The organism is Sulfobacillus harzensis, assembly GCF_012933365.1.
GTDB classification, from domain to species: domain Bacteria; phylum Bacillota; class Sulfobacillia; order Sulfobacillales; family Sulfobacillaceae; genus Sulfobacillus_B; species Sulfobacillus_B harzensis.
In genome coordinates this window covers 1-54959 of sequence record NZ_JABBVZ010000012.1, presented here as the reverse complement: position 1 = coordinate 54959, position 54959 = coordinate 1, and the positions used below count along the sequence as shown (strand labels likewise).

The window sequence follows — 54959 nt, the reverse complement described above, 5'->3', positions numbered from 1 at the left end:
CCACCAAAAAGGTGTCATGCCCCCAGGGACCGGAAAGCCAGGACAGTCGCACCGCCACCCCTCCGTCCTCCAGACGGCGGGCATGACGAGCGATTTCCTCCGGCAGATACAAGAGATCCGATTCCAACCCCACCATCCAAACTGGAATGGTCCGGATCGCCTGAATATGCGCTTCGGACAATTCAAACCGATCCATGGCGCGCGTCAACACCAGATAGGTATTGGCATCAAAGCGGCCCACCAATTTCTCCCCTTGATAGGAGAGATATGAGGCAATCTGAAATTGGTCGCCCTTCCCCGGCTGCAATCCCCGCCCAAACTTGCGATTCATCGACTCTGGATGCTGATAGGAAATCATGTCGGCCATGCGAGCCAATGCCAGGCCCTGTTCGGGGGCGGGGCCGTCGTAATAGTCGCCCCCACGGAAATGAACATCGGCCATGATGGCTGTTCGTCCCACGGTGTGATAGGCAATCGCCCAGGGATCATGTTGAATCGGTGCCCCGATGGCCATCACCGCCGAAACCTCGGCGGGATAGAGCGCAGCGTACGCCAAGGCCAACATGCCGCCCATGGATCCACCAATGAGCCGCACCGGACCCCGGCGCCAGGCGTGAATCAGGAGATGGGCCGCCCGCGCCATGTCAAAAAGCGTGATGTCAGGAAATCGGCTGCCCCAGGGTTTGCCCGACTCATCACACGATGCGGGTCCCGACGATCCCATCGCGCCGCCGAGCACGTTGAAGCATAAAACATGAAATTTTTCGCTGTCCAACCCTTTCCCGGGTCCCAAGACCCTCTCCCACCAGCCGGGCGGTCCCCCTTCGGGGTGGCTCGCCACGTGGCTGTCGCCGGTGAGGGCATGAAACACCACCACCGGCTGTCCGGATGCCGGCCCCCACTCCTCATAAGCCAGCTGCCAGGGGAACAATTGCCCCCCATTATCCAAGGCCAGCGGGGACGTCGCCTCAAAAAACTGAAGGCCCGGCCAGGGGAACCCCTGGCGAACCTGCCAGGGACGGACCGGCTCGGTTGACTTCGCTTCCAGACCGCCACCTCCTCATGTCCGCTATTATACCAAGCTCTAGTCGACGTCTTGGGCCAGGCTTAACACCTTAACTGCGGCACGCCGGACCCGCGCCTCGTCATCGTTGGCCAAGGAGGCGATCCAGGGACGCGCTCGGTGCAAATAAGGGCGGCTTCGGCGAGCGGACAGGGCCATGGCGGCATTCCAACGGGCTGCCCAATGGGGCCGTTGGCTCCATTGCTCCAGATAGTCCAGCGTTGGGGCCGGATACATCGGCAAGAGCCCATCGCCAATGGCATAGGGCCCCAAATTTTTCCGCACGTAAGCATCCTCTTCGTCGGCTAAGCGATCGGCCCAACTCAGGAGATGCTGGAGGGAGGCCGCCCGGTCCAGGGCCAAGCCTCGCACGGCTACGGCAATGGCCCGTTTGACGCTCACGCTTCCGCCTTCTGCCCAGCTTGCGAAACGGGCGTTAGCGACCGTGGGCCGGGCCCGATAGAACCTGATGAACGCCTCCACAGCCCATTCGCGCACCTCCCAATCGGGATCCTCGGCCAATTCCAGAACACTCGCCTCGACGGCGTCGCTATTTTCCCAGAGCGAACCGAAAAGGAGCGAGGCCACCTGCCGCGCCCCCGGTTCTGCGGAATTCTTCAACTGCGGCGCCCAATAGGCGGCATCCGCCAACAATTCCAGGGCCAGCTGGCTCTTTTTGGCGGCCTTGAGCCCTGGCCGACCGTGGTGCATTTCAGACCGAAGGTATTGCTCGAGCGTTTCCATCGTCCATTGAGACACACCCATCGTCCTTTCACGTCGAAAAAACTCTATCCCCGCCGCCACGCCTACAGTATTATGGAAGCAATTTACCAGAGGAGAGAATCTGTGGAAAGTTTTTGGCAACGCGAAGTTCCGGGGCAATTCCCGCCTGCATCGGGGACCAAGCACGTGGACATCGCCATCGTCGGCGCCGGATACACTGGAAGTTGGCTGGCCTATTGGCTGAGGGATTACGGGAGCTCGGTGACCGTGTTGGAAGCCGAGACCCCAGGTTTTGGAGCTAGCGGTCGCAACGGCGGCCTCATGCTTCAGGGGCCCGCCCAGTTGTTAGCGGACGCGGCCGATTCGCTGGGTGAGGAGAACGCACGGGTCATCGCCCAAATGACACGGGAGAGCTTCTCATGGGTTCGTGAAATAGAAACCCGCCATGCCATCGACTTTCACGCCACGGGAAGTCTGTATCTCGCAGGCGGCGTTGATGAGCGTCCTGCGGTCGAAAAAACGGCCGCCCTCTATCAGAAGATGGGCGTCCCCGCCCGTTTGATTGATCGGTCCGAACTCCCCCGTTCCCTCGGCACCCTGAATGGTGATGCAGCCCTCTGGATCCCGGACGATGGCATGATTCATCCCCTCAAACTAATCCGGGCACTGTTGGCAGAGGCCACCGCCCGAGGCGTTGAAATATGCGCCCACTCGCCGGTCGCGGAGATCGAGGAAACGCCCAACGGGGTTCTTCTCCATGGGCCAAACTTTTCCGTGCAGGCCGAACGGGCCGTGATTGCCGCCAATGCGTACAGCGCTTCCTTGCTGCCCCACCATGCCCTCCCCATCCAACCGGTACGCGGCCAGGTTTTGGTCACCCAGCCTCTCCCACCACTGGACCACGCCTATCCCGTTTACGCTGACCATGGTTTCAATTACTGGCATCAACGGCCGGATGGTCGGTTGGTGATCGGCGGGTTCCGCCATTTAGCCATGGATGAGGAGCAAGGAACCGATCTTATTTTGCATCGGGCCATACAGGACAAGCTCACCCAATTGGCCAGACACCTCGCCGGTGCACCTATCACGATCGGGCAGCGTTGGGCCGGAATCATGGCCATGACCCCGGACCATCGCCCATATCTCGGGCCCCTCTCACCCAGCCTCTGGATTGCCGCTGGATTTAATGGCCATGGCAGCACCGTAACACCGGTGGCGGCCCGGATGCTTCGAGACGCCCTGGTGGAGGGAGCCCCCATTTTTGAACCCTATCAGGTCGAGAGGATTCGTTAATATGAAATGGTTCGCACGGGTCATTGCGGTCGTTGTGATTGTCGCCTTGGCCTTCTATGCCTTTTTATTCATTCGCCCTGGTCAAACCGTCCCCAAGGAGACAGCCCCCGTTCCCCACTTCTCCCACGTTTTTGTCATTATGATGGAAAACCATTCGCTGGATGCCATGTCGCCCAAAGAAGCCCCCTACATCCATCAGCTGGTGGCTCGCTACGGCTATGACAGCAACTATTACGGGGTCACGCATGTGAGCCTGCCAAATTATGTGGCCCTGTTGTCCGGCAGCACCCATCACACCCATAGCGACAACCCTGACCAGACCTTTTCCGGCCCCACATTGGTCTCCGAAATGGACCAACACCATATCAGCTGGCAGGCGGTCATGGAGAGCCTCCCCGCGGCCGGGTACACGGGAAACTGGTATCCCGAAGCCCCTGGCACAAATCCGGTGTTGATGCCGAAAAACGCGCTCTATGGCAAAAAGCACAACCCTTTTATGCTGTTTCCGTCATTGGCGGAGCCGGATAAAACCCAGGTGGTGCCGTTGAGAACGCTCAATCAGGAGCTCACCCGCGGTCAGGTTCCGGATTTTGTGTGGATTACCCCCAACCTTTGCAATGACATGCATGGACAACCGATCGGCTCAGCCGCCTGTCCGTCCAACCAGCCCCAAAAACTGGTGGCGATGGGTGACCAATTTCTATCCAAGATGGTTCCCGAAATCATGCACTCGCCCGCTTGGACCGGCCATTCCGTCATCTTTATCACCTGGGACGAAGCGCAAATGCCGACGAAAACCGTCAACTTGGCAACGTGGAAACGCTGGCTCAGCGCAGGTCCCGGAGCGCCGCGAATTCTGGGCATTCCCGTGGGCGGCGGTTCAGTCCCCCTTATCGTGATTGCCAATGGGGTTTCAAAGCCCCGACATCTCAACATTTGGGCCGATCACTACAATCTTCTCAAAACCATCGAATCCGGGTTTGGTCTACCCTATATCGGCCATGCGGCATCGGCCCAGGTGGCACCGTTGACGCCCTTTTTAATCCCGTCAAAGTGAGCGATAGAGCAAACGCCGCGATATCATAGAGTTGGGTGAGAGGAAATGTCATACCGTCCGTCCATCGATCGATTAACAGGACAAAGCGGCACGGTGATCGATACGGTGCCCGGAGAGCGTCGAGGCACGGGAGTGGTCCGCGTTTCAGGCGAACTCTGGACGGCGGAGACGGACTGGCCCGAGGCCCTCTTGCCCCAAACACCAGTCCTGGTCGTAGGCAGAAGCGGGCTTCGGCTCTCGGTGCTGCCGGAAAGAGGAGGGTCAAATGAAGCTAATTGAGGCTCTCGTTCTCCTTGTGGTTCTATTGGGGCTGGCCCGGGGGCTGTTTCGGGTAGGGCCCCAAGGGTCGTTGGGCCTGGTTCTCAGAATGGGACGGTTTCGCCGGGAGGCCCACCCCGGCTTGGTGGTCAAGGCCCCCCTGCTCGATTCCCTGCAGTTGGTGCACCAAGTCTGTCACGGTCAATTTGGCACCCGAACCCGTCATCACGGCCGACAACGTCTCCCCAGTCATTGACGCGTATTTCATCTACCAAGTGGTTGACGCCAAAGCCTTCGCCTTCGAAATACAAAACCCCGAAATGGCCATCAAAAATATTGTCTCATCCACGCTGCGATCCGAGGTTGGTCAGCGCAAGCTGGCCGATGTGATGACGCATCGTGAACAGATTAATGCCAAACTGCGACAGGAGTTGGACGAAGCGACCGGCAGTTGGGGCATTCGCATTGTTCAGGCCTCCATTCGGCAAGTGGATTTACCGAAGGAAATGCAACAAGCCATGGAGGCGCAAAAGAAGGCAGACGCCAACAAACTGGCGGCGATCGAACAGGCGCAAGGGGCGAAAGAGGCCGCCATTTTGGAAGCGGAAGGAGCCAAACAGGCCGCAATTGCCACCGCCGAAGGAGAAAAAGAGGCGATGTTGTTGCGCGCTGCAGCCACCCGCCAGACACGCGCCATGGAGGCCGAGGGTGAAGCGCAGGCCGTGGAGCGCCTGGCCGCAGCCCAAGCCCGCGCCGTGCAATTGGTGAATCAAGCGACGTTGGATTTGGCGCGGGATCACGAGGGACCCTGGAGCGAAGAGCGCATCCGTACCGTGTTGCAGTTGAAACAGCTTGAAACGCTGGCCGCCATCGGCCAATCGCCGGCTACCAAAATTCTGTTGCCCGCCGATTGGTCTAATCTCGCGGGATTGATTTCGAGTATTCAAGGATTGCGCGATTAAGGCAAAAAATGGGGCCGTCTCAAAAGGTATGTCGGCAGTGATGCCGTCCCTAAAATGTGCCTATTTTACCCCGCGTAGTGGAGGAAGTAGGTCACTTTCCTCCGCGTTTTTAGGGGTCAAGTGGGAGAAAATTTTAGGGCCAAAGCCTTTTGAGACAGCCCCAATATGTTGTCCAGTCTCTTAAATGTTGTACTTGGCCAACCGCTGGTTGACCTCTTCCCAATCCACGTTCTTCATGAACGCGTCGAGGTAGGGCGCCCGCTTGACACCGTAGTCAATGCCATAGGCGTGCTCGTAAACATCCAGAATCAACAGAGGATAGGCGCCCCAAGGCACACCCACGTTGTGCGCGTCCTGACCGTAGATGTGGAGCTTGCCGTCATCTAAGTCGTAGGCTAAAACAACCCAGCCGCGCACTGCCAACCCCGTGGCCTTAAACTCGGTCTCAAATTTCTCATAGGAGCCAAAGTCGCGGTCGATCAGCTCTTTGATGCGTCCGGTGGCTTGACCGCCCTTGCCTCCGAGGTTGTCGAAGTACCATTCGTGAAGCTTGGTTCCGTTGAGGCAAAAGACTTCCTCCGTCTTCAACCCGCGGAGTTCACTGTACGATTGGTTGGCGGCTGCATAATCAACCGTCTCCATCTTGCTGCGGATCTCGTTGAGCTTGTTAACGTAACCCTTATAGAGAATCCCATAATGCTGGTCGATTTCTTCCTTGCTGATGCCGTCCATAGTCAGGCAGGACTGCTTTAGGTCCTTGAAATCGCGCTTTTCCGCCATGTCGCAACCTCCCCCATAATTTGTGGGAATGTCCCACGCCCAGTATAGCGAACGCCGTGCAGGGAGAAAAGACATTTGCCAATTGGTGGATCGACCGTATACTAGACACCGGTTGAGCAACGGGGCAAAATAGAGTGAGACAGCAGGGGCCGTGCCAAACGCCCCGAAGGAGGAGACCCTATGCCGTTCTTGCGTTCTTGGGGTTATGCGCCGAACCGGCCCATTACCCCCAACCAGGAGCATCGGCTGAATGAGCTGGTCGATCAGTACCACGCGGTACAAACCGATAATTTTGTAGACGAGTTGGACATCACCGAGGCGGTGCTGGGCGAAAGCCGACCGTTCAGCGAACTCACGGTGGAGCAAGCCAACAAAGTGGCCGCCCATCTCAACGTACGGATTGCGCTGCACACCCATTTCAAAGACCACTTGCCCGACCCGGCGCCCGATTTTGCCCATGAGGTGGAGTGGCTCAATCAGGATCGGCGGCTCTTGGATCGCGTCATTGCCCGCGCCGGATGGGACACGGGGGAATACTTCCTCTCACCCCACCCGTTGGACAACCGTCGATAGGCGATGGATACGACACGCTTGCTAGTGGTGGATGATGAGGAGTCCATTCGCGATCTGCTAGCCATTGGCCTTGGCCATCGCGGGTTCGAGGTGAAAACGGCGGCTAATGCGGCGGAGGCGCTCGAGATTGTCTCCACGTTTGCTCCGCATGCCGCCATTGTAGATGTCATGATGCCGGGCGAGGACGGCTTTCAACTCACCCGGCGACTGCGTCAAGATCCCAATCTTTACATTGTCATGCTGACTGCCCGTGACGCCGTATCGGACCGTGTGCAGGGTCTCGACGACGGAGCTGATGACTACGTGGTCAAGCCCTTCGACTTTGACGAACTGGTGGCCCGGATCAACGCCGGCCTGCGACGCATTCAGAAGGATGCGCCACCACTTTGGACCTTTCAAGAAGTCACCATGGACGACGTCAGCCATCGGGTCACGGTCGCGGGTGAGGCTGTTCAGTTGACGGCCAAGGAGTACGAGTTGCTGCGCTATCTCCTGCTGAACCCGGGACGCGTGCTGTCCAAGACGCAAATTCTCCAGCATGTCTGGGGCTATGACTTTCCCGGCGACGACAATCTGGTGGAGGTGCACATCTCCTCACTCAGGGATAAAATCGGCGACCGGCAGAAAACGGTCATTCAAACGGTCCGCGGATTTGGTTACCGGCTAGGAGACTAAATGACGCCCCGCAACAAGCGCCGTACCCTGATCGACCAACTCATCGGCCGCCAAGTCGGACTGCTTGCCATCCTGCTTCTCGTGGTGGGGGTTAGTCAATATCTCATTTTGCGCAGCGTTCTCTATCATTCGACCGCCCGCACGCTGGACGGAGAAATCAGCGTTCTGAAACCGATTATCCACCACACGATGGCGTCCCGCGGAATTCCCGGGCTAAGCCACCTGGCCCAGATACTGGTCTCGCGCCTGCGGGCCCCAGGTGTCGAGGTTTTCATCACCAACGCGGCACGCCAAAAGCTCGCCTCCTCCTCCACCCTTAAAGCGGCCGTGCCCCATTTTTCCACGGCGCCCTACTTTATCTGGAACCACCGAATCGTGGTGGATGCCGTGATTGGGAACCCCTATTACCCCAGCGGCTACATCTGGCTCTTGTCTTCCTTGAGCCCGCTGCACGCCATTTTGCGCCGCGATGCCGAACTCTACGTGTTTCTGGCGTCCCTCTCACTGATTCTCGCCGGGTGGCTGGGCGCCCTGTCCGTACGGCAAACACTGCGTCCGCTTGAAACCATCCGCGAAAGCACCCAGCGCATTGCGTCTGGAGAATTTGGACACCTGACCCACCTGGACAACGCGCCGCAAGAGATTGAGGATTTGGGCCGCTCAATTGACCGCATGTCCCAGTCCATCCAGGAACTCTTCCTGCAGGAAAAAACTCTGTCCGAACAAATGCGCCGGTTTGTAGCCGACGCCTCCCATGAGCTCAGAACCCCGTTAACCTCGATTACCGGCTTTCTCGATCTGATGGCACGCGGCGAGCTCACCCCGGAGGAACAGGCCCGTGGCCTTCGCGTCATCCGCTCCCAGGGAAAACGCATGGCACGGCTGGTGAATCAACTGCTCACCCTGTCGCGGATGGACAGCGCCGAGCCATCCCAATTGAACGTGACGGAGGTGGCGTTGAATCGCTGGTTGGACGATCTTCTGCCGGAAATCCAACGAATTATCGCACCGCGTCCTTTAACCACTCACATTGCGCCGGTGGTCGCGTTGGCTGAGCCCGACCATCTGGCCGATGCGCTCTATAGTTTGCTGGAAAACATCCAACGCTACACCCCCGAAGACACTCAGGTATTGATAACTCTTGCATCCCAAGGTGGGTATGCCGTTCTTTCGGTAGAAGACAGCGGTCCCGGAATATCCCCGGAGAACTTGCCTCACATTTTTGAACGCTTTTTCCGGGGCGACCGTTCCCGCTCGTCCACTTCCGGTGGAACAGGACTCGGCTTGGCCATTGTCAAAAGCGTCGTGGAGGCCATGTCGGGCCGTGTGAGCGCCAAAAACGTCGAACCTCACGGAATGTGCTTCCAAATCTCTCTTCCCCAGCCAAACCACTCCTAAGATCAACCAGCCTTCAGCATTTCTTCCAGCAACTGGGGCACACTAGCGCCGAGCATCAAAAAGGAGGTAGCGTATGACACGACGTATATCGCTGTGGGCCGTGGGGTTGTTCGCCGCCGCAAGCCTCATAGCGTCGGCACCAGTGGCCGCATATTCTGGTCCCCATCATCACTGGGCCAAGGAGACCGTCACGGCCGTCACCCCCACCACGCTCACCATCAAGGACGGTGATGCCACACACGAGGTGCCCATGGCATCGGCCCAGGTGCGGGCCGGCATGTATCCGGCCTCGCCGAGCATATTGCGGGCTGGGGAGACGGTTACGGTTGTTGGTGAGACTTCCGATACGCCGCTTGTGATTGTCCATCCAGCTGCGTATGGGACTTTGACAAAGCCCGGAGCATCCTGGCAAGTCATTTCCAAGCGTCATGGCACCTTCACGCTAAAGGGTTCCCCAATATTGCTGGGGATGCGTGATTTGAGCCCCGGCACCAAGGCCGCCGCCTTCGGACCGGCCACCGGCAAAGAGATTGACGTAACGGCGGTGGCGTCGCGTCCGGTCATGACCCAAGCCCGGGTCACGACCGCCACAAGTGGGGTACTGAAGGCCCAGTCAGACCAATACGGGATGTTAAGCTATCCGTTGAGCCAGTTGCCGACACGCTTTCAAGAGCGGCTTCGAGCGTTGAAGCCAGGCGACGCGGTGGTCGCCTGCCTGAATCCTCTGAACCGCCAGGTGCTGATGATGATGCCCGATCGGCTGGATCACTGGGTCAAGGCGCTGGAGCATGGCACCGCGGGCCAGGTGGTGGCCGTGTCCAACAAGGATCTCACGCTTACCAATCCCTTGGGCACCGTCACCGTTCCCATCACTCCAAAAACCACCGTGCGCTGGCCAGGCCATCCGCACACCACGGTCAAACAAATTAAACCGGGGACCAGGGTTCTGGCCATCCGGCATCCCGATGCCTCACTTAAAATCCGAATTCTGAGCAACAAATAGCGGAGCCTCCAGCGAGAGCTGGAGGTTCTTCTTTGCCGGGGCCGCCTGATATAATAGCAACATGAAACGCGCATTGGCGCTCGGCGCTTTGGCTGCCCTGTTCTTCGCCTCAACCTTTGTGATTAACCGCCTCATGATCAAAACGGGAGAAAGCGCCTTGTGGCTGGCCAGCTTGCGCTATCTTTTCACCCTCATTCCGCTGGCCGGATTGGTTTTTGTCCGCGGAGAGCTCACCCCGTTGCTCAAGGAACTCAAGCATCGCTTTACCCCCTGGCTTCTCTGGGGGACGGTGGGATTCGGTCTCTTCTATCTGCCGCTCACCATGGCCACGCGCTGGGCCCCAGCCTGGCTTACCGCCGGCAGCTGGCAGCTGACCATCGTCATGGGAAGTCTCTTGGTCCCTTTCATCCAGCCCCGCCAACCTATTCCAGTGAAGGAACTCTGGCCATCGCTCATTATCCTTTTCGGAGTAGCCATGAGCGAATGGGCTTCCCATAAGGCGCTCGGGCCAGCCGGGCTTTGGGCGCTTGTTCCCGTGGCCATCGCCGCGATCGCCTATCCCCTGGGCAACCGCCAAATGATGGCTTATGTGAATCGACTACCCCGCCCCTTTAGCGTCTATCAGCGCACCCTAGGCATGACCATCGGATCCTTGCCTTTTTGGATTGTTTCAATGGGGGTAGGCTACGCGCGAAGCGGCTGGCCGTCCGGCCAGCTGTTGTTAGGCGCCCTGGGTGTGGCACTCGCCTCGGGGGTGGTGGCCACCTTGCTATTCTTTCGGGCCACGGACCAAGCCCAGGGGAATATCAACTGGCTCGCCCGCATCGAGGCGACCCAGTCGCTGGAAATTGTCTTTACCGTGCTGATGGCCAGCCTAATCTTCAGTCAGGCCTGGCCGACCGGGCGGGAGGCGATCGGTCTCGCCATCATCATCGCGGGAATGGTCATTCACAGTCTTAGACGCTCCGAGGCCCAATCTCCCGCGGAACCTACTACATTGTCAGGATGATTTTCCCGAACACGCCGTGGTTTTCCATCTGTTCGTGCGCTTGGTCAGCCTGTTCCAACGGGTAGGTGCTGTCAATCACCGGCACTAGCACTCCGCGGGAAAAGAGCGGCAAGATGCGGGGCAAAATGGACCCGCTGCCCATAAACGCTCCTAAAAGTGTGATTCGGGAACGAAACAGCTGACCTAGCTCAAAGCTGACCTGACCCCCGGTGGTCGAACCCACCGTTACAATTACCCCGCCGCGGCGGACCGCATCCAGCGACTGGGGGAAGCTGGCTTGCCCCACCGAGTCCACCACAATATCCGCTCCTTGCCCGCCCGTCAGCGCGGAAACGGTCTCCACCACGGTCTTTTCACCGCCAATAACCGCTACCTCGTCCGCGCCGTATTGACGGAGCTTCTCCGATCGAGCGGCATTTCGGGTCACCGCAATGACACGCATGCCCCGAAGCTTTGCCAGTTGGAGTGTGGCAACACCGAGTCCTCCGGTTGCCCCCCACAATAACAGCGTTTGCCCAGGCAAAGCCCGGCTTCGCATCAAAAAGTCCTCGGCGGTGACGTAGGGCACCCCAATGCTGGCTGCTTCGGCAAAGGTGAGTCCTCCCGGCATGCTGACCACGTTCTCCTCGGGCACCACCGCGTACTCTGCATAGGTGCCGTTGTAAATGCTGAAGGATTGGCACGCCGGGTGGTCGCCGCTTAAACAGGCCGAGCATGTACCACAAGCCAGCCCCGGGTTAATCACGACCTTCTGCCCCACCGACCAGCGGCGAACCCCCGCGCCAATCGCGTCCACCTCGCCGGCTCCGTCACTCCCCGGAATCACGGGCTCGGCCATGGGACCAAAATTGCCCTGCCTCACCCAAATGTCACGGTGATTGACGCCCGCTGCCCTGAGGCGAACCCGCACTTCGCCCACACCGGGTTCCGGTATATCCACCTCCTCATAGCGGAGGACACGAATGTCCCCTGGCTCGTGAATGCGAATGGCTTTCATTCGCCTACGCCTCCTTGCCGTTGTTTCTTAGTTCATCACGAAATTGGGCCCGTTTCATGGTCCACCCGAGCCGCCGCGCATCCTGCCAGAGCCGCACCGGACGAAAAGGATCAGGAAATATTGGCCAGTCCCAATGAAGCCGTTTCTGGGGCTTAATATAATCCAAAAAACGCAGGCGGCCAACGGGCTTGCCAATCAGAGCCGAAACCCCCGCTTCCAGCGTTAATCCAGCCGTGGGTTCCGATGGCAAGCGACCTGTGGCGTCCACCGCCTTGACCACACCGAAGGCAAACGTCCGCGCCCGGTCTTGAGAGGTGGTCACGATCGGGCTGACAGCCTCCTGCCAGTGTTCAGGCGCGCCAATATACCCGACGTCCATCGCATCGCGGCCCGTCACCAGTCCCCGGGCTAGAGCGTAGAGAGCCTCGGCGGCCGACAGCGTCCCGGTCGTAAGCTCCATCGGACCCAGTCCCTGTTGACGCACGGCACGGGCAAGTTCAGCGATGTTTACCCGGATGGGCTCGCGCGGGGCGATCCGGCTGGCAAGCGTCTCAGCATCGCACCATTCAATCGCGAGTCGGCTCATGGCCTGGCAATAGTCGTCAAAGGCCTTCAAGGCTTGCTCTTGCTCGTCGCGCGTGCGAAGGGGCGCGGGCTTTAAGCGTTCAGGAACCCGGCCCCGGGAAAAATTAGCGGCATCCCAAAACTCGCGGCTCACCAATTCCGTCGGATGTAGCATCACCATAAAAGCGTCGCCCGTCCGTTCCTGCCATTCTTCCACCAATTTCACGGCCTTGTTCAAATTACCGGGAAGCCCAAGCCCAAAGGGACGGGGATTAACCACAGGAAATGACAGGTGGAGCACTTCTCCCAGCCAATAGGGAGCCGTGAGATCCTCGATGTAGCTGTTGAAGGAATCGGTAAAAAACACATTCATCCCTAGGGCAGGGAGTGCTTCGAGGGCCTCGGGCACCCAATTGCCGCCCGGTTGGGTGAAATATCGGGGCGGCTTGACAAGACGGGTTACCGCCTCAACGCCCGGACGTTCCCGGTCGATAAAGCGGCGGACACCGTCCTCGTAGGGAAGTTGGCACAATTCCTCGGCTAGCGTCGGGTGCTCGCTGTGACTCCACGAATGAAAGCCGATGGCCCTTTCGGATCGGAGCAGTTCCAGCGCATCGAGGCGTCCACGCTCTTTCAAAGCGAGAACTTTTTTTCCCACCAACCCATACGAACCCGGGAGGCCCGCACGATGCATAGAGGCTATCATTCGCACCAACGCCTCATCCGACTCCGGGGTCAGGAAGTCCTCCACGTCGAAGCGGATGAACCCTAAGGCGCTCAGCGGCAGCACCCCCTGACGCTAATCGCATCGAGATAGAGCCGCTCATACCGCTTGGCCTCGTATTGAATGGAGTGGCGGGCGACAATCTGCTGGCGGGCTGCTCGGCGAATCCGCTCACTTTCTTCGGTTTGGTGCAGGGCCCGATCCAGCTCAACCAGAAATTCCTCTTCATCCTTAAACAGCAGGCCGGTGCGTCCCGGCTGAATCAAGGCCCGGTTTCCTTGAATGTCAGTCGCCACAACCAAGGCGCCGCATCCCATGGCCTCCATGATCGCGTTGGAGACGCCTTCCACCTCAGAAGTATTCAAAAAAACGTCCGCCGCGCGATACCATTTAGGCATCTCTTCGGGCGGCAAATCGCCCGGCAATTGGACCCAATCCTTGCCCTCCGCCTTCTCTTGCACCCGTTGCCATTCCCCGGTTTCCCTGACAGGGCCGGCGATCGCCAGGTGAACGTCCGCCCCGGTTCGCTCGCGATATGCGGCGACCAAATCAATCGCCCACGCCGAACGCTTGACAGGTCGGACACCGCCCGCCACCAGTACAAAGGGATGCGGAACCTCAACCGCCGTATCCTCTGGGCAGAAATGATCAATATCCACCGATGGCGGAATGACCACCACTCGGTCCTCCCACTCAGGGGCATCTGCCAAAATACGCGCCCGGGCATCCTCGGTGAAGGTGACTTGATAGCGGATGCGTTCCAAACGCCGCTTTTCCTGGGCGGCATTTTGCACCCAATCCTTCCACAAATCGGTGCCCGTCCAGGTAGCCACAATCTGTTCCGGGTTAATCCCATCCTCAACCAACTGTCCGCCAACGCGCACCGCGTTCCAGGCGTGATACACGTCGTATTCGCCAATTCCGTCGTGATACCAAATCACGTCGGCTTCGTGCCCCGCGTCCTCCAACCCCTTTTTCATACGACGGGCCGAAATGCTGTTGCCTCCCGTGGGAGGCGTGTCATTCGGTATCACGAGTGCAACGCGCACGATCATCAATCCTTTCTAAACTTAGGCAATGGGGGTCCCGTTGGGCACCGGCATATCGGGACGCAGCAAAACCACATCCCCGCCCTCGTTGACCGCACCCAACACCAACACTTCGGACTTCACCGACGCGATGCGCCGGGGTGGAAAGTCCATAACCCCAATGACCTGACGGCCGACTAAATCCTCGGGCTGGTAATGATCGGTAATCTGCGCCGAGGACTCCTTAAGGCCGGCCGGTCCGAAGTCAATCACGAGGTGATATGCGGGTTTCCTCGCCCCCTCGTTTACAGCGGCGCGCACAACGGTGCCCACCAAAAGATGGTATTCAAAAAATCCTTCCACCGACCGATGCGGCACGTTCTCCTCCATCCGTTTCGCTAGCCCTCCACTATCTTTCCGAAGCGCTCGTCGGCCAATACTTCCGCCGGCACATAAAGCCTCCGCACCGGGCGGTGCTCTTCGGCAATGGCCTGAATGGGCAGAGACTGTCCCGACATTTCACTAAGCACCCCCGTCGCCTGATCGTAGAGCCAAATCGCGTTCTCCGGTCCGGGTTCACGTTGACTGCCTAGGTAGTAATCATAATAAACGGTTCCGGTCTCGTCGACTATACAATAGTAATTAGGGTCCAAAGCGTGAGCGGCGACCAATTGCCGGACATCGCCGAGCCGGCCGTCCAGGGCCGGAGTCCAGGGATACTCTTTGAAAAGCCGCCGATCAAGAAAGCGACGCGCCAAATCCGACAGCACCGGGTCCTCATCATCCTGCCACACGCTGAAGGCATTGAAGAGGCTCGCATCATCCAGCGAGAGGTATTGCTCCATATTAACCTTGCCGATCAAAAAAGGGAACAGTGCCGGATGGGTTTCAAAAGGCGCCCGCGCACGTCGAACCAGCTCGCGGGCTCGTTCCAGAACGGTTCGCAACAACACCTCTCCGGCGCGGCTGACCGGGTGAAAATACACCTGCCAGTACATGAAATAGCGGGCCAAAAGATAGGCTTCGACCGTATGGATTCCGCTACGGCGCACCACCAGGCGGTCCTCCAGTGGCCGCAAGACGCGAATGATGCGCGCAAGGTCAAAGGTGCCATAATCCACCCCAGTGGCGATGGAGTCACGCATGAGATAGTCCAGCCGATCAGCATCGAGCTGCCCGCTAATCATGGACACCACCAACCGATTCGGAAAGGTTTTTTGGATGACGTCCGCCACCTGGCCTGAAAGTCCCGGTTCGGCCGCTTCCAGAACTTGATGTACCTCACTCTCCGGATGACCGATGATGGTCACGCTCCAATTTTCATGGCGCGTCCCCATCACTTTCTCGAGAGCATGGGAGAACGGCGCGTGTCCCACGTCATGGAGCAAGGCGGAGATCATGGCCAACCGATCATACTGGTGGGGCCAATCATAATTGTTGCGATCAAAGGCTTGAATCATCTGGCGAATGACCTCGTAGACCCCCAGCGAGTGGGAAAACCGGCTATGGTCGCCTCCCGGATAGGCAAAATAGGTGGTGCCGAGTTGCCGGATGCGACGCAGGCGCTGCATTTCGCGCGTGTTAATCAAATCCCAAATCAGCGGATCATGAACATAAATGTAACCATGCACCGGATCCTTAAAGACCTTTTCGTCCTCCGTCATAGCCACCCGTTCCGCCCCCGTTTCTTCTAGCATAGTAGCATGGATTGGCGAGCCTCCTGTACAATACTCGTACGACATCACCCGAGGGGGGTTCTCATGTCCCAGTCCAGCATCCGCATTGATTCCACCTACTTTCTTACCATTTTCCGGCAGCTGGCAGCCATTGGGCAAGGCAGCAGCCAAACCGGATATATGCGCGTCGCGTGGAGCGAGGCCGAACGGGAGGCGCACCGCTGGTTTCGGCAAACGGCAGAAGCGCTTGGCCTAACCGTATTTCAGGACCAAGCGGGAAACAGCTTTGCAGACTTTGTGCCTCCGGGGGTTTCGGACACGCTGCCCCGACTGGCGCTTGGATCACACCTTGATTCCGTTCCTCATGGAGGAACCTTTGATGGCGGCTACGGTGTAGCCGCAGCCCTTGCCGCAGCCAAAGCACTCATCGTCGAATCCCGAGCGCTGCGCCGCCCTTTTCGCATTGCCGCCTTCACCGATGAAGAAGGGCCGCGTTTCGGAACCGGTCTCTTGGGCTCCAAGGCGGTGGCGGGGCTTCTCGACATGGACCACGTCCGGGTGGCTCAGGATCGGGATGGCGTGGCGCTTAGAGAGGCGATGGCACATTACGGATTCGACCTCGATGCCTTGCCTCAGGCTGAACGTCTGAAGGAGAGCTTCTTAGGCTATCTCGAACTACATATTGAACAAGGACCCCGACTGGAACGACAGGGTCTCGGCGTCGCAGCCGTGACCGATATCACCGGCATCCGGCAGGTGGCGGTGCGATTCACAGGAAAGACCAACCACGCCGGCACCACGCCCAAAGAGGAACGGCAAAATGCGCTGAGGGCGGCAGCCGAGACCATTATGCAATTTAGCGCTTATGTCGACGGCACCGACCAATTGACTGCCAATCCCGGCCGGATCGACGTCCATCCCAACGCCACCAACGTGGTCCCAGGATTTTGCCGGCTGGATTGGGACATTCGCTCGCCCGACGCCACACGCTTGGATGAGGCGGTGGAGGCGTTGTCTAACATGGCGGAGCGAGCCGGCGCTTCATTCGGCGTCGCGGTCAGTGTCGAGACGTTTCATGATGTCGTTCCCTGCCCCATGCATGAACCCTGGGTTGAATCCATCGAACGCGCGGCCTCCCGCCTTAATCTCGCTTCCACCCGCCTGGTGTCTTGGGCGGGCCACGATGCCGGTGTGCTGGGCCGGGTAATGCCCGCCGCCATGATATTCATCCCCAGCCAAAATGGGATTAGCCATGCGCCGGAAGAGTTCTCCTCCGATCAGGCCATGCTTGATGGGGTGCGGGTCTTAGCGGAGACCGCCTACGGCCTCTTGACGGAGGAGGCATAAAAATGTCGTTCCATATTTTTGCTCCCGATGCCGCCGTCATCGACGGCGCTATTCTCTCTCGCCCGGGAATATTGGTGGGGGACGACGGCATCATCCACCACGTCGACAGCGTCGAGGCACTGACGACGGAATTTCCTGATGCGCTTGTCGAGCGGTTGGACGGAGAACTGCTCGTGCCCGGCACCGCGAACGGCCATAACCACGCATTTCAAATACTTATGCGCGGCATGGGCGAGGACTCGGACTTTCTGACCTGGCGAAGCCAGGTTCTCTATCCGGTGTCGGAAAGGCTAACGCCTGAGGACATATACCGCTCGGCCAAACTCGCCTATTGGGACATGCTGCGTCATGGCATCACGGCCGTGGTCGATTTCTTCTATCTGAACGATCAAGGCAGCGACAATGCTCTGGCGATTGCCCGGGCGGCCCAAGAGGTGGGCATTCGGCTCATTTTAGCGCGCACCTTCTACGATTGGGACGGTGCACCGGCCCGTTATCGGGAGACGCCCCATGAGGCCCACGATCACACCTTGGATCTCGATCGCCGGCTCCGTCAGGAAGGACTGACCCCATGGGTCACTCTGCAGGTCGCGCCGCATTCACCCCACGGCGCATCGCCTGCCATGGTCGAGGCGGCGGTCGCCACAGCCAAGGAACTGAAGACCCGACTGCATATTCATGTCGCTGAGGGCCGCTACGAACTCGAAAAGATGAAGCACGAGACCGGCCTCACGCCGATCCAATGGTGTGCGCGCTACGGCGCGTTGTCGCCGCAATCCCTTGCCGTGCATGCGGTGTGGGTGGACGACGAAGATTTGGATGTGCTGGTCGAAACGGGCGCAACCGTTGTCCACAACCCTGCCAGCAACATGATTTTAGGCGACGGCATCGCCCCGCTAGTCGAGATGCTCAAGCGGAAAATTCCGGTCATCTTGGGAACAGACGGTGGGTGCACCAACGACCGCCACTCCATTTTTGACGATATGCGGATGGCGGCCCTGTTGCAAAAAGTCCATTGGACCGACTCCAGCGTCATCCGCGCGGAACAGGTTTTCGACCTTGGAACGCGGGCCGGCTATCAGAAGCTTGGCCTTCGGGGAGGCCGTCTTGTCTCCGGGGAACCCTTCGATGCCGTGAGCGTGCGAACAGACGACCCCTCTCTGTTGCCCGGACCGGCTACACTTGGCCATTTGGTTTACGCGATGGCGGACACCGCCATCAAGGATGTCTACGTCAATGGTGAGCGGGTCATTCAGAATGGTCTTCCCACCCGTTTCAATCCGACCCCATTAGTCTCATGGGCCCGTGGGTGGCAAGCAGCGCGGTGAGTCGGTTTAGGATCCACCGTCTTTCCGCGCCCGCCGCATGGCGAGCGCCATCACAACCAGACCGATGAGGAGAACCACTCCACCCACATCACTGACGACCACCGCTGCCTTTCCCCGAAGAAAATGAGCCAGCCCCATCACCAAAAGTCCGGCCGCGATCACGGTTGTGAGTCGGCTGCTCCGCCGACTCACGCCCAAGACCAATCCCAAGGCACCAAGCACCACCTCAGCAATGCCAAACCACAAGCTATGCACGCCATCCCTCCCTTTTCTTATCCCAGCAATCCACTCACCTGCCGCTCGGGCACAACATATCATGAGCGTGATTCGCTCGAAGATGCGACGCCTGACACAACTTAGCCAAAGAAGTGATTCTGTGCAAAATCTGAAGGCCACAGTTCAAAAATCGCGCCGTCGACAGGCCATATGGCTCTTAATTTTAGCCATCGGGCCGGGGGTGTTGGGATTAGCCGCCGACAATGATGCCGGCGGAATGTTGTCTTATGTGGTCACCGGCGCCTCCCATCATCTCACCTGGTTCATCGCCGCTCTGGTGCTGATGGCCCCGCTCACCTACGTGGTGCAGGAACTGGCGTTGCGGGTGGCCTTCGCCACCCAAAAACCCTACGGCCAGGTTATTCGCCACCGTTTGGGCCACCCGTGGTCGCGGGTGAACGGCTTGGTCCTCCACGCCCTCAACATGGTCATTCTGGTAACGGAATTTCTCGGCATGGCCATGGGCGAAAACATGATTGGCATTCCCTGGCCGGTCGCGGTGATATTAGCCTTCGCCATCGTGTTGGCGATTACCTCCTGGAGTCGCTATCAGTCGGTGGAACGTTTGCTTCTTTGGATCTCGCTTCTCAACCTCATTTTCATTCCCGCTGCGCTTTTGCTGCACCCGTCGCCTGGAGCCTGGCGGATGGCGTTCAGCGGGTCCTTTACCCCAACGATCGGCTTTTTAATGCTGTCATTGGCCGGCAACGCCATGGCCCCTTGGATGATTTACTGGCAGCAAAATGCGGTTTGGGCGGGGCAAGTACGCACGTTGAAAGCAGGTCGGCAAGACATCATGCTGGGCGTGGTCGCCCAAGTGGTGATGGCCACGGTGGTGCTTCTGATTGGCGGACTAACCCCCGGATCGGGAGCCGTGTTCGCCGACCCGCTCCGATGGCTGGTCGCCCAAGACGGCCGATTGGTCGGCGACATGTTTGCTCTCGGCATCTTTAATGCTGGATTTTTAGCCGCCTGCACCATCTCCCTATCGTCAGCCTGGATGGTACGGGAGTCATGGGCGCCCGGCGCTCATCCTCGCCAGGAGATGCCGACTCGCGGCGGGCTCTTCCTCCTCCATCTGGTGACGCTGGGGGTTGCGGCGGCCGCGGCCATCTTTCTCTGGATTCCCATTGGCACCTTAGCTCTTTGGGCCCAAGCGTTGGGCGCCCTATGGATGCCCATCAGCCTGGTGACCTTAGGCCTCATTGCCCGGGACCGGCGCACTATGGGACCAATGGCGATTCGCTGGCGCCGACAGCTGGGGCTGGCCGCTATCATTGCCTTGTTCATTGGCCTGGCGGTCTTGGGACTTACGACCGCGTAGTGGTTCGATCCCGAATCATCACCGTACAGCGTGAAATCGCCACCAGTTTATCCTCTTCGTCGGTAATGCGAATGTCCCAAACCATGGTGGTTCGGCCACGATGCACCGGGACGGCCCGAGCCGTGACCATGCCGTCCGCCTTGGCGCGAATGTGGTTGGCATTGATTTCGAGGCCCACCGCCATTTGCCGGCTTTGGTCAATCTGAATGGCGGTACCAATGGACGCTACCGTTTCCGCCAGCGCCACCGACGCCCCGCCGTGCAAAATGCCGAAGGGCTGGCGGGTTCGATGGTCAACTGGCATGGTGGCGACCACCAAATCGGGTTCAGCCGATTGAATCTCAATGCCTAAGCTGGTCAGCAGCGTGGATTGGCTATCGATGGACATGCTCATCCTCCTTGCCCTTCTATGGTACCAGACCCCGCGCGGGATTCCTCGAATTGACCGCTTTTCGGTATGATAGGGGGGAGAAGGAGGCTAGATCCATGCCGGACGGCGGATTGGACCAGGTATTGTCGTATTTGAAGACCCACCGTGATCAACATGTAAGCGAAGTGTCGGACTTTCTTCGCATTCCCAGTGTTTCTGCCCTTAGTTCCCACAAGGGCGATGTGGCGCGGGCGGCCGAATGGCTGAAAAACCGTCTTGTAGCAGCGGGCTTTCAGGATGCCCGTCTCGATTCCACCCCAGGGAACCCCGTGGTGGTCGCGTCGGGCCCTCAACGCCCCGACCGCCCGACCGTGCTGGTATACGGCCACTATGACGTGCAGCCGGTCGACCCGTTGTCATCGTGGCGCCACGATCCGTTTGATCCCACGGTCGAAGACAACATCCTTTATGCGCGCGGCGCGAGCGACGACAAGGGGCAGGTCTTTATGCAGCTCATCGCTGCTGAGGCTTGGCAGAAAGCGGGTTCCTTGCCGGTGAACGTCAAGTTTCTGTTTGAGGGTGAAGAGGAAATTGGCAGCGTCCACTTAAGCCAATATATTAGGGAGCACCAAACCGACCTCACGGCAGACTTGGCGGTCATCTCCGACACCCCCATGTATGCCGACGGCTACCCTTCCATAAGCTATGGGCTTAGGGGCTTGGTATCGCTAGAAATTACGGTGCATGGCCCATTTCAGGACCTGCATTCCGGAGTCTACGGGGGAGCCGTCATGAACCCAGCCCATGCGTTGGCCCGTCTCATCGCGTCGTTGCATGACGAGGACGGTCGTGTACGGGTGGCCCACTTCTATGATGATGTCGAGCCGCTCAGTGATGAGGAGCGTGCAGCGCTTGCCCGACTGCCTTTTGATCCCGCCGTCTATCGCGATGACGTCCAGGTGCCGGCGTTGTTTGGAGAAACGGGCTATTCCACCCTCGAGCGGATTTGGGCCCGCCCCACCCTGGAAGTGAACGGCATGTGGTCGGGATTTACCGGTGAGGGTCAGAAAACGATTATCCCGTCGACCGCCCATGCCAAGATTACTTGTCGGTTGGTCCCTCACCAGCGGCCGGAGCAGATTATCGAGGCGGTGTCCGAGCATTTAAGACAGCATCTTCCTCCGGGAGTACGGCTCACGATTTCTCCCGGCGAGGGGGCTCCGGGTTCCATTACCCCCTTGAACCATCCAGCTGTCAAGGCGGCGGAACGGGCCATCGAAGCCATCTATCACACCCCGGCGTCATACATCCGTATGGGCGGTTCCATTCCCGTGGTGGTGGACTTCCAGGAGACGCTCGGCATTCCCACATTGTTGCTGGGATTTGCCCTGCCGAACGAAAATTTCCATGCGCCCAACGAGCATTTCCACCTCGACAACTTCTACCGGGGGGCGGAAACCGTGGCGGCGTTATGGGCCTATCTGGGTGATCGCCATGAGTGACCTGCCGATGACATCCACGGAATTGACGCGGCTGGTCGAGACCCTTACGGAAGGGGAAGCGCTGTTTCATCAGTCGGAAAAGCTGGTGCGCCCCTTGACCCGGGAACCCATCCGCCGCTTCATGTACGAAATCCAGGGGATGCTGTTCCCCCATTGCGCCACCATGGCTCCGGATGCCAGCGACCAGCCAGGAGCGGAACGGGCCGGCGAACTGCTCTGGACCTTGACCGGGCTCATCCACCGGACGACAGTTCATGATTGTCAGGCTCCCTCCGCCTGTGCGGTGTTGGATCAGGCCGCGTTCCAAGCGCGGCAATTCATGTTGGCTCTCCCGGCTATTCAACGGCAAGCGCTGACCGATGCGGAAGCGGCTTACGAGGGCGATCCGGCAGCGCGTGGCTTGGTGGAAATCATCAGCACCTATCCCGGATTTTATGCCACCCTAGCCTACCGCATGGCCCACACTCTGGTCGGTCTGGACGTGCCGCTGCTGCCGCGCATGATGACGGAGATTGCCCACAGCGACACCGGGATCGACATCCATCCGGGGGCGACTATTGGGCTCTACTTCTTTATCGATCATGGCACCGGTGTGGTCATTGGCGAGACCACCGAAATAGGGGACCGGGTCACCCTCTATCAAGGGGTGACGCTGGGCGCGCTTAATTTTCCCCATGACCAAACGGGGCGCATCATTCGCGGGCACAAGCGCCATCCGACAATTGAGAACGACGTGGTGATTTATTCGGAAGCCACAATACTGGGTGGCGATACCGTAATTGGCCACCATTCGGTCATTGGGGGCAATGTGTGGCTCACGGAAAGCGTTCCCCCATTTTCGAAAGTCAGCACAAAGTCTACAATAGCCTTGAGATCGAGACAGGAACCGGAACGACATTCTGACAACCAAGGGTGAGGAAAGCGATGCAACATATTCATGACAACAAACCGCCACTGTCACACGGCACGGCAAGCCTATGGGTGGATCTGGTCTTTTGGCATCCGAAGCCAAAGGATGCCCGGCAGTTGACGGCATATCTTGAGGAGCATGGCCTCGGGGAGCGGTCCCAGACGGTGGAGTGGCTTGACAAATTCACGGTGCGTCTGGCGATGTGGCGGGGCCGCTACTGGTATTATGTCACCCCGGACGAGTGGCAAGAAGCGGGAAAAGACTTGATTGCGTTCATCAAGAAGACGGCTCTTCACTATCACTGCAAAAAAGTGGAATACGACACGCGGGCCTTTTCCGTGGGTATCACCAAGAATGTTCGCCGCACGCATCGGCCGGTTGAAGCACTCTTGGACGAGCAGCCCGCACATGACCATCCGGTGTGGTGGGTCTTTTCGCTGTGATGACCGCACCCACGCTAACGAGCATCCGTGAAGCCAAAGAGCGCTTGCACGGGGTTATTCATGCCACACCGCTGGCGCACAGCACCTCGCTGTCCGAGGAGGCCGGCATGGATTTGCGGTTTAAGCCGGAAAACCTGCAAATTACCGGATCCTTTAAGATTCGAGGCGCCTTCAATAAGATCAAAAGTCTAGTCGACGCCGGCGCCAAAGGTGTTGTCACCGCATCGTCCGGCAATCATGGTCAAGCGGTGGCCTGGGCCGCCCGCTATTTTGGCCTTCCTGCCCGCATCATCGTGCCCACGACCGCGCCAGCCATCAAAGTGGCATCGGCCCGGGCGTTTGGTGCGGAGGTGGAGTTCTTCGGCACCCGAAGCCGGGAGCGTTTAGAGCGTGCCGAACAGGTGGCCCAAGAACTGGGCTATGTATTTGTCCCGCCCTATGACGATGCTTGGGTGATGTCGGGACAAGGCACCCTGGGATTGGAGATTCTTCAGGAATGGCCCGACGTCGAGGCTGTCGTGGTCCCCATCGGTGGAGGCGGCCTCATCTCCGGCATCGCCACCGCCATTAAGGAGACCCGCCCCGACGTGCGCGTCATCGGAGTGGAGCCGGAAGGCGCAGCCAAGGCTTTTCAATCCCGCCAGCAAGGTCGGCGGGTCGAGCTTCCCGGCACGGAGAGTCTGGCCGACGGGCTCATTACATTGGCTCTCGGGCACCTCACCCATCCCATCGTCGAACGGTACGTCGATGACCTCTACACCGTGAGCGAGGAAGCCATTCAACAGACCCTGTGGCGTCTCATGACGCGCCTCAAGCTGGTCGTTGAACCCTCCGGTGCGGTAACCTCAGCCTTTTTGCTTAGTGAGCAAGGCCGGGCGCGTCTCGGCGGGCGCCGGGTGGTTGCTGTCATTAGCGGCGGAAATGTGGACCCGGAGGTGCTCCGCACCATCCCTGTGCAATAACCGGTCTTGCATAAAACCCCCTCCCATGGCAAAGGCTACCGTGTGGAGGGGGTTTCACTATGGAGGAAAACCACTGCTCGTGCGGCAACCCATCCGTGGCGGAATGCTACGACTGCCACGGCGCTCTGTGCGTCGACCACTTGTGTCAAGGATGCGGCCGGTGCGAAAACGACTGTGTCTGTCATTTGCGCTGGTGGATTCCCGAGTTCTTCTAATCGGCACCCCGCCGCGTAAGGGCGATGTCGCGAGCTTCGCCTGTTGGGCTGCTAAAAAAGCCCCCAAAATCTGGGGGCCAGGTCTCAACCTTTGTCGAATTTATCGGTCAGCGTGAACCGGGGAGGCAATCCGCTCCGTAATCTCGATCAGCCGCTTGGTTTGATGCCGAACAGCGGCCAATACCTCGTCGGACACCTTGTCCCCGCCGGCTGTGGCGGATGCTCCGTAAGGATTTCCACCCGCGCCGAAAATGGTTTGGTCGGTGTACCCCGGCGCTACGACAATCGCACCCCAGTGGTACATGGTGGTATAGAGGGAGAGAATAGTGGCTTCCTGCCCCCCATGGGGATTTTGGGCGGAACTCATGGCCGTGACCGTCTTGTTGACCAACTTCCCTTGACCCCACAATGGGCCAGCCGTATCAAGAAACTGCTTCATCTGAGCCGCCATGTTGCCAAAACGGGTAGGCACGCTGAAGATGATCCCGTCGGCCCAGTCCAGATCGTCCAGGGTGGCCTCCTGCACGTGCTGGGTCACGTCCACGTGCGCCTTCCACTGAGGGTTAGTTGCAATCGCTTCGCTGGGTGCCAGTTCCTTCACACGGCGTACCCGAACCTCCGCTCCCGCCTCCTTAGCGGCCTTCTCTGCTTCCAGCGCCATCTGATAATTGGTGCCGGTCGCACTGTAGTAGATCACAGCAATCTTGACGTTAGCCATAATGGACCTCCTTGGGAATCTGTTAGGATACTGCTGTCATTCGTGCGACGCGTTCATAGAGCGCATCAATCAGTTCTTGCGTCAGACTCATAGCTAAATCATCGGCCATAATATCCCCGGACCGGATTTTTTCATGAGTTAGGGCCACCAATTTCCAGGCGGTGGACGACCTTGGCGTTCAGAAAGGTGAGGACCTGCCTCAAGTGCATTTGTACCCGCAAGGTGCCAGAGTTCCCTATGCGGACAAAGGCCAGCCATTCCTGCTTCATCGTCCACCTCCTATATCGCCAGCGTTCCCCAGCCAGAACAGGATATGTTGAGGGCTAACGTTTGGTTAGCAACTACGGTATTGTAAATTAACGAATTCGTCTTCATTTGTCAAGGGCTGCGCGGTATAATAAGTGGCTGAGGGACGTGAAAAAATATATCCGAATGAATTCGAGTTCTCCCAGGTCAAATAATATGAGAGGAGGTTGAAACGATGAAGGAATTTGACTTGTGCCCGCGGTTCGAGGCGGCCGTTGGACTTATCGGCAAACGCTGGACGGGGCTCATTATTGAAGTCCTGTTACAAGAGCCGCAACGCTTTTCGGAGATTGCCCAGGCGATTCCCCATGTCAGCGATCGCATGTTGGCGGAGCGCCTCAAGGAATTAGAAGCGGAAGGCATTGTGGATCGCCGCGTGTATCCCGATACGCCGGTACGGGTAGAATACGCCCTGACAAAGAAAGGCCGTGACTTAGCTCCGGTGATGCAAGCCCTGCATGATTGGGCTAACGCCTGGATTCTCGCTCCAACCCATTGAAACAGGACGTCCCTCCCATTGCTCTCACCCATGGGGTCGTGTACCCTAACCGTATCGCCTGCATAACGTAGGTGGAAGATTCGGTAAAGGAGCGATTCTGGTGAAGGTTGCCGCCCGCATGGAGAAATTGCCTCCCTATCTTTTCCTTGAACTTGACCGTCTCATTGAACGTGAACACGCCCAAGGCCACGACATCATCAATTTGGGCATTGGCGACCCCGATCAGCCAACGCCCCAACATATTATCCACGCCCTTCAGGAAGCTGCCACCCGCCCCAGCAATCATCGGTATCCCAATTATTTGGGCAGCGTGCCCTTCCGCAACGCCGTGGCGAATTGGTATCGCACGCGTTTTGGTGTGTCGTTGGATCCGCTCTCGGAGACGGTGGGCCTCATTGGCTCTAAAGAAGGCATCGCACATCTCACCTGGGCCATGGTTGGACCAGGAGACGTGGTGCTCGTACCCAACCCCAGCTACCCCGTCTACTTTACACAGGCGTTGCTGGCTGGGGCAGAAGTCTACTCCTTGCCGCTGTTGCCGGAAAACGGCTTCTTCCCGGATCTTAAGTCGATTCCCGAGGCCGTATTGGAACGGGCCAAAATGCTCTGGCTCAACTACCCCAACAACCCCACCGGTGCCACCGCCACCGCGGAGCAGTTGGCAGAGGCGGTGGATTTGTGCCGCCGGCATGATATTCTATTGGCCAGCGATTTGGCCTATGCGGAAATTGGCTATAACGGATACCGCGCGCCCAGTGTTTTGGAAATTCCCGGTGCCCGAGAGGTGGCGGTCGAGTTTTATTCCCTCTCCAAACCATTTAACATGACCGGATGGCGCGTCGCCGCCGCGGTTGGCAATGCCTTAGCCGTCAATGCGTTGGGAACCTTGAAGTCCAATCTCGATTCGGGCATCTTTACCGCTGTCCAGGAAGCGGCCATTCATGCACTGGAGTCTAACCCCATGGGCTTTTTTGCTGAACAAAGCCGCCTCTATCAAGAACGGCGCGATATTGTTCTTGCAGCATTGGAGGACATGGGGCTGTCCATTCCCGCCCCGCTCTCCACCTTCTACATTTGGTTCCCTACCCCTCGCGGGATGACCTCCAGCGAAGCCAGCCGATTCTTTGTGGAAGAGGCGCATGTGGTGGTCGCGCCCGGGGCCTCCTACGGAGAATTTGGCGAAGGGTGGCTTCGCATCTCTCTGACCTGCGCGACCGAGCGTTTGGTCGAAGCCATGGAGCGGATGAAAGCGGCCACCTTGCGGTTATCCTAAGATGTCCCCCCGTGAGGTGATCGCATGACGTCGTCGGGCCCTATTGCGCTGTTCGATTCCGGTGAGGGCGGGCTCACTGTCCTTCGCCAGTTGCTTCAGCGCATGCCGGGAGAACAATTTATCTATGGTGCCGATTCCGGGCATTTTCCCTACGGTGAAAAATCGTTGCAGCAAGTGCGGGACTGGTTTCTGGCCTTCCTTGACTTCTTTATCGCCCAAGGGGCGCGAGCGGTGGTCATCGCCTGCAACACGGCCACCGCGGCGGCCCTCCAAGAAGCAGCAGCCCGTTCCCCGGTTCCCGTTATCGGCGTGGTGGAGCCCGCCGCAGAGCGTGCCGCCGCCATCTCCCGAAACGGCTCGGTTGGCGTGCTGTCCACCGAGGCCACCCACCGCTCCGGCTTGTACCGGAGCCGATTACAGGCGATTCGTCCTCAGTTGACGGTCATCTCCAAACCCTGCCCCATCCTGGTGGTAATGGCGGAGAATGGCCAAATTGACGGCGTCAACGTGGAAGACGCCGTCCGAGCCTGCGTTGAGCCGGTGATGGATACCGGCGTCGATACCATCATCCTTGGCTGCACACACTTCCCCCACATGCGGCAAGTGTTCAACCGCGTTGTCGACAATCGCGCCGCTATTGTGGACCCTGGTGAAGAGATTGCCGATCGGCTGATGCCCTTGGGATTCCCGAAACACGGACAAACCACGCGCGTCAAAGCCTGGACAACCGGTAACCTGGAGCGCTTTCTGTGGGTGGCGGAGCGGTTGTGCCCGGGCATCCCTCTAGAGGCGCACGCCCTCCATTGGAAGGATGGCCGGGTCCGCGATGCTTGACAGCGGTTTCACGCACCGTGATAATTCCTATTAAGACGATATGGATTCAGGGAGGCAGCTGCCGATGCCCGCTGGACGGCATATCGTCCGGATGGATATCAGTAAATCCTGTTGAGGAGGAACACTGTGCGCTACAAATCGATATTGGACGCCATTGGCGGAACCCCGCTGATACGGCTGAGGAAGGTGTCGGAAGAGACGGGCTGGGACGTCTATGGAAAATGGGAGGCCAAGAACCCCGGGGCCAGCGTCAAGGACCGCATCGCGTGGGCCATGATTCGCGCTGCCGAGGAAGAGGGCCGTTTAAAGCCGGGGGGCACGATTGTCGAGCCCACGTCAGGCAATACCGGCATTGGCATCGCCTGGGTCTCGGCCGCTCGGGGCTATCGCACGATCATCACCATGCCGGAAAGTGCTAGCGTCGAACGCCGTGCGATGATGCGCGGGTTTGGGGCTGAAATTGTTCTCACCCCGGCTGGTGAGGGAATGCGGGGCGCGATTAAAAAAGCGCAGGAGTTGGTGGACTCAACCCCTGGCGCGGTGATGTTGCAGCAATTTGAAAATCCCGCCAACGTCAAGGTGCATTACGAAACGACCGGTCCGGAAATTTGGGCGGACACCGATGGTCGCGTAACCGCGCTCATTTCCGGCGTGGGCACCGGCGGGACGATTTCCGGAGCCGGAAAATATCTGAAAGAAAAGAACCCCGCCATCCATGTGATTGCCGTGGAACCGGCGGAATCGCCCGTCCTCTCAGGCGGCACCCACAGCCCGCACCGTATTCAGGGCATTGGCGCCGGATTTGTACCAAAGGTACTGGACACCACGCTCTATGAATCCATTGTTCAAATCCCGGATCAAAGTGCCATCGACGCCGCCAAGGCGCTCATGCGCGAAGAAGGCTTAGCCATTGGCATTTCCAGCGGGGCCGCCGTGGAGGCCGCACGCCGCGCTTTGCCGAAGCTTGGCTCATCCGGTGTTGCCGTCGTGATTTTGCCCGACCATGCAGAGCGCTATCTATCGACCGCGCTCTTCGCGGAATAACGATCGTGAACGGGTTGAAAACCTCGCTCAAGGTAGGGCTCGCGATTCTGGACCTTTTGGCCCGGAGTCCCAACCACCCTCTCACCGTGCGAGAGATGGCGGAAAAGCTACGGCAGTCGGAAAAGTATTTGGAGCAGCTCTTGCTGCCGTTGCGGCGGGCACGACTGGTTGTGAGTCTGCGCGGTCCCCATGGCGGATATCGGATAGCACGCCCAGCAAGCTATATTACCTTGCTAGAGATCGCACAATTGCTACAGGGACCAATCACCTTCTGCGACTGCCCTACCCGGGACTGTCGGGACTGTCTTAGTCCTCCCATCTGGCAAGCATTGGAATCCTGCATCGAAACCAGCATGGCCGGGGTAACGCTGGCGGACATTATGGCTGGTCGATTCCCGATGGTGCCAAGACGCGTCGCTCTCGGCCCGGATTGGGTGGAAGGCGGACTGGGAATCTAGCTTGCACAGCGCTCCTCATCTCGGAGCGCTGTGCCTTTAGGCGGAAGCCGCAGAGTTATCCCCGATCGAACCTAAGTCTTAGCCACTTTGGCGCTGTTTTTCAATGTCGGCAAACTGCTCAAGACGCTTGGCAACACTCCCCATGACGGTGTCTGACCCATCGTTGGGGGTACCGGCCGGCACGCCCGTGAGCACCTCAATGCCCTGTTCAATCGTATCGACAGCCCAGAGGTGGAATCGGCCTTCCTTCAGCGCTGTCTGCACCCCTGGTGAAACCATGAGGTTCGAAGATTCCTCGATGGTATCAGCACACCTTGCTTGCCCGAAAGCCCCTGCAGACGGCATGCTTCGAAAAATCCCTCAATCTTATGGTTGACCCCGCCGATCGGTTGAACCATCCCGTATTGGTCAATCGAGCCAGTGACGGCAATGCCCTGGTTGATGCCGTATCCAGACAAAGCTGACATGAGAGCGTACAGTTCGGCGCTTGACGCGCTGTCGCCGTCCACTTCGTCATACATCTGCTCAAAAGCGATGCTGGCCCCCAGCGCCAGCCGGCGGTTTGCGCCAAACCGCCCCGAAAAAAACCCACTCAGGGTGAGTACGCCCTTGGTGTGAGTCGAGCCCGACTGGTGCGCCTGCCGCTCAATATCCACGATGCCCCGCTCGCCCGCCCAGACGGCAGCCGTAATGCGCGAGGGGTGGCCAAACGGGGCATCACCTGCGCTCATGACTGCGAGTCCGTTCACCTGCCCAACGGCGAACCCTTCTGTGGTTATGAGTAGAGTGCCGTCCGCGATGAGTCGGTGCATGTAATCGGCTGGACCGGCCGACCGTTCGCGGCGGCCTTGAAGTGCCATCGCCACATGCGAACCGTCGATGACGGGGGCACCAGATGCCCAGACTTGCGCTTCCTCCAACAGCGATAACACCTCGCCCAGTTGTGTGGTGAGGCGTTCCTGGTGCTCGGCGCGCTCGGCCGCAAATTCAGCCAGAGCTGCCAAAGCCTTCGTGTTGAGACGTGCCCCGCACGACCTATGACAGGCTTCGGAAAGTATCTGGCCTAGTTCCCGAAGATTCCTTCGTGAGGCGGGCATGTCCGCAGCAAAATCCGCTTTAATTTTGAAGAGCCGGCGAAAGTCCGGATCATAGTTGTAGAGAGCGTAGTAGATGTGAGCCGGCCCCATCAAGACGACAGTTACGTCCAGAGGAATGGGTTCCGGTCGAAAGAAAACGGGGCGCATCCAGCCCAACCCTTCCGGGGCGTTTTCGATGTTCGCCCACCCTTGCCTGAGTGCCCGCTTCAAGGCACCATAGGCGTAGGGTTCCTGAAGCAAGTCTTCAACCCACAGCACCAAATATCCTCCATTGGCCCGCATGAGGCTTCCCGCCGCGATTCCCTCCAAGCGGGCAACCAATCCATCCCGGGATTGCTTGTAGTTCATCTGGCCAAACAAGTTAGACAGCGTCGGGTGGGTTTCAAAAATCACCGGGGCGCCCGCGTGGGGTTCATGTTCTACCAAGAGGTGCACAGCGTACTGGGTAACCCAGCCCTCGGGACTGTCGTTGTCATCGTGGCGTAAATCGTCCAAATGCTGCAAAACGTCTTGAAGGATGGCGCTAAAGTATCCGTGCGCGGACGGCATCTCCCTATAGGGTGCCGAGTAGACCTCAAGCAGAGGCGTGCCTGCGTTCTTTGCCACCTCCTGTTCGCTCTTCTGAATTTCCAAGCGGGCATCGCGTTCCAGCGTGCGCATGCGGTGCAAGGTCATCTCCAGCGGTTCGGCCAACTGGGCTTGGCGTTCTTGAATGCCCTTGCGGATAGTCTCTGGGATCTCTTGAAACTCTTCCGGGCGAAACGGCTGCCCATCCGGGCCGAGCGGCAGCGTCAACACCTGGCCGGTAGGTGCCGTTTGGACTGCGAACCCCAAATCACGGGCCTGCGCCAACAGAGCATCCCAGATTTCTTGCTGCTTGACCTCGAAGGCATGCAAGATGGTTTGCCGATGATGCGTGTAGGCCTCCGAGTCCAGCGCCGCGCGCAATTCGCGGTGGATAGATTGGACAAATTGTTCTACGCCGCGCTGAAACGAGCGTCCCCGACCGGCCGGCAGCGACAACGCCCGCGGCTCATCTTCCCTTTCAAAGTTGGGGATAAAGCACCAATCGTCGGGAGCAGGCTGAGAAGGGGCCCATGATGCGAGACGGTTCCGGATGTAGGTGCGTTTTCCCGTTCCGCCGGGACCCACGAGAAATAGATGGGCGTGCATTGCCAACCCGAAATCAATAGCCTGCTCAGCCCGCTCCCGGCCCAGCATGCCCTGGGCCCCATCCGAGGGCAACGACGCAAAAATCTCTTGGTCAAACGTGCGTCGTGCTTTATCGAAGGGCACTTCAAACTGATGGCTGTCCATCGCGCTCCGCTCCCCTTTCTCTAGCGGCCTAGGCCATCCCCATGCGCCGCTCTCATTTCATTATGGCGGCGCCATGGCCCTGTCCACTACGGTCGAATGACCCTAGGGGAACGGTCCATTTAGAAAACACCACCAATAGCAACGGATTCAAACGGCCCTTACCCTTTGCCTTGGCGCAACCACTCCTCGTGCTTGACCATCACCGCCCGCCATAGGGCGCGCCGTTGGCGCCCATCATCATCGTCAAGCCGCTCATAAAACACATCGGCAAGTATTTCGAACCACTCCCGCTGTCCCTCTAAGATTCGGGAATGCTCGCCGCCGACATCGCGCCGGGTAAAAATGCAGCCTTTTAACTCATTGCGCCCCGTCTTCTCACGATTTCTTACCACTACGAAATTAATCCACGGCGATGCCGGAGACTGACTCAGGTGTCGATGATTCTCCGAAAACGCCTCAAGGTCGGGAACGGCCGTTCCATCGACGTCCCGATCCCACAAACGCGCCATGTGGGTCATGCACCAGACGCCATCCCTTGTCCGTCACTTCATACGCGAACGGGCCCGGGGCATATTGGCCTCTATTCGGTCAATCCGTCCTGAAAATCCAGCGCCTGCGCGTGAATGTCCGATGCCGTCAGGTGGCGCACCCGGCGCAATGCCAACGGGAGCAACGCCACGATGATCCAGGCCAAGCCGGAAGCGGTCTCTACCGTCCTAAATCCCCACCGCTCGGCGGCGGGGATTGCCAGCACTAGACCGATGGGAATCCCCACAAAGGAGCCAAAATCATCGAATGCCATGACGCGCGACAGCTTGTCCTTCGGTATTCCCTGCTGCAAGGAGGTATTCCATGCGATGTCCGCTATGGCGGATCCCATCCCCGCGGCGATAGCCCCGGCCATGAGGCAGGGCACCCTCAACCCGATCCCTAGCACCATCATGGGCAGGCCAACCAGGGCTTCAGCCGCCATGGCTGCCCGGAGGGGCCGGGTGAAGTGGACCCGCAGCATCACGAAGCTGGCTCCCAGCAGGCCCGCCGCTTGCAAGCTGAGGACCACGCCCCAATCCGCTGGCCCAAAGGTGCGCAGGGCGATGATAGGGCCAAGAACCCGCCACGCGCCCATTTGTATCGGGTTCATGACAGCAAATGCCCCGGTAATGGTCCAAATCCACGGTCTACGAGAAAAATACGCCCAGCCGGCCCGCATCTGGTGCACCAAGGAATCCGGCCATGCCGTGGGACGGGAGGGGATCCGCACATAAGCTATGCAAGCGGATGCGATGAAGAAGCTCAGGGCATCGACAGCGATACCCCAGCCGCCGCCGATGGTCGCCGCCAAAACGCCAGCAGCCGCCGGCCCCACCATTTTGGCCGTGCTCCGGGAAGCATTCAATAACGCATTGGCTCTTTGAATGTCTGCCCGATCAACCAATTCCGGAACGATACCCCGGGTGGCTGGAGCGCTGAACGCGCTGATGATTCCATTCGTCACGGCCAGAGGGAAAATCCAGTACGGGCTGGTTCCCGTGAGAACAATAGCGGCGATGCCCGCTTGGGTACAGCCGGATCCGAGGCTCGCAAATAGAATCAAACGATCCCGACGATACCGATCCGCCACACTCCCTCCCAAGAGAAGCATGACGACATTGGGGAGGATTTCCGCTGCCATTATGTACCCGAGGAGGTGTTGCCCATGACGAGCCTGAAGTATCGCAAATGCCAGCGCGACCGGCGTCATGCCGCTGCCAAACAGGGACACATTGCGCCCGATATAGAACCAGCGGAATTGCGAACGCGCGAGGGCGCCCGTGGTAAACAGCGATTTAACCACGGTTGACATGACCCCTTCATGATGGATTCCCGGCCGAGTGCGGTTATGGTAATCGAAAATTAGGAGCCAGGGTAGACTTATATTTTCGGATGGTTTAGACTAATAATCGAAAGGCAAGAAAAGGAGCCGTATTTTGACGGATCCCATTATTGAGTACAAATGTTTCCATCTGCTCGTTGTGAGCAGATTTTTCTTTTGCCTCCGACGCGCTCTAGGAATGCGCTGTGCAAAAGACAACACCTGCGCATCAACACCCCAACGATTCCTTTCCCTTGATCGGGTTCTCCTTCCCGGCCCGATGATCTTAATTTATTGTTCTCTGTCGTGATATCATTGATATCGAAATCCGATATCATGTTTCGATGGAGGAAGCGTCATCGAGGACCGCATACTCAGAAAGCTGTTTTTAGGGTTCATACAAATCCATATCCTTCACCACGCCTCCCGCGAGGCCATCTACGGGCTCTGGATGTTGGACGAGTTGGCGAACCATGGATATCACCTCAGCGCGGGGATGCTCTATCCCCTGCTGCACTCCATGGAGAATCAGGGTTTACTGTCGCGTGAAGATCGCCTGGTGGACGGGAAAATCCGAAAGTACTACACCATCACCCCGCAGGGTGCCCAAGTCTTGGCTGAGGCCCGACAGAAGGCCCGCGAATTGTTCCAGGAAGTGGCCGACTAGGCGCGATGGGAGGAATGGAAATGTCCCTGGAGGCTGGAATTCTTGTCGTCATTGTACTAGCTTTTGCGTGGAGTATTGGGGCGCATTATACGGGTGCGTGCATGGGCATGGCCTATGGTTCCCGATCCATTAAGCTATGGCCGGCGTTGGGGCTCATGGCAGTCCTGGCCCTCGCGGGCGCGGCTGTTGCCAGCCATCGCGTAGAATCCACCGTAGGGTTGCACATTGTGGACGCGCGCCACGTTACGGTAGTTGCCGCCCTGGTCATTGTGGTGGCAGCCTTTTTGCTGACCACCATCTATACCGCCCGGAAAATCCCCACATCGACCATTCAGATTCTGGTTTTTTGTGTGGTAGGGATGGCGCTTGGGGCGGGCATCGCGGTTCACTGGCTAACACTGTTGAAACTCGCCGTGATTTGGGTGATGGCTCCGCCGGTCGCGTTCGGGCTTGGGTATCTATTTACGCACGGACTCGACCGCATCGTCGGTTTTAAACCCGGGGACAATACGCGTCAAACAAGGGTTCTACGAACATTGAGCACCATTCTGGTGGTGGTCGGTGCAGGCGCGTCGTTCACGATGGGTGCCAATGACGTCTCGAATGCCACCGGGGTCTTCATCATGACCCATCTCTTCAGCGTGTGGACGGCCGGCGTTATCGGCGGCATTGGTCTATTGATTGGCGTTCTTACCTGGGGAAAGCCCTTATTGCAAAAAGTCGCCTTTGATATTGTCCATGTCGATCTCTCCATGGCCAGTGCAGCCCAATTGGTCCAGGCGCTGGTTGTGCTCCTGGCCGTTAGTTTCGGCTTCTTCACCTCGATGAATCAAGCACTGGTTGGGGCGATGACGGGGGCTGGCGTAGCCCGGGGAACGGGCGCCATCGAGTGGAAAGCGATTTCTAACATCATAAAAGGGTGGATGATCGCGCCTGTCTCTGGCATTGTCATCGCGTTCTTGTTGGCAAAATTAGCGGGAGTGTGGTTTGCGCTGTAGTCACCGCTCCGGCGCGTCATTGCCCAGAATTTCTATAGCCCTTGCGCGAGGCGCCAAAACATGCTAGCCACACCCGCACGCGTCGGCGTTTCCTCGGGCTTCTTGAATGGCTTCCCATCCTTCTTTCACCACGAAGTACACCAGGGCCAGCGATGCTATGCTATCCGCCCACCACCAACCAAACAGCGCTGTGGCTACGACCCCTAGCAACACGGTCCAGGCCATGTACGCACAGACAATCGAACAGGAGCCGTCAGCCCGCAGTGCGTTGCTGCCAATCTCCCAACCAATACGCTTTTTCGCTCTGGATAAATACGGCATGATGATACCCGACGCCACCGCCAGCACAATCCCCCAATCCGAAGCCTGGGCTCCCGTATGCGTCGCGAGTTTGACCGCCGACGCCACAATGATATAGGCCGCCAGCAATAGCAAGGCAGAGCCCACCACCCACGAAGCCCGCTGTTCGGCCCGTTGGATGCGGACCCCATTCGCCCCCTGGGATTCCATCATAAGTCGCCACAATAGCACCGCCCCGGCGATCAGTTCAATAACACTGTCGGCCCCGAACGCCACCAGCGCCAGGGAATGTGCCGCCATCCCGGCGGCTATTGCCACGCCCGCTTCCACGATCATCCACGCGATAGACCACAATTCAATGTGAACCCCTTTACGGAGCGACACTGCATGAGCCGACGTCGCCACAGGCCCCTCACATCCTTTCCTCGTCCTGCTCAGGGATGCGGTAATTCACACAATCGGCAATGCGCTGCGCATTAGCCGCGACGATTGCATCCGCCAGGTGCAGCAATTTCAGAATCTGAGCGTCGGCGATACGGTAATACACATGCCGCCACTCTTGACGGCTCAAAACGAGTCCGCAATCCTTCAAACACGCCAAATGATTGGATACGTTGCTCTGGGACAATCCGGTTTCATCTCGCAGCCGGCCGACCGTTTTCTCACCGGTTTGAAGAGCTAACAACAGAACTAGTCGTGACGGATCAGCCAATCCACGGAAGAACTTCGCCCGCACGGCTAATGCGGTATCGCTTGAGACGCTCATTCGGACCTCCCCACACATTATCGTGTCATCACAGCATGATATGAAGATGCCGCGGAAGCGCCACTGCCTCTGTGAAATATTGCTGCCGTGGTGGACGCCCTCCATGGACCACACCTCCGCCTTTTAGGATTAACGGAACCTAGAGCTCTGCCCACGGTGGCCAAGACTGCCGTGTTTGTTCTCCCATGATCATGAACACGGTGAGGGGTTTTACTCAGTCGCCAATTGATTCCACTGGTGAGTACAAGGGGGTTCGGCTCTCGTTCAACATCCCAAAAAACACCGGGATGTTGAAAGTGGGTCATGGGGTGTTGGATGGGCGGCTTCATGTCATTCATAACGGCTGGCTACCTTATGATGGGTCTGCATTGGTTTGGAGTCTACCCGCCGAAGGGCCCGCGATACCTGTTTGCAGTGGCGCTGACGGCGTATGGCGTACAATGGTTCGTTAGTGGGCGGCGACGGGATATCGGCGCCAGCGATGAAATAGAGGGTTGGATGGCTGTGCCTTTTGCATTGCTCTCGCTGCTTGGGATGCTTCAAGCATCGGGAGCGACACCCACCTTGATCGGGCCCCTGCGAAAAACACGGCGATTAGCGGCTCCCGGGCTTCCGACGAGGACTTCTTGTCGAATCTGCGGTACTCTATCAAAGAATACGTTAGCTGTGAGGAGTCGGCGGAGACAATGACACTACGAAACCTGTTGATGATCGGCAGCGGCGCCTTGGCGCTATCATTAGGCTTGGCTGGGTGTGGACAACAGGCGCCCGTACTGGGAACGACCTCGTCCGCACCAGCCAACTTTCCAAAGGCTGCGAACCAAGTGGCGTTCTTTTCAGGAAACCGCCGGATTTTGGTAACCATGAAATCCTTGACCCGGAAGGAAGCGGCTCCGGTTATGAAAGCGCTGACACCACAGCCATCGAGCGAGGTCTTTCAACACCACGCGAGTGCTATTAGGGGGGCTTACGCAAAGTTGCCCAAGGACGCCGTTCAAACGCTGCAGTTTGCTCATGGGACCGCGTTCACCGTCTCCAAAGTCCCCGTCGAGAGAAGTGCAAGGGCACTGGCGCGCACCCTGGGTACAGAAGTTCTCACATTCTCGTCGCTGCCCTCCGGATGGCGCATGCGCGCGGCGATGGTCTCCGATAAAGGCGGTACGCTATCCGGCAACGAACTTTTCCAACCTTCATCTCATCTTGAAGTGTCTGATCCCGCCTACACCCAATTCAGCGGCCCCAACTTTGCGCCGAGTCAGGGGGATTATCTTGACCTCACTATTCAGCCGGCTACCGGCGTGCATCGTGTAAAAATCGAGGGGGGCTTCAGCCAAGAAGAAGCTCTAGGAACCTCGCATGGCACGGCGGTCATCGTCCAATATCAGCCGTGGTGGACCCCTGCACCGAACCTCACTGAAGTGACCCTAGGCATGATTCATCAACGCCGTTACTACCTGGTTACGCTGAGGGAACGCGGCCTCTCGACGAATCAAGTGATTACTCTAGCCGAGTCTTTCACATGGTCGAAGCATTAGCCAATTGGTCTCCACCCATCTCTGTCCTGAGCTGTCAGTCCAAAGTCGCACGGCTCTACGTCGCGTATTGAGAACAGGACCTCGCGAGATCATGCACCAACATCGATATCCAAAGGATAGGATTACTAGCATTTGGTGCAGCAGGAGTTCACGGGTTTCTTCGCAAGATGACGCTCGGTCGGGCTTGAACTCTCGGCCACCGTTTTGGTGCTGCGCTCGGGCTGGGAATACGACAAAAGCCGGCTCCCGTCTCGCGACAGAAGCCAGCATGTGCGCCACGACGAGTTGGCCATAAGCCGAGTTCTGTCACGGACGATCATTTATCTGGGATGCCCGTTACCGGACACCTCAAGCGACCTACCCGGGAAGTCGGCGAGCAACCTCATCCTCCCCCTATTCGGTCTTGCTGCGGGTGGGGTTTACCAAGCAAACCAGTCACCTGGCCTCTGGTGCGCTCTTACCGCACCGTTTCATCCTTACCCTCAAAGAAGGCGGTTTGTTTTCTGTGGCACTTTCCTTAGGGTCGCCCCCACTGGACGTTATCCAGCACCCTGCTCTATGCAGCTCGGACTTTCCTCAGACAACGCCTTTCGGACTGTTGCCCGCGATCGTCTGGCCAACTCGCATGTCGGACCATGATTATAACACGATGGCATAAGTTTTGGCCATCCACTTTTCGTCACGGCTGGACAATTTCGCCGCGCGCCTTCTTTATCGCCTCAACGGCCAGCTTGTCGGCCATTTCGTTATAGTGGTTGCCTGCATGCCCTTTCACCTTCACCCAGGTGACGCGGCGCTGCGCCGCCAAGGCATAGAGTTCGCGCCACAAATCCTGATTCTCCACGCTTTGTCCCTTGGCGTTCTTCCAGCCTCGCTGGTGCCATCCCTTAAACCAATTTTGCAAAAAAGCATTAACCACGTAGGCCGAATCGCTGTAGACCGTGATCTCTGCACCCGGCTCGGTATGTTTCAGCGCTTCAATGGCAGCGGTAAGCTCCATCCGGTTATTGGTGGTTTTCGCATCAAAGCCGGAATAGCTGGGACCGTCCACAAACACGCACGCCCATCCTCCCGGCTGACCTCCAGGTGCCTGATTGTTCTGGCATGCCCCATCGGTATAAACCTGATACTGTTTTGCAGTCATGTTATTGTCTCCAATTCATCAAGAATGCGTTGGTTCTCGCGAGCTGCCGTGGGATGCATGGGTATTGCCTTTTGGCGAAACGCCAGTTCGGCTTCCAAAAAGCTCCGATAATAGGGTGAGCCGCGAAACTCCGTGGGAATCAACGGATCCTCAAGATTCGACGTCGCAGTGGAAACATTCAGCAACCATACCGGATAAAGACGACGACGCTGAAGGGCAATATCCGCCTTCACAACGTGCCAACCCCGGTCGGCAATCGCGCGGTGCATCAAAAACGCCCCTTGCATGGGCTGAACGATAATCTGTGGCTGTTTGGACAACACCGGAAGTCTCTCTAAAATCTTTAAAATTGTATCGTAGCCCATCCCAGAAATGACCAGCAAATCCAGGGAACGGCCTTTTAGAGGCTCCAAACCGTCCCCTGCGAGAACCTCGACCGATGTACCGGCGAGACTCTCACGCAACATGGCGTAGCCGTGCGGGGTGATTTCCGTGGCCGTTACCTGATGCCCTTCCTTATCCAAACGACGGGCCAAGAGCCCCGCATGTGCGCCAATATCAGCCACCACCCGGTAAGGAGCGCACCAGCTATGGATTAATTCTAGGCGCGGACTCAGTCGGCGAATACCGTCTCCTCCCGTTGCGTCAGAGTCTTGACATAGCAATCCTCGCATAACGGCACGTAGCTCTCCCCGACGGCGATCTGCCCACTTTCAGCACTTATCCGGTGGGAGATGAAGGCATCCTGGGCGCCACACGCGGCACAAAACGCGTGAAATTTAACGACTTCGTTGGCAATGCACATCAGGTCGCCCATGCACCCAAAAGGATGCTCCAAATAGTCCTGATCCAACCCGCCAATCAAAACCAAACAGCCGCGACGCCGCCATTCCCGCACCACGCGGACGATGGCGGGAGAAAAAAACTGAGCCTCGTCGACCACAATCACGTCGGCGGTCGGCGCCACCAAAGCACTCATTTGCTCCGCATCGGCATTAGGCACCGCTTGGACTAACAGGTGGTCGTGCGGCTCAAGCCGCTGCTCAATGTCGCGTGTGCTGCCCCGTGAAGACATCGCCGGATAGAAAACTTGAACTCGATGGTCATTGGCCAGACACTGTTCCACCAACCGCGCCAGCTCTTCGGATTTGCCGGAAAACATTTCGCCTGTGATGACCTTAATTAGTCCCGCCATAAGCGCCTCCCCGTTTCGTTCCAAACTTCGACAGCGTTTCTTGTGATTCCTGTCCGCGCGTTTCTTTTTCTCTCCATCATTTTCTGGACTGGACGCCTTGACGCCCGAAGAGGCGCATGATAAGATATTCGTTGTCGGTGACACTCCTCGATAGCTCAATTGGTAGAGCACCCGGCTGTTAACCGGGTGGTTGCAGGTTCGAGTCCTGCTCGAGGAGCCATTTTCATTGTCCGAACGTACGGGCCCATAGCTCAGCGGTAGAGCTGCCGGCTCATAACCGGTTGGTCGTAGGTTCGAATCCTGCTGGGCCCACCATCCATTGACAGCCCGCATGGAACTCGATAGAATAACGTCTCAGGGACACGGGCGCGTAGCTCAGTGGTAGAGCACCTGACCCACATTCAGGGGGTCGCTGGTTCGAGTCCAGCCGTGCCCACCATTTTCACCCGCATCAGGGCGATGCGGGTTTTTTGTTGTCATGGATGCACTTGACACCCCTTAACCCCATATTAATAATAGTTAGCACGGGTTAACTCAGTCAGGAGGTGCCAAATGCTCCCCGCCATCGTTATTTTCTTTCGCGAGGGCCTAGAAGCCAGCCTCATCGTCAGCATCATTATTGCCTACCTGCACAAGATTGGGCATACCCGCGAAACGCGCCAAGTTTGGCTTGGCGTGGGCCTTGCCGCCGGGCTTGATTTGGCCGTAGGCCTCTTGCTGTACCATGTTATCCGGCAGTATGACGGATCTCGGATGCAAACCATTTTGGAAGGCACCACTTACCTCATCGCCACCATTATGCTCACCGGCATGAGTTTTTGGATGAAATCGCAGGGGCGTACCATGAAGGCTTCCATGGAACGGCAGATTCAACTCGCCTTGGGCAAGGGAACACTCTTCGCGCTCGTGGGCCTTTCCTTTCTTTCCGTCGGGCGCGAAGGCTTGGAAACGGTCTTCTTTACCCTAGCGTTTGCCTTCCACTCCAACCCTCTCGATCTTGGAATCGGAGCCGTTATCGGACTGGGTCTGGCACTGGCCGTGGATTGGACCATTTTCGGCATGGGCCGCCGGGTTCCTCTCACAGTTTTCTTCAACGTGCTGGGCGGCCTGTTGCTGGTGTTTGGTGCCGCTCTGTTGGCCGACGGAATTGAAGACTTTCAGTCCTTGGGTTGGTTGCCCTTGCTCACGCATGCATTATGGAACACTGGCGGGGTTCTTAACGAAAACAGTCTTTTAGGGGACATCTTGCATAACTTCATCGGTTATGCCGCCAAACCCACCGGGTTGCAATTCGGCGCCTATGTGCTGTACCTCATCATCGGCTTTTGGCGGTACTTCCGCCCGACATCCTTACGGTCGAAAAATCGTACCCAAATTGACGCCGCATCCTCTAAAATCTGAGAGAACCGTATCAGAGAAATACAAGGAGGGGAGTCCATGCAGAAGACCAACCAGCCCATAGAGCCATCCCAGGCAGGGGCCGAATCCTACTTGGAAGCGATCTTCGTGCTCACCACCGAAGGTCGTCCGGCACAGGCAGCCCGCATTGCCGAGTATTTGGCGGTAACACCCGTGAGTGTGTCTCGGGCACTCTCCCGGTTGGAGAAGAATGGCGATCTGTTGTCGCGTGTGCCTGAAGTGCGCTTAAGTGCCCAAGGATGGGCGCGCGCGGAAGCCATTGTGCGGCGCCATCGGTTGGCGGAGCGCTGGCTGTCTGACAAATTAGGATTAAGTTTGGTTGAGGCCCACCGCGAAGCGGAGCGCCTCGAACACGCCCTCTCCGAGCGGGTCGAGCAAGCTCTCTGGGAAGACTTGGGCCGTCCACTGACCTGCCCGCATGGCAATCCTATTCCCGGTCTAGCGTCAGAACCCCTCCCCTTATTGCCAGCCATTCCTTTAGAGCGTGCGCAACCGGGTCGATACTGCGTCGACCGGATTTATGAGCAATTGGAAGGTCTCGAGGAACGACTCCAATGGGTAGAAGACGCCGGCCTCTTGCCAGGCGTCTCCTTTACCTTGGAAAGCGACCGGCGCGTGACCATTCAAGGCGTCCCCATTGAGGTGCCCGAAGCCGTTGCCGCGCAATTGCTCGTACGCGAGGCTTAAAAGGTCAACCAGGTCCGTGAGTTGAGAACAATATGCCGGGTTGCCCCGTTGACGGTCACCGTCACCGGCTCCGCCTTAAGACCCGGCTGTTTCTGCAACAGAATATGATTAATGTTCACGCCCGCGGGCAGCGTAATGGTCGCAACTAACGTACCGGTCGCATCGGGTTGGTATTTGCTGAGTCGCGCCGGCAGATTCATGTGAGCGCCAAATTCCACCTTGTTGACCACAGTATCGTCGGTCACCTGAATGCCGCTGTCGATGCCGCCTCCGGCGCCATTGCCACCCGACGCGGTCGCGGTCATAGAATCTAACGTCGACCCGGGTGGAGCAAATACCGAGACCCAACTGTGATACGGAACCACCAGATAGGGCGGTTTTCCGGTATCGATTCCCGTCTCTCTCCAGTGAACCGTCACCGTCTCGATGTTCTGGCCATTCTCCGTCTTGATGTTGACATCGTAGGACTCGTGCATCCAGTAGTTGTCCTTATGGCCTAATAAGTTTTCGTCAATCACCTCGACGTAGTCGCCATTGACATGCTGGGGAATGATGCCTCCCCAATTCTGATTGGCAACAAACTGCTCGGCCTTGGGGTTATTGAAGTACATCATCACATGCTCATGGCGAAGCGCCAGGCTGATCGTGCCCGCCACCTTGAGCAGCTCCGAGGTGTGGCCATGGAACACGTCATGCATCAATTCTTTCATCATCGTCCCGATGAAGAGCTTGCGCACGTTGGCCGGCAACGCCAGCCCCTCAGCCATGTATTCCATCTCATAGTTGGCATTTTGAGCCGTCAGATGAACTGTTTTGCCCCGCAGCGTGGGCACGTTTAGCCCGCCTACATCGCCAATTAGGTCGTCAACAAACCAGGTGTCGATGAACACCACCCCGTTGACCGGCGGAGCATTGGGAATGGAATTATAGAATTGATAAATATTGTGCACCGCCTCCGGCACATCCGGCATGCCAAAGTTGGTGCCAGCCACCGCCGAGTTGGCATCGCGGAGATGCCAATAGAGGACTGGCAAATAGAGTCCCACCACGGTGGGCGGCGTCGGCCGATAGGTGACCTGGGTATCGAGCGTCTGGATATTCTGCGAGGTAATCTTGCCCAGCTTGCCGTTGTGAAACGGCACATACGCGAAGGCGGTCATGAAACCGCCGGTCGCCCGCAATTCGCCGCTGTTCTCGAAGATCAAGAGATACCGCTTGGGATTGGGAAATCCCATCAACGATGCCAAAATGGGATGCCGTCCGGTCATGGTTGGCAGCATGCGAATCAAGGTGTCGCTGACGGCCTTGATTTCCGGAACGCTGAGCCCCTTGCGGCTTAAGATCCCGGGCCAGCGATGGGCGTTCATACTTTGAATTTGGCGGTTGGCACCAAGCAGTTGCGGCTCCAACTGCTGCATTTTCAGCCCCGCGGCCGAAACCGCTTGGCTGACCCGAGCCGTCTTCGCGGCGGAACTTCCGCCGCCCTCAGCAGCGTCCAACACCGGCGGAATAGCGTCGCCAAAGGCATGAACGTCCATCTGGGCTGCCGTCAACACGCTCATGCCGTTTAAATAGTACCCACGCAACACTGGCACGGCATCCATCCAGCCAAGCAGCAATGAGGCGCTGCGCATGATTCCCAGCGTGCCACCGGCTTGCTGTAAGCTAGATGCCATGGCCACAAAGTTTCGGGCATGATAATCGCTTTTCAGCGCATGCACATCGCTGTCCAGACGCCAGGCGCCGTATCCTAAGCCTAGGAGCGGAAGAACGACACCTAAAAAAATAAGGAACCCAAAAAATCGGCCCCAACGCATGCGCCGGCGTACACGCCGCCGCTTGGGCGGTCTGTCATCCTTGGCCATGCGCGTCCCTCCCCAGTGTCCCGTATGAATCTCACGTATGAATCCTTTTTGTTAACGAGTAACCCTCGTCAATTCTTGCATAAATCCCGCGCCAGCGCACATCCTCTCCCCATGCCTGAACTTCCGGAAATGGAAAACTACCGGCGCCAACTGTCCCGTTTCCTTGTTGGTAAGACGGCACAGTCCATTATCGCTGAATGGCCTAAACGGCTCAATTGCCCCGCTGAAGTCGCAAGTCCAGCGATTGCGGGCTCCCCTATTGAGTCTATCGAGCGACGCGGAAAGAGTTTGGCGATTGGGTTCGAAAGAGCGCCCGACACGTTTCGCGTTCTCTATATCCACCTGATGTTGGGCGGGCGAATTAGCATCTCCCGCGAGGCTCAACCCGCTCCCGTCACCCTAACATTGCAAGATGGCCTTCGCGTAAATTTTCATGTCGGACTGGGACGCCTGGATTTCCTCAGCCCGGGTGCCCTCCGTCAACGCTGGGCGCACTTAGGAGTGGAACCGCTCTCACCCACATACAACGGCGATCGCCTCCAGTCCGCCTATAGCCATTCCAGCCGTCCCATCAAAACGTGCCTGATGGACCAAAAAGTTGTGGCCGGAATCGGCAATGTATACAGCGATGAGATCTGCTATGATGTCGGTCTTTATCCAGGCCAGCCAGCGTCCAGCCTCACGGACTTTCAATGGCAGAGGCTCGGTGCCGTGCTTCCCACAGTCTTAGAGAAAGCGGTCGACGCGGGGGGCGTGGGTCCCCCCATTTATGAGGGAGACCAGGTAACCGGGGGATTCCGAGCCCAGTTGGCGGTCCACTATCAAGAAGGCAAAGCGTGCGGAAACGGCGGCATCGTCGTCAAGGGTCCCATTGGTGGACGTACCGCCTATTGGTGTTCCGACTGCCAGCCAACCTGATGAAGGTCAAGCGCTTCCTGCCGCAAAAGCTGAGCGGTCAGCCGATCTTTGGCGATCCAGGGCATTTTGACCTGACGCAACCACTCCGGCTTGTACATCCCCATTAACGCAGCCTTAATCCCAAAGCGGCGCTCGACCTCCGCAGCCAGCTTCATGGCCGACATGTCGCTGAGATTAATCGAGATAATGACCAGATGCGGCACCCAGCGAGACATCAACATGATGGCCTGATCACCACGAGACACGCCTCTCACCACCAAATCGACGCCGCCATTCAATTCCCACGGAACAACCTGGGAATACGTGGGTGACGGGTCCACCAGCAACACCCGAATCTGCATCATCGCCACCTCCCATCAGAAGATTCGCGGGACCGTGAGCGATTACGCCCCTACCCGCCCGCGTCCGGCTATAATGGAGGCAATGAAAAGTGAGGTGACGCTGCATGTCCATCCCCAAAGAACGCTGGGTTGGCCGACCCGTACCACGAGTTGAGGATCGGGCGCTGATTCAGGGTCAAGGTCAATATGTGAGTGACATTCATTTTGAGGGCCAATGGGCCATGGCACTGGTTCGGTCGCCCCATGCCCACGCCATTATTCGCTCCATCGATATCAAGGCCGCGGAAAAAGCCCCAGGTGTCAGGGCGGTCATCACGGCGGAACAATTCCCCGAGTTGCAGCGCCCATTGCCCGGCATGGCGCCCATTGCTCCCCCACCCCTGGCTTATGAGAAAGTGTTTTACGTGGGACAACCGGTCGCGGTGATCCTGGCGGAGGATCGCTATCTCGCCGAAGATGCTGTCGAACTGGTGTCGGTGCAGTACGAGCCTCTTGATGCGTTAACCCAGGTGGAGGAGGCCGCCAAGGACCATGTGGTGCTGCATCCGGAGCTCGGCAGCAACATTCTTGACCACGTGCATTATGAGAGTGGCGATTCGCTGCAAGCCTTGGAAAAAGCCGATCACATCATTCGCGCCACCTTGCGGTTGGGCCGCGTCAGCGCCCAGCCCATGGAACCGCGGGCGGTGGCCGCCCACTATGATGCCGTGCGCGGCCAGCTTCTGGTGTATGATGCCACACAGTCCGTGCATCGCGCCCAGGAGCGCATCGCGGAGTTTCTTCAAATGCCGCCCGATCACATTCGTGTGGTGGCGCCCGAAGTCGGTGGCGGATTTGGTGTCAAGAATGGCACCTACTCTGAAGAAGCCCTGGTGGTCTGGAGTGCCGTCCACTTCAACAATCCGGTGAAGTGGGCCGGCGATCGCTTTGAGGAATTTCTCGGAACATATCAAGAACGCGAGCAGGTGCACGAGGTGGCGCTGGGCATCAATCAAGACGGCACCTTGGTCGCTTTGGTGGACACCTACTATCAAGACAATGGCGCTTACCCCGGCGGCGGCATGATTGTGGCGCGCACCACCGCCCGCAACTTGCCGGGCCCCTACCGCATTCCCAATCTCTTTATTGACGGGCGCACCGTGCTCACCAACAAGGTGCCGCAGGCCCCCTATCGCGGGGCGGGCCGGCCTCAAGGCCATTACATCATTGAGCGCATGCTGGACCGCGCCGCAGATACCCTCGGGTTGGACCGGATCGCCATCCGTATGAAGAACCTCATCCGCCCGAACGATTTGCCCTACGCCATCGGCATTCCCGATGTGGTTTATGATTCTGGCGACTTTCCAGGAGCCTTTCACGATCTGCTCGAGATTGTCGACGTGGAGGCATTCCGGCAGCGCCAGCAGGAAGCCCGCCAACAGGGGATACGTCTCGGCTTGGGCATTGCCAACTACGTGGAGGTGTCAGCCGGGTTTGGTTTTGAAGGCGTCAAAATGGAGCTCCTTCCGGGCGGGCGGATACGGCTCAGCACCGGCGCAACCGGCCAAGGCCAGGGCCATCGAACCGCCTTGGCGCAAATCGCTGCGGATACCCTCGGCCTGGCGATCGATCAGGTGGAGGTGGTTGAGGGCGACACCGGCGGCATTGCCAAAGGCATCGGCACCTTCGGAAGTCGGACAATAATCATGGCCGGCAATGCCACCAAGAAAGCCGGCGACGGCTTGATTGCGAAAGCCAAAGAAGCTGCGGCCCGCATCCTCGAGGCGCACGCCGACGACCTCACCTTTGCTGAAGGACAATTTCATGTCGAAGGAGTCCCCAGTGTGGCCCTCGGCTGGTCTCAAATAGCTGAGCGGCTTCAGGAGCTCGGTGAGCCCCCACTGACCCATGAGGATATGTTTGGGTCGAACACCCCCACATACGGCTTTGGGTCTCACGCCCTGATTGTCCGGGTGGACGAAAAGACCGCCGACATCAAAATTGAGCGCTATGTGATCGTCCATGACGGGGGCGCCATTGTGAACCCCTTATTGGCCAATGGCCAAGTAATCGGCGGCACGGTGCAAGGGTTGGGCAGCGCCCTCTATGAAGAGATGATTTACAACGAGGACGGCCAGCCTCTCACCACCTCGTTTCTGGATTACCGACTGCCGGGCGCCAAGGAGAGTCCCGACATTGAAATTCATCATCGAGACTACCCCGCTCCCAGCAACCCGTCGGGCTATAAAGGGGTAGGCGAAGCCGGGATTATCCCGTCGCAAGCGATTGCGCTCTCGGCGGTTGAAGACGCCTTTCACGATCTTGGCTTGCGTTTGGACTACGCCCCCATCACGCCCGGGCGCCTCTACCAGGCCCTGGCCGCCCTTCAAGGAGGTCATGCTGAGTGAAACCGCCAGCCTTTGAATACGTCCGCCCCCAAACCCTTGAGGAGGCGCTAGCCGCACTCGAAGCGCATGAGGATGCTAAGGTGTTGGCGGGCGGGCAAAGCCTCATCCCCATGATGAACATGCGGCTTGCCCAACCCAGTACTTTAATCGACATCAATGGCCTCGCCGAGTTGTCCCAAATCCAGGAGGCCCCTGACGGGTTGATGGTGGGGGCGTTAGTGCGCCATTTCCAATTGGAACAGGATGCCCGCATCGCCCAATTCTGTCCTGTTGTCCCCGAGGCGGAGCGCCTCATCGCGCACCCCGCCATCCGTACGCGCGGCACAATCGGGGGCAGCTTGTCGCACGCCGACCCCGCCGCCGAGCTTCCTGTACTGGCAGCACTATTCGACTGGGAGCTCACCGTCGCCTCCCGGGGCGAAACCCGGGTCGTGCCGGCCTCCCAATTCTTTTTGAGCTACTTCATCACCGCCCTGGCGCCCAACGAAATGGTGACGGCAGTGAAATTTCCCCGGGCCTCCCGGCTGCCAGCAGCCATCGAAGAGTATGCCATCCGTTCCGGCGACTTTGCCCTGGCCATTGCGGCGGCAGCGGTAGACAGCGATGCACACGGGCGGGTGTCCGTGGTGCGCATGGTGCTCGGTGGTGTCGGCGATGTCCCCTGGCGGAGCCTTGACCTAGAAGAGTCCGCCCGCGGCGAGACCGCCGGCCCCGACCTTTGGACGCACCTGGCTGAGGAAGCAGCGCGCCAAATTGATCCCGCCGATGACCTGCACGCCACCGCCGATTACCGGCGGCAGTTGGCGCAAACGCTGATGATTCAGGCCCTCGACCGCGCGCATCAGAAAAGTGTTGCTCAAAGGGGGAATTCTTAAATGGTTGAAATCACCTTGACTGTCAACGGCCAAACCCACCACGTGGAGGTGGAGGCTCGCTGGCTATTGGCCGACGTATTGCGTGAGCGGCTGGGACTAACCGGTACGCATTTGGGTTGTGAACAAGGGGTATGCGGAGCCTGCACGGTACTCCTTAATGGCCGTCCAGCGCGCTCCTGCCTAACCTTGGCCGTCAGCGTGGATCAGGCCGAGATTGTGACGGTCGAAGGCTTGGCAGAGCCTGACGGGTCGCTGCATCCGGTTCAAGAGGCGTTCTGGCAAGAACATGCGCTGCAGTGCGGGTTTTGTACGCCCGGTTTCCTCATGACGGCCGCCCATTTTCTAAACGAAAATCCCAACCCAACGCGTCAAGAGATTAGAGAAGCGCTGTCTGGCAACTTGTGCCGCTGCACCGGCTACCAGCACATTGTCAACGCGGTGGAACGAGCCGCCGCCAGCATGCGTCGCGAAGGCCAATCCCATGACATATCCTAAGAGTGAAGCGAAGCCGGTGGTTGAGGAAATTCATGGTCAGGCCGTTATCGATCCCTATCGGTGGCTGGAAGACGGACACAACGCGGCGACCCGTGCGTGGGTCGCTGAGCAGAAAGCCTTCACACAATCGGTGATGGCCCAATATCCCGGGAGGGCTTCCATTCGCGCGCGCCTGGCCGCATTACGAGCGATGCCGGATCTCGGGATTCCCCACGGACACGGGGAAACCATCATCTTTCAACGTCGGGATCCGGGCCAGGAACAGGCCGTACTATACGCCGAATATCGGGGCCGACAGTTGACGGCGGCAGACCCCAATCGTGAGGGGAAGGGCGAGCCGATGCATGTCGACTGGGCCGATACCTCCCACGACGGTCGCTATGTGCTCTATGGTCTCTCCCGGCACGGCAACGAATGGTCAACCTTGCATATTTACGACGTCGTTCAGGAGCGGCTTTTGGCCGATCGCATTCCCCGGGCCCGACACTCGAGCATTGCCTTCCCAGCCGGCTCGGATGGCTTTTACTATACACGCTATCCCGACCCCGGAACCGTGCCCCCGGGCGACGAGCATTATCACTCCCGCGTCTTTTTTCATCGTTTAGGGACCGATTATCAAAACGACGCCGTGATATTCCAGTCTCCCGACGACAAACGGGCCATGCCCGGTCTTCACCTGTCCGCCTCGGGGCGATATCTGGCCGTCAGCCTCCATTATGGCTGGAGCCGCACCACGCTGTATTTGATGGATCGGACGAGCGGAGCGGAGCCCCAGTTGATTTTTGACGCGGGTGACGTGACCCTCTGGCCGATGTGGGCCAATGATCGGCTCTTGGCGTTAACCAACTTCGAGGACGACAACGGCCGGATCGTTGAAATCGATTTGAACACCTTCTCCCACCGCACACTCGTTCGGGGCGAGGACGGTGCCCCGTTCGTTGACGCTGTGGCTACCCCAGAGCATATCTACATACACCGGTTACGCCAAGCGGCCTCCCAGTTGATGGTGACCAATCTCGACGGGACCCTTCAAACCGAAAAATCTTTACCCCAAGGCACCAGTCTCGGCGGGCTCAGGACCGCGCACCAGGCCGCATATTATGGCGTCTCCGGCTTCAACATGCCACCACGCATCCACGTCATCTTTGACCGCGATTTGACCGAGACCCTCTGGGCGGAAGCGGCCCCATCGGTCGACGGCATCGAGGTCGTGCAGGAATGGACCACATCGAGGGATGGCACGCGCATTCCCGTCTATGTCGCGCGACCCCGGGGATTTGTCCAACATGGCGCCACCCCCACCGTCCTTTCAGGCTACGGCGGGTTTGATGTCGCCAATCTGCCCGCATATTCGCCATCAGTGCAAGCCTGGGTTGAACGCGGCAATGTGTACGCGTTAGCCATTTTGCGAGGTGGAAGCGAATTCGGAAAGCGCTGGCACGAAGAGGGCATGCGTCAGCACAAGCAAAACGTATTCGACGACTTCGAGGCTGCCGCCCACCATTTAATCCAAACCGGCTACACCGATTCAGAGCATCTTGGCGTTTCCGGCAGAAGCAATGGGGGTCTCCTGGCCGGGGCCTTCATTACCCAAAACCCGCGCTTGGCGAAGGCCGCCATTATCGGGGTGCCGCTGCTGGATATGGTCCGCTTCCACCGATTTCTCATTGCCGATTTATGGACAGCCGAATATGGGTCCCCTGACATCCCTGAAGAGTTCTCCTGGCTCTATGCCTATTCGCCATATCACCGGGTGGTTCCCGGCACGCCCTACCCCGCAACCCTTCTCTTTACCTCGGAGGAGGACAGTCGTGTGGACCCCATGCATGCCAGAAAAATGGCGGCCCTTCTGCAGCAGGCCTCCAACTCCGGACTTCCGGTGTTGTTGCGCGTGGCCGAAAAAACCGGCCACGGGGTAGGAAAATCCGTGGAGACCTGGCTCGAGGAGGAAGCGGATATCTGGACCTTTCTAGCCTACCATCTTGAAGGATCCAACGCCGAATAGAGAGTCCATCACCGCCCGCCCGGAATCCGGCTCCACCCCTGCCGGATATCCGGGCTCTTTTTCGCCCGTTTGACGAAAAGCTCGCCACCTAGCCCGTCCAAGAGACGTTGTTCCGGCCGGACATCCCCAAATATTACCAGTCATATTTCCCTAGGGATACACTCACCCCCCTTTTCCCGCCTTCGTAGGATGGCATGGAAAAAGTGAGCTTGAGACCAGTGTGTGTGATTAACGCAAGAAATTCATCCAGACGCAAGGAGAGTGTCCCCCATGAGTGCATTGCAACAGGCGGAAGAATCCAAGGCTGTCCTGCAAGCACGGCACGTGTTGTCTTCCAACCGCCGTGGTCTTCGAGCTCTGCTACCCTTTTTGGGCCCGGCATTCATTGCGGCCGTTGCCTATATTGATCCGGGGAACTATGCGACCAACATCCAAAGCGGATCCGAGTTTGGATATAAGCTCTTGTGGGTGATTGTGCTGGCCAACCTCATGGCGATGCTCATCCAGAACATGTCCGCCAAGTTGGGCATTGCCACCGGCAAGAGTCTGCCCGAATTGTGCCGTGAACGGTTTCCCTACGCGGTGTCGATTGTGTTGTGGATTTTTTCCGAGATTGCCGCCATGGCAACCGACATTGCCGAGTTTTTGGGAGCAACCTTGGCGCTCAACCTTTTAGTGGGAATTCCCATGTTGATCGCCACCGTGATCACTGGGATCATGACCTATCTGATTCTATCCATGGATCGTTACGGATTCCGCCCCTTGGAGATTTTCATCGGCCTGTTGGTGGCGCTGATTGGCGCCTGTTATGCGGCCGAGACGTGGTTTTCCCACCCCGTTTGGGGTTCGGTACTGTACCACAGCGTGGTGCCGTGGGTTCATGGATCGAGCGCCATGCTGCTGGTGGTCGGCATTGTTGGTGCCACCGTGATGCCGCATGTCGTGTATCTGCATTCTGGACTGACGCAACGCCGGATTGTGCCGCGCAATGATGAGGAGAAGATTAAGATTTACGGATTTAGCAAGAAAGAGGTCATCTTGGCCATGTCATTAGCCGGGCTCATCAATATGGCAATGCTGTATATGTCCGCCTCGGTGTTTCACAGCACGGGCCACTTTCAAATCGCCACCATTCCCATGGCGTATAAGACCTTGACACCTATTTTAGGGTCGATGGCGGCGGCTGTTTTCCTCATCTCGCTGTTGGCGTCGGGCGTCTCTAGTTCCGCCGTGGGCACGATGGCCGGGCAAGTCATCATGCAGGGCTTTGTGGGATTTGCTATCCCGGTCTGGATTCGCCGGGTGGTCACCATGCTTCCCACGGTCATCATCGTGGCATTGGGCCTCAATCCTACAACCACCTTGGTCATCAGCCAAGTGATCCTAAGTTTGGTCCTTCCCGTGCCGGTTGTCACACTGATTTACTTTGCCAGTCAGAAGAAGATTATGGGAGTCCTGGTCAACCGAAGATATGTCACCGCAGCCTCGCTGGCTTGCGCCGCCTTGATTCTAGTGCTGAACGCAACCCTGATTGTGCAGACAGTGGGCGGGTTGCTCTGATCCCACCCCGTCGCCTCGTCCTCGAACGGATGAGGCTTTTTTTATGCCTTCCCGGCGCTATTCCTCTGGTCCGCCGTCTTTTAGAAATTGGTTCCACCATTCGGGATGCGCATCAATGTAATGTACCAAGTGCTCGATTTGGTTGAGCCGCAAAACGTCAAAATGATGCTCGATGCCTTCAACCACCCGATGCACATCCTCGGCAGTGCCTATGGCTAGATGCGTAAGAAAACGTTCCAATATCTGGTGGCGGGCGTAAAGCAGACGCCCTTGGCGCTTGCCCTCGGGGGTGAAGGCAAATCCGCGATAACGTTCGTAGGTGAGCAAGCCAGCCTCATGCAGCCGCCGCACCATTTTACTGGCGGAAGCCGGACTGATGGCCAGCCGTTCCGCCAAGTCAGTTACGCGCGCATACCCTTTCTGATCGGTCAGTACCCAAATAGCCTCCAGGTAATCCTCTTGGCTCGGCGTAGACATGACCATCTCCCCCGAATTTTCCGGTTTGTTAATCATACGCCGTGGTTCGGGATTCATTCCGCGCCCGGGGTCCCCTTTTCGAACATCTAACATACAACGATGTTAAGAACCGATTAGGGGGTGTGGCATGAATCGGACGCTGATGGATGGCTTGAAACGTGAACTCATTCGCCGAGTGGCGGGCGCGCTTCGCCGCGGCGACGCCGTTGAGGCAATATCGGCACTCTCCTATCTCCAATGGATTGCGGAGGCCGAGCGCATCATGATTCGCTTCGGGCCCCAATTGAAATTGTGGATAGCGGCTGACGATCTCACCGAGCTCTCCGAGGCCGACCATCCCCAAATTTCTGACGCTATGGCTGCGTCGCTGCCTAAAGGCGATTGATTTCCGCTGGGGAGCCGTTGTCAAGAACCCCGGGGCGATAGGGCGAACGTTATTGTCGTTCACGCGGACGCCCGCCCCTTTTTTGTCGCCTAATCTCCAGGACCCTGGAGGTCCAACAGGCAGCCGCACCCCATCAGAGATGATTCGATGCAGCGCGTCGTCGTGACCGGATCGCGTGCATCGCCCGCTCGGCCTCATTTAACACCTCTTCAAACGATGCTCCCGCTGCCCCCCAGGCCCAGCCCAGATCCACGTCGCTGCCCCATGGTCCGAAACCCTCGAGCACAGCGATAATGCGCTTTTGAATGACTCGCTCACTCTCGTAGGGGCTCCCCGGCAAAAGCACGAGAAATTCACCACCGCCCAGCCACAGGACCCGGTCATGCCGGCGGGCGCTTCGTCCGAGCTCCTGAATTGCGCTAAATAAAAGCCGTCCCGCGCCATCTTCGCCATATATGGCCGTGAGTCCGGCAAATCCTGCAATTTCACCGCACATCACTCCCATGGGCCCCTGACGAAGTTGAGCACCTCCCCAGTCGAGGGCCGCTTGACGTCCTGAAGGCTCAGAACGCAGAGCGGACATTTTGGCGTACGACAGGATAAACAGCCAGGCCGCCACGCCCAAAACACAGCCCAGGATGGCCAAGAGGTGGGGAACCGAAGAGATCAAGGCTGCGGCCATACCTGCTCCGACAAGCAAGGGGGTCCAAGACAGCCACCGGCCGGCGGACTTGGGAGCCAAGACACTTGCCGCGAGAGCCATCAAGATGATCCCTATCGCGACCGTCGCCCGACCCACGCCTGACACCGTCGACCCCCACCCCAGCCATACCCAAGCGCATCCTGCCAAGGCGACCAATAAGAGGCCCCCCGTGCCGCGGCGCCCACCGAGCGTGAGAAGAAAGCTTAAAAGGGCACTGCCAAAACACAACACGACCCCAAGGACCATGAGGCCCGTCTCATGCAGACGGACAAATAAGCCCCCCCATCCCACGGCTCCCGCGGCTAGTATAGCCATTCCTAAATAGCGTCCATGCTTTTTGCGTCCTCGGGCTTCCACTTCCAGCGAAACGGTACCGGAT

At 58.3% G+C, this 54959-nt stretch carries 59 protein-coding genes, 3 tRNA genes and 1 other RNA gene (1 of these 63 running past the window's edge); 37 read left to right on the top strand and 26 right to left on the bottom strand.

What is annotated here, in order from left to right:
• Positions 1-1048: the 5' portion of a homoserine O-acetyltransferase MetX gene (gene metX / locus HIJ39_RS05400; protein ID WP_169097541.1), read on the bottom strand. Its footprint begins 56 nt before the window's first position; 1048 of the gene's 1104 nt are visible here — the first part of the coding sequence; it begins with the start codon at positions 1046-1048; the stop codon falls past the left edge of the window.
• Between the two features lie 36 nt (positions 1049-1084).
• Entirely contained in the window at positions 1085-1822 is a 738-nt protein-coding gene (locus HIJ39_RS05395) for a HEAT repeat domain-containing protein (RefSeq protein ID WP_169097498.1), read from the bottom strand.
• A gap of 87 nt (positions 1823-1909) precedes the next feature.
• Here HIJ39_RS05395 and HIJ39_RS05390 point away from each other — a divergent pair, with 87 nt between their 5' ends.
• From HIJ39_RS05390 to HIJ39_RS05370, 5 genes are read left to right on the top strand one after another with little or no spacing between them, the layout of a single operon-like run.
• Entirely contained in the window at positions 1910-3079 is a 1170-nt protein-coding gene (locus HIJ39_RS05390; protein WP_169097496.1) for an FAD-dependent oxidoreductase, read from the top strand.
• Position 3080: 1 nt separating this feature from the next.
• Complete coding sequence (locus HIJ39_RS05385) at positions 3081-4136, top strand: alkaline phosphatase family protein (protein WP_169097494.1); 1056 nt, start codon at positions 3081-3083, stop codon at positions 4134-4136.
• 45 nt (positions 4137-4181) lie between these two features.
• A complete protein-coding gene (locus tag HIJ39_RS05380) occupies positions 4182-4415 on the top strand; it encodes an NfeD family protein (protein ID WP_169097492.1) in 234 nt (77 codons plus the stop codon).
• The gene (locus tag HIJ39_RS05375; RefSeq protein ID WP_169097490.1) at positions 4402-4650 is read left to right on the top strand and encodes a hypothetical protein; all 249 of its coding nucleotides are present in this window, start codon (positions 4402-4404) and stop codon (positions 4648-4650) included. Before HIJ39_RS05380 ends, HIJ39_RS05375 begins: the two co-directional genes overlap by 14 nt.
• Positions 4601-5356, top strand: coding sequence for an SPFH domain-containing protein (locus HIJ39_RS05370; protein WP_169097489.1), 756 nt, complete (start codon positions 4601-4603; stop codon positions 5354-5356). The genes HIJ39_RS05375 and HIJ39_RS05370 overlap by 50 nt, the downstream gene beginning before the upstream one ends.
• Positions 5357-5536: 180 nt before the next feature.
• Here HIJ39_RS05370 and HIJ39_RS05365 read toward each other — a convergent pair whose 3' ends face one another.
• Entirely contained in the window at positions 5537-6136 is a 600-nt protein-coding gene (locus HIJ39_RS05365) for a superoxide dismutase (RefSeq protein ID WP_169097487.1), read from the bottom strand.
• Positions 6137-6316: 180 nt separating this feature from the next.
• Here HIJ39_RS05365 and HIJ39_RS05360 point away from each other — a divergent pair, with 180 nt between their 5' ends.
• The 5 genes from HIJ39_RS05360 to HIJ39_RS05340 all read left to right on the top strand — a co-directional run bounded on the left by HIJ39_RS05360 (position 6317) and on the right by HIJ39_RS05340 (position 10794).
• Entirely contained in the window at positions 6317-6709 is a 393-nt protein-coding gene (locus HIJ39_RS05360) for a hypothetical protein (RefSeq protein WP_169097485.1), read from the top strand.
• Positions 6710-6712: 3 nt separating this feature from the next.
• Entirely contained in the window at positions 6713-7384 is a 672-nt protein-coding gene (locus tag HIJ39_RS05355) for a response regulator transcription factor (protein WP_169097483.1), read from the top strand.
• Positions 7385-8782 (top strand): sensor histidine kinase, encoded by a 1398-nt coding sequence (locus HIJ39_RS05350; RefSeq protein ID WP_169097481.1) that lies wholly within the window; start codon positions 7385-7387, stop codon positions 8780-8782. It abuts the gene before it with no gap.
• 73 nt (positions 8783-8855) lie between these two features.
• Positions 8856-9785, top strand: a complete 930-nt coding sequence (locus HIJ39_RS05345) for a hypothetical protein (RefSeq protein WP_169097479.1) — start codon at positions 8856-8858, stop codon at positions 9783-9785.
• 61 nt (positions 9786-9846) lie between these two features.
• Entirely contained in the window at positions 9847-10794 is a 948-nt protein-coding gene (locus HIJ39_RS05340; protein ID WP_169097477.1) for a multidrug resistance efflux transporter family protein, read from the top strand.
• Here the strand turns inward: HIJ39_RS05340 and HIJ39_RS05335 are convergent.
• From HIJ39_RS05335 to HIJ39_RS05315, 5 genes are read right to left on the bottom strand one after another with little or no spacing between them, the layout of a single operon-like run.
• A complete protein-coding gene (locus tag HIJ39_RS05335) occupies positions 10778-11791 on the bottom strand; it encodes a zinc-binding dehydrogenase (protein WP_169097475.1) in 1014 nt (337 codons plus the stop codon). The genes HIJ39_RS05340 and HIJ39_RS05335 overlap by 17 nt on opposite strands.
• Before the next feature lie 4 nt (positions 11792-11795).
• Positions 11796-13145, bottom strand: coding sequence for a hypothetical protein (locus tag HIJ39_RS05330; RefSeq protein ID WP_169097473.1), 1350 nt, complete (start codon positions 13143-13145; stop codon positions 11796-11798).
• Complete coding sequence (locus HIJ39_RS05325; RefSeq protein WP_169097471.1) at positions 13133-14134, bottom strand: glycosyltransferase; 1002 nt, start codon at positions 14132-14134, stop codon at positions 13133-13135. Before HIJ39_RS05325 ends, HIJ39_RS05330 begins: the two co-directional genes overlap by 13 nt.
• A gap of 15 nt (positions 14135-14149) precedes the next feature.
• Complete coding sequence (locus tag HIJ39_RS05320; RefSeq protein ID WP_169097469.1) at positions 14150-14497, bottom strand: tRNA-binding protein; 348 nt, start codon at positions 14495-14497, stop codon at positions 14150-14152.
• Between the two features lie 8 nt (positions 14498-14505).
• Positions 14506-15771 (bottom strand): HD domain-containing protein, encoded by a 1266-nt coding sequence (locus tag HIJ39_RS05315; RefSeq protein ID WP_207711494.1) that lies wholly within the window; start codon positions 15769-15771, stop codon positions 14506-14508.
• Positions 15772-15867: 96 nt separating this feature from the next.
• Here HIJ39_RS05315 and HIJ39_RS05310 point away from each other — a divergent pair, with 96 nt between their 5' ends.
• Together HIJ39_RS05310 and HIJ39_RS05305 are read left to right on the top strand one after the other, a co-directional pair.
• On the top strand, positions 15868-17130 hold the full coding sequence (locus HIJ39_RS05310) for a M20 family metallo-hydrolase (protein ID WP_169097465.1): 1263 nt from the start codon (positions 15868-15870) through the stop codon (positions 17128-17130).
• 2 nt (positions 17131-17132) lie between these two features.
• On the top strand, positions 17133-18458 hold the full coding sequence (locus HIJ39_RS05305) for an amidohydrolase family protein (RefSeq protein ID WP_169097463.1): 1326 nt from the start codon (positions 17133-17135) through the stop codon (positions 18456-18458).
• 6 nt (positions 18459-18464) lie between these two features.
• Here HIJ39_RS05305 and HIJ39_RS05300 read toward each other — a convergent pair whose 3' ends face one another.
• Positions 18465-18713 carry a hypothetical protein gene (locus tag HIJ39_RS05300; protein WP_169097461.1) on the bottom strand — a complete coding sequence of 83 codons (249 nt, stop codon included), beginning with the start codon at positions 18711-18713 and terminating at the stop codon, positions 18465-18467.
• 121 nt (positions 18714-18834) lie between these two features.
• Here HIJ39_RS05300 and HIJ39_RS05295 point away from each other — a divergent pair, with 121 nt between their 5' ends.
• Entirely contained in the window at positions 18835-20058 is a 1224-nt protein-coding gene (locus HIJ39_RS05295; RefSeq protein WP_338055086.1) for an NRAMP family divalent metal transporter, read from the top strand.
• On the opposite strand, the gene HIJ39_RS05290 is transcribed toward HIJ39_RS05295, so the two are convergent.
• Complete coding sequence (locus tag HIJ39_RS05290) at positions 20045-20446, bottom strand: hotdog fold thioesterase (RefSeq protein WP_169097459.1); 402 nt, start codon at positions 20444-20446, stop codon at positions 20045-20047. The genes HIJ39_RS05295 and HIJ39_RS05290 overlap by 14 nt on opposite strands.
• Positions 20447-20544: 98 nt before the next feature.
• Here HIJ39_RS05290 and HIJ39_RS05285 point away from each other — a divergent pair, with 98 nt between their 5' ends.
• From HIJ39_RS05285 to HIJ39_RS05270, 4 genes are read left to right on the top strand one after another with little or no spacing between them, the layout of a single operon-like run.
• Positions 20545-21930 carry a dipeptidase gene (locus HIJ39_RS05285; protein WP_169097457.1) on the top strand — a complete coding sequence of 462 codons (1386 nt, stop codon included), beginning with the start codon at positions 20545-20547 and terminating at the stop codon, positions 21928-21930.
• Positions 21923-22846 (top strand): serine O-acetyltransferase, encoded by a 924-nt coding sequence (locus HIJ39_RS05280; RefSeq protein WP_243239363.1) that lies wholly within the window; start codon positions 21923-21925, stop codon positions 22844-22846. The genes HIJ39_RS05285 and HIJ39_RS05280 overlap by 8 nt, the downstream gene beginning before the upstream one ends.
• A gap of 8 nt (positions 22847-22854) precedes the next feature.
• On the top strand, positions 22855-23283 hold the full coding sequence (locus tag HIJ39_RS05275; RefSeq protein ID WP_169097455.1) for a hypothetical protein: 429 nt from the start codon (positions 22855-22857) through the stop codon (positions 23281-23283).
• Entirely contained in the window at positions 23283-24245 is a 963-nt protein-coding gene (locus HIJ39_RS05270; RefSeq protein WP_169097536.1) for a threonine ammonia-lyase, read from the top strand. The genes HIJ39_RS05275 and HIJ39_RS05270 overlap by 1 nt, the downstream gene beginning before the upstream one ends.
• Before the next feature lie 315 nt (positions 24246-24560).
• On the opposite strand, the gene wrbA is transcribed toward HIJ39_RS05270, so the two are convergent.
• Together wrbA and HIJ39_RS05260 are read right to left on the bottom strand one after the other, a co-directional pair.
• Entirely contained in the window at positions 24561-25178 is a 618-nt protein-coding gene (gene wrbA, locus HIJ39_RS05265; protein WP_169097453.1) for an NAD(P)H:quinone oxidoreductase, read from the bottom strand.
• A gap of 131 nt (positions 25179-25309) precedes the next feature.
• Positions 25310-25447: a hypothetical protein gene (locus tag HIJ39_RS05260; protein WP_169097451.1), complete on the bottom strand. Its 138-nt coding sequence runs from the start codon at positions 25445-25447 to the stop codon at positions 25310-25312.
• A 212-nt stretch (positions 25448-25659) separates the two neighbouring features.
• On the opposite strand from HIJ39_RS05260, the gene HIJ39_RS05255 reads away from it, so the two are divergent.
• The 5 genes from HIJ39_RS05255 (at position 25660) to HIJ39_RS05235 (ending at position 29592) form a co-directional block, all read left to right on the top strand.
• Positions 25660-25983, top strand: coding sequence for a winged helix-turn-helix transcriptional regulator (locus HIJ39_RS05255; protein WP_169097449.1), 324 nt, complete (start codon positions 25660-25662; stop codon positions 25981-25983).
• A gap of 100 nt (positions 25984-26083) precedes the next feature.
• The gene (locus HIJ39_RS05250; RefSeq protein WP_338055085.1) at positions 26084-27256 is read left to right on the top strand and encodes an LL-diaminopimelate aminotransferase; all 1173 of its coding nucleotides are present in this window, start codon (positions 26084-26086) and stop codon (positions 27254-27256) included.
• Positions 27257-27280: 24 nt separating this feature from the next.
• Positions 27281-28090, top strand: a complete 810-nt coding sequence (gene murI / locus HIJ39_RS05245; protein WP_169097447.1) for a glutamate racemase — start codon at positions 27281-27283, stop codon at positions 28088-28090.
• Between the two features lie 126 nt (positions 28091-28216).
• On the top strand, positions 28217-29134 hold the full coding sequence (gene cysK, locus HIJ39_RS05240) for a cysteine synthase A (RefSeq protein WP_169097445.1): 918 nt from the start codon (positions 28217-28219) through the stop codon (positions 29132-29134).
• Positions 29135-29139: 5 nt separating this feature from the next.
• Positions 29140-29592, top strand: coding sequence for an Rrf2 family transcriptional regulator (locus HIJ39_RS05235; RefSeq protein ID WP_169097443.1), 453 nt, complete (start codon positions 29140-29142; stop codon positions 29590-29592).
• 78 nt (positions 29593-29670) lie between these two features.
• On the opposite strand, the gene HIJ39_RS24030 is transcribed toward HIJ39_RS05235, so the two are convergent.
• The 4 genes from HIJ39_RS24030 to HIJ39_RS05220 all read right to left on the bottom strand — a co-directional run bounded on the left by HIJ39_RS24030 (position 29671) and on the right by HIJ39_RS05220 (position 33849).
• Positions 29671-29871: a hypothetical protein gene (locus HIJ39_RS24030; RefSeq protein WP_243239362.1), complete on the bottom strand. Its 201-nt coding sequence runs from the start codon at positions 29869-29871 to the stop codon at positions 29671-29673.
• On the bottom strand, positions 29841-32006 hold the full coding sequence (locus HIJ39_RS05230) for a Lon protease family protein (RefSeq protein WP_243239361.1): 2166 nt from the start codon (positions 32004-32006) through the stop codon (positions 29841-29843). Before HIJ39_RS05230 ends, HIJ39_RS24030 begins: the two co-directional genes overlap by 31 nt.
• A gap of 158 nt (positions 32007-32164) precedes the next feature.
• The gene (locus HIJ39_RS05225) at positions 32165-32524 is read right to left on the bottom strand and encodes a hypothetical protein (protein WP_169097441.1); all 360 of its coding nucleotides are present in this window, start codon (positions 32522-32524) and stop codon (positions 32165-32167) included.
• Between the two features lie 62 nt (positions 32525-32586).
• Entirely contained in the window at positions 32587-33849 is a 1263-nt protein-coding gene (locus tag HIJ39_RS05220; RefSeq protein WP_169097439.1) for an MFS transporter, read from the bottom strand.
• Between the two features lie 367 nt (positions 33850-34216).
• Here HIJ39_RS05220 and HIJ39_RS05215 point away from each other — a divergent pair, with 367 nt between their 5' ends.
• A complete protein-coding gene (locus tag HIJ39_RS05215; protein WP_169097532.1) occupies positions 34217-34525 on the top strand; it encodes a helix-turn-helix transcriptional regulator in 309 nt (102 codons plus the stop codon).
• A gap of 20 nt (positions 34526-34545) precedes the next feature.
• The gene (locus tag HIJ39_RS05210; RefSeq protein ID WP_169097438.1) at positions 34546-35523 is read left to right on the top strand and encodes an inorganic phosphate transporter; all 978 of its coding nucleotides are present in this window, start codon (positions 34546-34548) and stop codon (positions 35521-35523) included.
• Positions 35524-35586: 63 nt separating this feature from the next.
• Here the strand turns inward: HIJ39_RS05210 and HIJ39_RS05205 are convergent, their stop codons facing one another.
• Both HIJ39_RS05205 and HIJ39_RS05200 read right to left on the bottom strand, forming a co-directional pair.
• Complete coding sequence (locus HIJ39_RS05205) at positions 35587-36228, bottom strand: cation efflux transmembrane domain-containing protein (protein WP_207711488.1); 642 nt, start codon at positions 36226-36228, stop codon at positions 35587-35589.
• Between the two features lie 7 nt (positions 36229-36235).
• On the bottom strand, positions 36236-36589 hold the full coding sequence (locus HIJ39_RS05200; RefSeq protein WP_169097436.1) for an ArsR/SmtB family transcription factor: 354 nt from the start codon (positions 36587-36589) through the stop codon (positions 36236-36238).
• 686 nt (positions 36590-37275) lie between these two features.
• Here HIJ39_RS05200 and HIJ39_RS05195 point away from each other — a divergent pair.
• Positions 37276-38124, top strand: coding sequence for a hypothetical protein (locus tag HIJ39_RS05195; protein WP_169097434.1), 849 nt, complete (start codon positions 37276-37278; stop codon positions 38122-38124).
• Between the two features lie 277 nt (positions 38125-38401).
• Here the strand turns inward: HIJ39_RS05195 and rnpB are convergent.
• The 4 genes from rnpB to HIJ39_RS05175 form a co-directional block, all read right to left on the bottom strand.
• Positions 38402-38748: RNase P RNA component class A (gene rnpB / locus HIJ39_RS05190), an RNA gene on the bottom strand.
• Positions 38749-38803: 55 nt separating this feature from the next.
• Positions 38804-39268, bottom strand: coding sequence for a ribonuclease H family protein (locus tag HIJ39_RS05185; protein ID WP_169097432.1), 465 nt, complete (start codon positions 39266-39268; stop codon positions 38804-38806).
• Positions 39265-39942 (bottom strand): tRNA (adenine(22)-N(1))-methyltransferase TrmK, encoded by a 678-nt coding sequence (locus HIJ39_RS05180; RefSeq protein WP_169097430.1) that lies wholly within the window; start codon positions 39940-39942, stop codon positions 39265-39267. Before HIJ39_RS05180 ends, HIJ39_RS05185 begins: the two co-directional genes overlap by 4 nt.
• Positions 39882-40463: a thymidine kinase gene (locus HIJ39_RS05175; RefSeq protein WP_169097428.1), complete on the bottom strand. Its 582-nt coding sequence runs from the start codon at positions 40461-40463 to the stop codon at positions 39882-39884. The genes HIJ39_RS05180 and HIJ39_RS05175 overlap by 61 nt, the downstream gene beginning before the upstream one ends.
• A gap of 144 nt (positions 40464-40607) precedes the next feature.
• Between HIJ39_RS05175 and HIJ39_RS05170 the strand changes: the two genes are divergently transcribed.
• The 5 genes from HIJ39_RS05170 (at position 40608) to HIJ39_RS05150 (ending at position 42569) form a co-directional block, all read left to right on the top strand.
• Positions 40608-40683 (top strand) — tRNA-Asn (locus tag HIJ39_RS05170).
• A 20-nt stretch (positions 40684-40703) separates the two neighbouring features.
• Positions 40704-40778, top strand: a tRNA-Ile gene (locus tag HIJ39_RS05165).
• A gap of 49 nt (positions 40779-40827) precedes the next feature.
• Positions 40828-40902, top strand: a tRNA-Val gene (locus HIJ39_RS05160).
• A 113-nt stretch (positions 40903-41015) separates the two neighbouring features.
• A complete protein-coding gene (locus tag HIJ39_RS05155; RefSeq protein ID WP_169097426.1) occupies positions 41016-41864 on the top strand; it encodes an FTR1 family iron permease in 849 nt (282 codons plus the stop codon).
• A gap of 36 nt (positions 41865-41900) precedes the next feature.
• Positions 41901-42569, top strand: coding sequence for a metal-dependent transcriptional regulator (locus tag HIJ39_RS05150; RefSeq protein WP_169097424.1), 669 nt, complete (start codon positions 41901-41903; stop codon positions 42567-42569).
• Here the strand turns inward: HIJ39_RS05150 and HIJ39_RS05145 are convergent.
• Entirely contained in the window at positions 42566-44434 is a 1869-nt protein-coding gene (locus HIJ39_RS05145; RefSeq protein ID WP_169097422.1) for a DUF4012 domain-containing protein, read from the bottom strand. The genes HIJ39_RS05150 and HIJ39_RS05145 overlap by 4 nt on opposite strands.
• Before the next feature lie 24 nt (positions 44435-44458).
• Between HIJ39_RS05145 and HIJ39_RS05140 the strand changes: the two genes are divergently transcribed.
• Positions 44459-45352: an Fpg/Nei family DNA glycosylase gene (locus tag HIJ39_RS05140; protein ID WP_338055083.1), complete on the top strand. Its 894-nt coding sequence runs from the start codon at positions 44459-44461 to the stop codon at positions 45350-45352.
• Here HIJ39_RS05140 and HIJ39_RS05135 read toward each other — a convergent pair.
• Positions 45322-45696, bottom strand: coding sequence for a response regulator (locus HIJ39_RS05135; protein ID WP_169097418.1), 375 nt, complete (start codon positions 45694-45696; stop codon positions 45322-45324). The genes HIJ39_RS05140 and HIJ39_RS05135 overlap by 31 nt on opposite strands.
• 101 nt (positions 45697-45797) lie before the next feature.
• On the opposite strand from HIJ39_RS05135, the gene HIJ39_RS05130 reads away from it, so the two are divergent.
• The 5 genes from HIJ39_RS05130 to HIJ39_RS05110 all read left to right on the top strand — a co-directional run bounded on the left by HIJ39_RS05130 (position 45798) and on the right by HIJ39_RS05110 (position 53015).
• Entirely contained in the window at positions 45798-48080 is a 2283-nt protein-coding gene (locus HIJ39_RS05130) for a xanthine dehydrogenase family protein molybdopterin-binding subunit (RefSeq protein ID WP_207711486.1), read from the top strand.
• A complete protein-coding gene (locus HIJ39_RS24880; protein WP_169097416.1) occupies positions 48077-48955 on the top strand; it encodes an FAD binding domain-containing protein in 879 nt (292 codons plus the stop codon). The genes HIJ39_RS05130 and HIJ39_RS24880 overlap by 4 nt, the downstream gene beginning before the upstream one ends.
• Positions 48956-49450 (top strand): (2Fe-2S)-binding protein, encoded by a 495-nt coding sequence (locus tag HIJ39_RS05120; RefSeq protein ID WP_169097414.1) that lies wholly within the window; start codon positions 48956-48958, stop codon positions 49448-49450.
• Positions 49437-51455 carry a prolyl oligopeptidase family serine peptidase gene (locus tag HIJ39_RS05115; protein ID WP_169097412.1) on the top strand — a complete coding sequence of 673 codons (2019 nt, stop codon included), beginning with the start codon at positions 49437-49439 and terminating at the stop codon, positions 51453-51455. Before HIJ39_RS05120 ends, HIJ39_RS05115 begins: the two co-directional genes overlap by 14 nt.
• A gap of 270 nt (positions 51456-51725) precedes the next feature.
• Positions 51726-53015 carry an Nramp family divalent metal transporter gene (locus HIJ39_RS05110; RefSeq protein WP_169097410.1) on the top strand — a complete coding sequence of 430 codons (1290 nt, stop codon included), beginning with the start codon at positions 51726-51728 and terminating at the stop codon, positions 53013-53015.
• A gap of 57 nt (positions 53016-53072) precedes the next feature.
• Here HIJ39_RS05110 and mntR read toward each other — a convergent pair whose 3' ends face one another.
• Entirely contained in the window at positions 53073-53492 is a 420-nt protein-coding gene (mntR, locus tag HIJ39_RS05105) for a transcriptional regulator MntR (RefSeq protein ID WP_169097408.1), read from the bottom strand.
• Positions 53493-53619: 127 nt separating this feature from the next.
• Here mntR and HIJ39_RS05100 point away from each other — a divergent pair, with 127 nt between their 5' ends.
• On the top strand, positions 53620-53877 hold the full coding sequence (locus HIJ39_RS05100; RefSeq protein ID WP_169097394.1) for a hypothetical protein: 258 nt from the start codon (positions 53620-53622) through the stop codon (positions 53875-53877).
• Positions 53878-54010: 133 nt separating this feature from the next.
• Here HIJ39_RS05100 and HIJ39_RS05095 read toward each other — a convergent pair.
• Positions 54011-54959: GGDEF domain-containing protein (locus tag HIJ39_RS05095; RefSeq protein WP_207711485.1), on the bottom strand; the 949-nt coding region annotated here is incomplete at its 5' end.

What these genes read in the sequence shown, in the direction of transcription:
- HIJ39_RS05385 (WP_169097494.1), top strand. Translation starts at nt 3,081, where the DNA reads ATGAAATGGTTCGCACGGGTCATTGCGGTCGTTGTGATTGTCGCCTTG.
- HIJ39_RS05380 (WP_169097492.1), top strand. Translation starts at nt 4,182, where the DNA reads ATGTCATACCGTCCGTCCATCGATCGATTAACAGGACAAAGCGGCACG.
- HIJ39_RS05375 (WP_169097490.1), top strand. Translation starts at nt 4,402, where the DNA reads ATGAAGCTAATTGAGGCTCTCGTTCTCCTTGTGGTTCTATTGGGGCTG.
- HIJ39_RS05365 (WP_169097487.1), bottom strand. Translation starts at nt 6,136, where the DNA reads ATGGCGGAAAAGCGCGATTTCAAGGACCTAAAGCAGTCCTGCCTGACT.
- HIJ39_RS05360 (WP_169097485.1), top strand. Translation starts at nt 6,317, where the DNA reads ATGCCGTTCTTGCGTTCTTGGGGTTATGCGCCGAACCGGCCCATTACC.
- HIJ39_RS05355 (WP_169097483.1), top strand. Translation starts at nt 6,713, where the DNA reads ATGGATACGACACGCTTGCTAGTGGTGGATGATGAGGAGTCCATTCGC.
- HIJ39_RS05350 (WP_169097481.1), top strand. Translation starts at nt 7,385, where the DNA reads ATGACGCCCCGCAACAAGCGCCGTACCCTGATCGACCAACTCATCGGC.
- HIJ39_RS05345 (WP_169097479.1), top strand. Translation starts at nt 8,856, where the DNA reads ATGACACGACGTATATCGCTGTGGGCCGTGGGGTTGTTCGCCGCCGCA.
- HIJ39_RS05340 (WP_169097477.1), top strand. Translation starts at nt 9,847, where the DNA reads ATGAAACGCGCATTGGCGCTCGGCGCTTTGGCTGCCCTGTTCTTCGCC.
- HIJ39_RS05335 (WP_169097475.1), bottom strand. Translation starts at nt 11,791, where the DNA reads ATGAAAGCCATTCGCATTCACGAGCCAGGGGACATTCGTGTCCTCCGC.
- HIJ39_RS05325 (WP_169097471.1), bottom strand. Translation starts at nt 14,134, where the DNA reads ATGATCGTGCGCGTTGCACTCGTGATACCGAATGACACGCCTCCCACG.
- HIJ39_RS05320 (WP_169097469.1), bottom strand. Translation starts at nt 14,497, where the DNA reads ATGGAGGAGAACGTGCCGCATCGGTCGGTGGAAGGATTTTTTGAATAC.
- HIJ39_RS05315 (WP_207711494.1), bottom strand. Translation starts at nt 15,771, where the DNA reads ATGACGGAGGACGAAAAGGTCTTTAAGGATCCGGTGCATGGTTACATT.
- HIJ39_RS05310 (WP_169097465.1), top strand. Translation starts at nt 15,868, where the DNA reads ATGTCCCAGTCCAGCATCCGCATTGATTCCACCTACTTTCTTACCATT.
- HIJ39_RS05305 (WP_169097463.1), top strand. Translation starts at nt 17,133, where the DNA reads ATGTCGTTCCATATTTTTGCTCCCGATGCCGCCGTCATCGACGGCGCT.
- HIJ39_RS05290 (WP_169097459.1), bottom strand. Translation starts at nt 20,446, where the DNA reads ATGTCCATCGATAGCCAATCCACGCTGCTGACCAGCTTAGGCATTGAG.
- HIJ39_RS05285 (WP_169097457.1), top strand. Translation starts at nt 20,545, where the DNA reads ATGCCGGACGGCGGATTGGACCAGGTATTGTCGTATTTGAAGACCCAC.
- HIJ39_RS05280 (WP_243239363.1), top strand. Translation starts at nt 21,923, where the DNA reads ATGAGTGACCTGCCGATGACATCCACGGAATTGACGCGGCTGGTCGAG.
- HIJ39_RS05275 (WP_169097455.1), top strand. Translation starts at nt 22,855, where the DNA reads ATGCAACATATTCATGACAACAAACCGCCACTGTCACACGGCACGGCA.
- HIJ39_RS05270 (WP_169097536.1), top strand. Translation starts at nt 23,283, where the DNA reads ATGACCGCACCCACGCTAACGAGCATCCGTGAAGCCAAAGAGCGCTTG.
- wrbA (WP_169097453.1), bottom strand. Translation starts at nt 25,178, where the DNA reads ATGGCTAACGTCAAGATTGCTGTGATCTACTACAGTGCGACCGGCACC.
- HIJ39_RS05260 (WP_169097451.1), bottom strand. Translation starts at nt 25,447, where the DNA reads ATGAAGCAGGAATGGCTGGCCTTTGTCCGCATAGGGAACTCTGGCACC.
- HIJ39_RS05255 (WP_169097449.1), top strand. Translation starts at nt 25,660, where the DNA reads ATGAAGGAATTTGACTTGTGCCCGCGGTTCGAGGCGGCCGTTGGACTT.
- murI (WP_169097447.1), top strand. Translation starts at nt 27,281, where the DNA reads ATGACGTCGTCGGGCCCTATTGCGCTGTTCGATTCCGGTGAGGGCGGG.
- HIJ39_RS24030 (WP_243239362.1), bottom strand. Translation starts at nt 29,871, where the DNA reads ATGGTTTCACCAGGGGTGCAGACAGCGCTGAAGGAAGGCCGATTCCAC.
- HIJ39_RS05230 (WP_243239361.1), bottom strand. Translation starts at nt 32,006, where the DNA reads ATGGACAGCCATCAGTTTGAAGTGCCCTTCGATAAAGCACGACGCACG.
- HIJ39_RS05225 (WP_169097441.1), bottom strand. Translation starts at nt 32,524, where the DNA reads ATGACCCACATGGCGCGTTTGTGGGATCGGGACGTCGATGGAACGGCC.
- HIJ39_RS05220 (WP_169097439.1), bottom strand. Translation starts at nt 33,849, where the DNA reads ATGTCAACCGTGGTTAAATCGCTGTTTACCACGGGCGCCCTCGCGCGT.
- HIJ39_RS05210 (WP_169097438.1), top strand. Translation starts at nt 34,546, where the DNA reads ATGTCCCTGGAGGCTGGAATTCTTGTCGTCATTGTACTAGCTTTTGCG.
- HIJ39_RS05200 (WP_169097436.1), bottom strand. Translation starts at nt 36,589, where the DNA reads ATGAGCGTCTCAAGCGATACCGCATTAGCCGTGCGGGCGAAGTTCTTC.
- HIJ39_RS05195 (WP_169097434.1), top strand. Translation starts at nt 37,276, where the DNA reads ATGACACTACGAAACCTGTTGATGATCGGCAGCGGCGCCTTGGCGCTA.
- HIJ39_RS05185 (WP_169097432.1), bottom strand. Translation starts at nt 39,268, where the DNA reads ATGACTGCAAAACAGTATCAGGTTTATACCGATGGGGCATGCCAGAAC.
- HIJ39_RS05180 (WP_169097430.1), bottom strand. Translation starts at nt 39,942, where the DNA reads ATGCGAGGATTGCTATGTCAAGACTCTGACGCAACGGGAGGAGACGGT.
- HIJ39_RS05175 (WP_169097428.1), bottom strand. Translation starts at nt 40,463, where the DNA reads ATGGCGGGACTAATTAAGGTCATCACAGGCGAAATGTTTTCCGGCAAA.
- HIJ39_RS05155 (WP_169097426.1), top strand. Translation starts at nt 41,016, where the DNA reads ATGCTCCCCGCCATCGTTATTTTCTTTCGCGAGGGCCTAGAAGCCAGC.
- HIJ39_RS05150 (WP_169097424.1), top strand. Translation starts at nt 41,901, where the DNA reads ATGCAGAAGACCAACCAGCCCATAGAGCCATCCCAGGCAGGGGCCGAA.
- HIJ39_RS05145 (WP_169097422.1), bottom strand. Translation starts at nt 44,434, where the DNA reads ATGGCCAAGGATGACAGACCGCCCAAGCGGCGGCGTGTACGCCGGCGC.
- HIJ39_RS05140 (WP_338055083.1), top strand. Translation starts at nt 44,459, where the DNA reads ATGAATCTCACGTATGAATCCTTTTTGTTAACGAGTAACCCTCGTCAA.
- HIJ39_RS05135 (WP_169097418.1), bottom strand. Translation starts at nt 45,696, where the DNA reads ATGATGCAGATTCGGGTGTTGCTGGTGGACCCGTCACCCACGTATTCC.
- HIJ39_RS05130 (WP_207711486.1), top strand. Translation starts at nt 45,798, where the DNA reads ATGTCCATCCCCAAAGAACGCTGGGTTGGCCGACCCGTACCACGAGTT.
- HIJ39_RS05120 (WP_169097414.1), top strand. Translation starts at nt 48,956, where the DNA reads ATGGTTGAAATCACCTTGACTGTCAACGGCCAAACCCACCACGTGGAG.
- HIJ39_RS05115 (WP_169097412.1), top strand. Translation starts at nt 49,437, where the DNA reads ATGACATATCCTAAGAGTGAAGCGAAGCCGGTGGTTGAGGAAATTCAT.
- HIJ39_RS05110 (WP_169097410.1), top strand. Translation starts at nt 51,726, where the DNA reads ATGAGTGCATTGCAACAGGCGGAAGAATCCAAGGCTGTCCTGCAAGCA.
- mntR (WP_169097408.1), bottom strand. Translation starts at nt 53,492, where the DNA reads ATGTCTACGCCGAGCCAAGAGGATTACCTGGAGGCTATTTGGGTACTG.
- HIJ39_RS05100 (WP_169097394.1), top strand. Translation starts at nt 53,620, where the DNA reads ATGAATCGGACGCTGATGGATGGCTTGAAACGTGAACTCATTCGCCGA.